At 58.1% G+C, this 55,413-nt stretch carries 58 protein-coding genes (2 of these 58 cut by a window edge); 27 read left to right on the top strand and 31 right to left on the bottom strand.

Features of this window, described 5'->3' with window-relative positions; translation table 11 throughout:
* Positions 1–13 carry the 3' end of an NUDIX hydrolase gene (locus ACR0CG_RS04970; protein WP_480523079.1) on the top strand. Its footprint begins 431 nt before the window's first position, so 13 of the gene's 444 nt are visible here — the last part of the coding sequence; the start codon falls outside the window, past its left edge; it ends in the stop codon at positions 11–13.
* Here ACR0CG_RS04970 and ACR0CG_RS04965 read toward each other — a convergent pair.
* Positions 10–1,284 carry a PP2C family protein-serine/threonine phosphatase gene (locus tag ACR0CG_RS04965; protein WP_480523078.1) on the bottom strand — a complete coding sequence of 425 codons (1,275 nt, stop codon included), beginning with the start codon at positions 1,282–1,284 and terminating at the stop codon, positions 10–12. The two genes, ACR0CG_RS04970 and ACR0CG_RS04965, sit on opposite strands and share 4 nt — an antisense overlap.
* Before the next feature lie 162 nt (positions 1,285–1,446).
* Here ACR0CG_RS04965 and ACR0CG_RS04960 point away from each other — a divergent pair, with 162 nt between their 5' ends.
* Positions 1,447–1,776, top strand: coding sequence for an Hpt domain-containing protein (locus tag ACR0CG_RS04960; RefSeq protein WP_480523077.1), 330 nt, complete (start codon positions 1,447–1,449; stop codon positions 1,774–1,776).
* A 16-nt stretch (positions 1,777–1,792) separates the two neighbouring features.
* On the opposite strand, the gene ilvA is transcribed toward ACR0CG_RS04960, so the two are convergent.
* Complete coding sequence (ilvA, locus tag ACR0CG_RS04955; RefSeq protein WP_480523076.1) at positions 1,793–3,019, bottom strand: threonine ammonia-lyase IlvA; 1,227 nt, start codon at positions 3,017–3,019, stop codon at positions 1,793–1,795.
* 58 nt (positions 3,020–3,077) lie between these two features.
* Positions 3,078–3,839 (bottom strand): hypothetical protein, encoded by a 762-nt coding sequence (locus tag ACR0CG_RS04950; protein WP_480523075.1) that lies wholly within the window; start codon positions 3,837–3,839, stop codon positions 3,078–3,080.
* Between the two features lie 141 nt (positions 3,840–3,980).
* On the opposite strand from ACR0CG_RS04950, the gene ACR0CG_RS04945 reads away from it, so the two are divergent.
* The 3 genes from ACR0CG_RS04945 to msrA all read left to right on the top strand — a co-directional run bounded on the left by ACR0CG_RS04945 (position 3,981) and on the right by msrA (position 6,403).
* Positions 3,981–5,207, top strand: a complete 1,227-nt coding sequence (locus tag ACR0CG_RS04945) for an argininosuccinate synthase (protein ID WP_480523074.1) — start codon at positions 3,981–3,983, stop codon at positions 5,205–5,207.
* A gap of 144 nt (positions 5,208–5,351) precedes the next feature.
* Positions 5,352–5,633 carry an SCP2 sterol-binding domain-containing protein gene (locus ACR0CG_RS04940; RefSeq protein ID WP_170807126.1) on the top strand — a complete coding sequence of 94 codons (282 nt, stop codon included), beginning with the start codon at positions 5,352–5,354 and terminating at the stop codon, positions 5,631–5,633.
* A 98-nt stretch (positions 5,634–5,731) separates the two neighbouring features.
* Positions 5,732–6,403 carry a peptide-methionine (S)-S-oxide reductase MsrA gene (gene msrA / locus ACR0CG_RS04935; protein ID WP_480523073.1) on the top strand — a complete coding sequence of 224 codons (672 nt, stop codon included), beginning with the start codon at positions 5,732–5,734 and terminating at the stop codon, positions 6,401–6,403.
* Here msrA and ACR0CG_RS04930 read toward each other — a convergent pair.
* Positions 6,400–7,272 (bottom strand): ribokinase, encoded by an 873-nt coding sequence (locus ACR0CG_RS04930; RefSeq protein ID WP_480523072.1) that lies wholly within the window; start codon positions 7,270–7,272, stop codon positions 6,400–6,402. The two genes, msrA and ACR0CG_RS04930, sit on opposite strands and share 4 nt — an antisense overlap.
* Positions 7,273–7,275: 3 nt before the next feature.
* A complete protein-coding gene (locus ACR0CG_RS04925; protein WP_480523071.1) occupies positions 7,276–9,531 on the bottom strand; it encodes an NADP-dependent malic enzyme in 2,256 nt (751 codons plus the stop codon).
* A 162-nt stretch (positions 9,532–9,693) separates the two neighbouring features.
* On the opposite strand from ACR0CG_RS04925, the gene mutS reads away from it, so the two are divergent.
* Complete coding sequence (gene mutS, locus ACR0CG_RS04920) at positions 9,694–12,309, top strand: DNA mismatch repair protein MutS (protein WP_480523172.1); 2,616 nt, start codon at positions 9,694–9,696, stop codon at positions 12,307–12,309.
* Between the two features lie 58 nt (positions 12,310–12,367).
* On the opposite strand, the gene ACR0CG_RS04915 is transcribed toward mutS, so the two are convergent.
* Together ACR0CG_RS04915 and hrcA are read right to left on the bottom strand one after the other, a co-directional pair.
* The gene (locus ACR0CG_RS04915; RefSeq protein WP_170612739.1) at positions 12,368–12,931 is read right to left on the bottom strand and encodes a nucleotide exchange factor GrpE; all 564 of its coding nucleotides are present in this window, start codon (positions 12,929–12,931) and stop codon (positions 12,368–12,370) included.
* A gap of 10 nt (positions 12,932–12,941) precedes the next feature.
* A complete protein-coding gene (gene hrcA, locus ACR0CG_RS04910) occupies positions 12,942–14,006 on the bottom strand; it encodes a heat-inducible transcriptional repressor HrcA (RefSeq protein WP_480523070.1) in 1,065 nt (354 codons plus the stop codon).
* 112 nt (positions 14,007–14,118) lie between these two features.
* Here hrcA and rph point away from each other — a divergent pair, with 112 nt between their 5' ends.
* From rph to ACR0CG_RS04890, 4 genes are read left to right on the top strand one after another with little or no spacing between them, the layout of a single operon-like run.
* Positions 14,119–14,832, top strand: coding sequence for a ribonuclease PH (rph, locus tag ACR0CG_RS04905; RefSeq protein WP_480523069.1), 714 nt, complete (start codon positions 14,119–14,121; stop codon positions 14,830–14,832).
* Positions 14,829–15,443 carry an RdgB/HAM1 family non-canonical purine NTP pyrophosphatase gene (rdgB, locus tag ACR0CG_RS04900; RefSeq protein WP_480523068.1) on the top strand — a complete coding sequence of 205 codons (615 nt, stop codon included), beginning with the start codon at positions 14,829–14,831 and terminating at the stop codon, positions 15,441–15,443. The genes rph and rdgB overlap by 4 nt, the downstream gene beginning before the upstream one ends.
* Positions 15,433–16,587 (top strand): radical SAM family heme chaperone HemW, encoded by a 1,155-nt coding sequence (gene hemW, locus ACR0CG_RS04895; protein WP_480523067.1) that lies wholly within the window; start codon positions 15,433–15,435, stop codon positions 16,585–16,587. The genes rdgB and hemW overlap by 11 nt, the downstream gene beginning before the upstream one ends.
* Positions 16,588–16,590: 3 nt before the next feature.
* A complete protein-coding gene (locus ACR0CG_RS04890; RefSeq protein WP_170612749.1) occupies positions 16,591–16,944 on the top strand; it encodes a YbaN family protein in 354 nt (117 codons plus the stop codon).
* Here the strand turns inward: ACR0CG_RS04890 and ACR0CG_RS04885 are convergent.
* The 7 genes from ACR0CG_RS04885 to ACR0CG_RS04855 form a co-directional block, all read right to left on the bottom strand.
* Complete coding sequence (locus ACR0CG_RS04885; RefSeq protein WP_480523066.1) at positions 16,934–17,827, bottom strand: ParB/RepB/Spo0J family partition protein; 894 nt, start codon at positions 17,825–17,827, stop codon at positions 16,934–16,936. The genes ACR0CG_RS04890 and ACR0CG_RS04885 overlap by 11 nt on opposite strands.
* Before the next feature lie 20 nt (positions 17,828–17,847).
* Entirely contained in the window at positions 17,848–18,651 is an 804-nt protein-coding gene (locus ACR0CG_RS04880; protein WP_480523065.1) for a ParA family protein, read from the bottom strand.
* Complete coding sequence (gene rsmG, locus ACR0CG_RS04875; RefSeq protein ID WP_480523064.1) at positions 18,644–19,264, bottom strand: 16S rRNA (guanine(527)-N(7))-methyltransferase RsmG; 621 nt, start codon at positions 19,262–19,264, stop codon at positions 18,644–18,646. The genes ACR0CG_RS04880 and rsmG overlap by 8 nt, the downstream gene beginning before the upstream one ends.
* Positions 19,261–21,129, bottom strand: coding sequence for a tRNA uridine-5-carboxymethylaminomethyl(34) synthesis enzyme MnmG (gene mnmG / locus ACR0CG_RS04870; RefSeq protein WP_480523063.1), 1,869 nt, complete (start codon positions 21,127–21,129; stop codon positions 19,261–19,263). The genes rsmG and mnmG overlap by 4 nt, the downstream gene beginning before the upstream one ends.
* Before the next feature lie 12 nt (positions 21,130–21,141).
* Positions 21,142–22,428: a tRNA uridine-5-carboxymethylaminomethyl(34) synthesis GTPase MnmE gene (gene mnmE, locus ACR0CG_RS04865; protein ID WP_480523062.1), complete on the bottom strand. Its 1,287-nt coding sequence runs from the start codon at positions 22,426–22,428 to the stop codon at positions 21,142–21,144.
* Between the two features lie 30 nt (positions 22,429–22,458).
* The gene (gene rho / locus ACR0CG_RS04860) at positions 22,459–23,730 is read right to left on the bottom strand and encodes a transcription termination factor Rho (protein WP_480523061.1); all 1,272 of its coding nucleotides are present in this window, start codon (positions 23,728–23,730) and stop codon (positions 22,459–22,461) included.
* Positions 23,731–23,852: 122 nt separating this feature from the next.
* Positions 23,853–24,302, bottom strand: a complete 450-nt coding sequence (locus ACR0CG_RS04855) for a CopD family protein (protein WP_170612763.1) — start codon at positions 24,300–24,302, stop codon at positions 23,853–23,855.
* 404 nt (positions 24,303–24,706) lie between these two features.
* On the opposite strand from ACR0CG_RS04855, the gene ACR0CG_RS04850 reads away from it, so the two are divergent.
* Genes ACR0CG_RS04850 through dnaQ form a run of 4 tightly spaced genes read left to right on the top strand, consistent with a single transcriptional unit; the run spans position 24,707 to position 27,441 of the window.
* Positions 24,707–25,306, top strand: a complete 600-nt coding sequence (locus ACR0CG_RS04850) for a Maf family protein (protein WP_480523060.1) — start codon at positions 24,707–24,709, stop codon at positions 25,304–25,306.
* Positions 25,303–26,136 carry a shikimate dehydrogenase gene (locus tag ACR0CG_RS04845; protein ID WP_480523059.1) on the top strand — a complete coding sequence of 278 codons (834 nt, stop codon included), beginning with the start codon at positions 25,303–25,305 and terminating at the stop codon, positions 26,134–26,136. Before ACR0CG_RS04850 ends, ACR0CG_RS04845 begins: the two co-directional genes overlap by 4 nt.
* Positions 26,133–26,726 (top strand): dephospho-CoA kinase, encoded by a 594-nt coding sequence (gene coaE, locus ACR0CG_RS04840; protein WP_480523058.1) that lies wholly within the window; start codon positions 26,133–26,135, stop codon positions 26,724–26,726. The genes ACR0CG_RS04845 and coaE overlap by 4 nt, the downstream gene beginning before the upstream one ends.
* Positions 26,719–27,441: a DNA polymerase III subunit epsilon gene (gene dnaQ / locus ACR0CG_RS04835; protein ID WP_480440959.1), complete on the top strand. Its 723-nt coding sequence runs from the start codon at positions 26,719–26,721 to the stop codon at positions 27,439–27,441. The genes coaE and dnaQ overlap by 8 nt, the downstream gene beginning before the upstream one ends.
* 27 nt (positions 27,442–27,468) lie before the next feature.
* On the opposite strand, the gene secB is transcribed toward dnaQ, so the two are convergent.
* Together secB and ACR0CG_RS04825 are read right to left on the bottom strand one after the other, a co-directional pair.
* Positions 27,469–27,966, bottom strand: a complete 498-nt coding sequence (secB, locus tag ACR0CG_RS04830; protein WP_170680123.1) for a protein-export chaperone SecB — start codon at positions 27,964–27,966, stop codon at positions 27,469–27,471.
* Positions 27,967–28,020: 54 nt separating this feature from the next.
* On the bottom strand, positions 28,021–28,521 hold the full coding sequence (locus tag ACR0CG_RS04825) for an FxsA family protein (protein WP_480440961.1): 501 nt from the start codon (positions 28,519–28,521) through the stop codon (positions 28,021–28,023).
* Positions 28,522–28,629: 108 nt separating this feature from the next.
* Between ACR0CG_RS04825 and ACR0CG_RS04820 the strand changes: the two genes are divergently transcribed.
* The 3 genes from ACR0CG_RS04820 to ACR0CG_RS04810 are packed head-to-tail and all read left to right on the top strand — an operon-like array spanning position 28,630 to position 30,910.
* A complete protein-coding gene (locus ACR0CG_RS04820) occupies positions 28,630–29,286 on the top strand; it encodes a Tim44/TimA family putative adaptor protein (protein ID WP_480523057.1) in 657 nt (218 codons plus the stop codon).
* Positions 29,283–30,323, top strand: coding sequence for a murein transglycosylase A (mltA, locus tag ACR0CG_RS04815; protein WP_480523056.1), 1,041 nt, complete (start codon positions 29,283–29,285; stop codon positions 30,321–30,323). The genes ACR0CG_RS04820 and mltA overlap by 4 nt, the downstream gene beginning before the upstream one ends.
* A complete protein-coding gene (locus ACR0CG_RS04810; protein WP_480523055.1) occupies positions 30,323–30,910 on the top strand; it encodes a Smr/MutS family protein in 588 nt (195 codons plus the stop codon). Before mltA ends, ACR0CG_RS04810 begins: the two co-directional genes overlap by 1 nt.
* Here the strand turns inward: ACR0CG_RS04810 and ACR0CG_RS04805 are convergent.
* The 3 genes from ACR0CG_RS04805 to hslU form a co-directional block, all read right to left on the bottom strand.
* Positions 30,907–32,127, bottom strand: a complete 1,221-nt coding sequence (locus ACR0CG_RS04805; RefSeq protein ID WP_480523054.1) for an MFS transporter — start codon at positions 32,125–32,127, stop codon at positions 30,907–30,909. The two genes, ACR0CG_RS04810 and ACR0CG_RS04805, sit on opposite strands and share 4 nt — an antisense overlap.
* The gene (locus tag ACR0CG_RS04800; protein WP_480523053.1) at positions 32,124–33,224 is read right to left on the bottom strand and encodes an alpha/beta hydrolase; all 1,101 of its coding nucleotides are present in this window, start codon (positions 33,222–33,224) and stop codon (positions 32,124–32,126) included. The genes ACR0CG_RS04805 and ACR0CG_RS04800 overlap by 4 nt, the downstream gene beginning before the upstream one ends.
* 96 nt (positions 33,225–33,320) lie before the next feature.
* Positions 33,321–34,628, bottom strand: a complete 1,308-nt coding sequence (gene hslU / locus ACR0CG_RS04795) for an ATP-dependent protease ATPase subunit HslU (RefSeq protein ID WP_170612785.1) — start codon at positions 34,626–34,628, stop codon at positions 33,321–33,323.
* Positions 34,629–34,827: 199 nt separating this feature from the next.
* Here hslU and ACR0CG_RS04790 point away from each other — a divergent pair, with 199 nt between their 5' ends.
* The 3 genes from ACR0CG_RS04790 (at position 34,828) to ACR0CG_RS04780 (ending at position 36,586) form a co-directional block, all read left to right on the top strand.
* Entirely contained in the window at positions 34,828–35,229 is a 402-nt protein-coding gene (locus tag ACR0CG_RS04790; RefSeq protein WP_480523052.1) for a DM13 domain-containing protein, read from the top strand.
* Between the two features lie 116 nt (positions 35,230–35,345).
* Positions 35,346–36,416, top strand: a complete 1,071-nt coding sequence (locus ACR0CG_RS04785) for an MFS transporter (protein WP_480523051.1) — start codon at positions 35,346–35,348, stop codon at positions 36,414–36,416.
* Positions 36,413–36,586 (top strand): hypothetical protein, encoded by a 174-nt coding sequence (locus ACR0CG_RS04780; protein WP_480523050.1) that lies wholly within the window; start codon positions 36,413–36,415, stop codon positions 36,584–36,586. Before ACR0CG_RS04785 ends, ACR0CG_RS04780 begins: the two co-directional genes overlap by 4 nt.
* Here ACR0CG_RS04780 and hslV read toward each other — a convergent pair.
* Positions 36,578–37,135 carry an ATP-dependent protease subunit HslV gene (gene hslV, locus ACR0CG_RS04775; RefSeq protein WP_170680110.1) on the bottom strand — a complete coding sequence of 186 codons (558 nt, stop codon included), beginning with the start codon at positions 37,133–37,135 and terminating at the stop codon, positions 36,578–36,580. The genes ACR0CG_RS04780 and hslV overlap by 9 nt on opposite strands.
* Before the next feature lie 199 nt (positions 37,136–37,334).
* On the opposite strand from hslV, the gene ACR0CG_RS04770 reads away from it, so the two are divergent.
* Positions 37,335–37,529 carry a DUF1127 domain-containing protein gene (locus tag ACR0CG_RS04770; RefSeq protein WP_170612793.1) on the top strand — a complete coding sequence of 65 codons (195 nt, stop codon included), beginning with the start codon at positions 37,335–37,337 and terminating at the stop codon, positions 37,527–37,529.
* Between the two features lie 57 nt (positions 37,530–37,586).
* Here ACR0CG_RS04770 and ACR0CG_RS04765 read toward each other — a convergent pair whose 3' ends face one another.
* The 10 genes from ACR0CG_RS04765 to regB form a co-directional block, all read right to left on the bottom strand.
* Complete coding sequence (locus tag ACR0CG_RS04765; protein WP_480523049.1) at positions 37,587–37,949, bottom strand: Lin0512 family protein; 363 nt, start codon at positions 37,947–37,949, stop codon at positions 37,587–37,589.
* Positions 37,946–38,296: a Lin0512 family protein gene (locus tag ACR0CG_RS04760; RefSeq protein ID WP_480523048.1), complete on the bottom strand. Its 351-nt coding sequence runs from the start codon at positions 38,294–38,296 to the stop codon at positions 37,946–37,948. The genes ACR0CG_RS04765 and ACR0CG_RS04760 overlap by 4 nt, the downstream gene beginning before the upstream one ends.
* 268 nt (positions 38,297–38,564) lie before the next feature.
* Entirely contained in the window at positions 38,565–38,885 is a 321-nt protein-coding gene (trxA, locus tag ACR0CG_RS04755; RefSeq protein WP_170612799.1) for a thioredoxin, read from the bottom strand.
* Positions 38,886–38,945: 60 nt separating this feature from the next.
* Entirely contained in the window at positions 38,946–42,305 is a 3,360-nt protein-coding gene (gene addA, locus ACR0CG_RS04750; RefSeq protein ID WP_480523047.1) for a double-strand break repair helicase AddA, read from the bottom strand.
* A complete protein-coding gene (gene addB, locus ACR0CG_RS04745) occupies positions 42,302–45,229 on the bottom strand; it encodes a double-strand break repair protein AddB (protein ID WP_480523046.1) in 2,928 nt (975 codons plus the stop codon). Before addB ends, addA begins: the two co-directional genes overlap by 4 nt.
* The gene (locus ACR0CG_RS04740) at positions 45,222–45,908 is read right to left on the bottom strand and encodes a nucleotidyltransferase family protein (protein WP_480523045.1); all 687 of its coding nucleotides are present in this window, start codon (positions 45,906–45,908) and stop codon (positions 45,222–45,224) included. The genes addB and ACR0CG_RS04740 overlap by 8 nt, the downstream gene beginning before the upstream one ends.
* A complete protein-coding gene (locus ACR0CG_RS04735; RefSeq protein WP_480523044.1) occupies positions 45,905–46,909 on the bottom strand; it encodes an aminoglycoside phosphotransferase family protein in 1,005 nt (334 codons plus the stop codon). Before ACR0CG_RS04735 ends, ACR0CG_RS04740 begins: the two co-directional genes overlap by 4 nt.
* Positions 46,906–47,379, bottom strand: a complete 474-nt coding sequence (gene tsaE, locus ACR0CG_RS04730; protein ID WP_480523043.1) for a tRNA (adenosine(37)-N6)-threonylcarbamoyltransferase complex ATPase subunit type 1 TsaE — start codon at positions 47,377–47,379, stop codon at positions 46,906–46,908. The genes ACR0CG_RS04735 and tsaE overlap by 4 nt, the downstream gene beginning before the upstream one ends.
* Before the next feature lie 41 nt (positions 47,380–47,420).
* A complete protein-coding gene (locus tag ACR0CG_RS04725) occupies positions 47,421–48,929 on the bottom strand; it encodes a PAS-domain containing protein (RefSeq protein WP_480523042.1) in 1,509 nt (502 codons plus the stop codon).
* Between the two features lie 64 nt (positions 48,930–48,993).
* Positions 48,994–50,391: a sensor histidine kinase RegB gene (regB, locus tag ACR0CG_RS04720; RefSeq protein ID WP_480523041.1), complete on the bottom strand. Its 1,398-nt coding sequence runs from the start codon at positions 50,389–50,391 to the stop codon at positions 48,994–48,996.
* Positions 50,392–50,482: 91 nt separating this feature from the next.
* Between regB and ACR0CG_RS04715 the strand changes: the two genes are divergently transcribed.
* The 4 genes from ACR0CG_RS04715 to ACR0CG_RS04700 all read left to right on the top strand — a co-directional run bounded on the left by ACR0CG_RS04715 (position 50,483) and on the right by ACR0CG_RS04700 (position 52,840).
* A complete protein-coding gene (locus ACR0CG_RS04715; protein ID WP_480491025.1) occupies positions 50,483–51,103 on the top strand; it encodes an SCO family protein in 621 nt (206 codons plus the stop codon).
* A 76-nt stretch (positions 51,104–51,179) separates the two neighbouring features.
* Entirely contained in the window at positions 51,180–51,734 is a 555-nt protein-coding gene (locus ACR0CG_RS04710) for an ActR/PrrA/RegA family redox response regulator transcription factor (protein WP_170612816.1), read from the top strand.
* 131 nt (positions 51,735–51,865) lie between these two features.
* Positions 51,866–52,360, top strand: coding sequence for a lactoylglutathione lyase family protein (locus ACR0CG_RS04705; RefSeq protein WP_170612818.1), 495 nt, complete (start codon positions 51,866–51,868; stop codon positions 52,358–52,360).
* An 84-nt stretch (positions 52,361–52,444) separates the two neighbouring features.
* A complete protein-coding gene (locus ACR0CG_RS04700) occupies positions 52,445–52,840 on the top strand; it encodes a DUF805 domain-containing protein (RefSeq protein ID WP_170612820.1) in 396 nt (131 codons plus the stop codon).
* Positions 52,841–52,868: 28 nt separating this feature from the next.
* Here the strand turns inward: ACR0CG_RS04700 and ACR0CG_RS04695 are convergent, their stop codons facing one another.
* The gene (locus tag ACR0CG_RS04695; protein WP_170680079.1) at positions 52,869–53,462 is read right to left on the bottom strand and encodes an HD domain-containing protein; all 594 of its coding nucleotides are present in this window, start codon (positions 53,460–53,462) and stop codon (positions 52,869–52,871) included.
* Positions 53,463–53,668: 206 nt separating this feature from the next.
* Between ACR0CG_RS04695 and ACR0CG_RS04690 the strand changes: the two genes are divergently transcribed.
* Both ACR0CG_RS04690 and ahcY read left to right on the top strand, forming a co-directional pair.
* Positions 53,669–53,983 (top strand): hypothetical protein, encoded by a 315-nt coding sequence (locus ACR0CG_RS04690; RefSeq protein WP_480523040.1) that lies wholly within the window; start codon positions 53,669–53,671, stop codon positions 53,981–53,983.
* A gap of 101 nt (positions 53,984–54,084) precedes the next feature.
* Positions 54,085–55,413, top strand: the 5' portion of a protein-coding gene (ahcY, locus tag ACR0CG_RS04685; RefSeq protein ID WP_480523039.1) for an adenosylhomocysteinase. Its footprint extends 60 nt past the window's final position; the window shows 1,329 of its 1,389 coding nt (coding positions 1–1,329); the start codon lies at positions 54,085–54,087; its stop codon lies beyond the right edge, outside the window.

The following is a 55,413-nucleotide window of genomic DNA, read 5'->3' as shown; positions in this document are numbered from 1 at the left end:
TAACAGGATCTAACAAAGGTTAAACTCAAAAAAAACGGCAGAGACATCGTCGCCCATGCCTTCGCCGGGCGAAACTGCCTGGGTGAGCTGCCAGAACATGTCGTCCAGAAACTCGCTTCCTGCCCGGTCCGACGCACACCCCAGCGCCATTTGCTGCAATCCGGATTCGTCCAGCAAACCGCCATCGGCCAGACGGCATTCCGTGAACCCATCAGAATACAGCATCAGCCTGTCGCCGGGCTTGAGGTAGAGTTCGGTCTGTTGGAAGTGAACATCCGGCAGCAAGCCGATCGGCAAACCGCCCTCACCCAGAAACTCAGCGCTGCCATCTTGGCGCAGCAGCAGCGGATGCGGATGCCCTGCTTGCACCATTTTCACATGGCCGTTGCGCAGATCGACAATGGCGTAGACCATCGTGAAATATTCTTCGACACCGGCATCCGCCATCAGGCGTGAGTTGAGCGTTGCAGCGACCTGTTCCGGTGGAAGCAGGGCATAGAACTTGTCGAACCGACGCTCCATCGCCACGTTCTGATCGAAATGTGTGCTGGACAGATACCCGCCCAAGCGCGCCGTCATCATCGCCGAAGTGATGCCGTGCCCGGACACATCAATGCTGTAAAACCCAAGACGATTGACGCCGGGGGAAAACATGCCAACAAGGTCACCACCAATGTGACCACAAGGTTTGAGCAGCAGGCTGACCCGGGAATTGCCGAATTCCCGGCTGAACTCGGGCACCAGTGACTGCTGGATTTTTCGGGCCTGCATCAGGTCCTTGTCGATGGCATCGTGGGCCTGCTTCAACTCGTTCAGCGCGTTTTCGATCAGACGGTTCTTTTCCGACAGTTCGCGTTGCATATCCAGAATGCGTGCCCCGGCCGAGATACGGGCGCGCAACTCATCCGCCTCGAGCGGTTTGATCAGAAAATCGTCTGCACCGGCATCCAGCCCGCGCGCGACCTCCTGCTTTTCGCTTTTGGAAGTTAGAAGGATGAAATAGCTGTATTGATCGCCGCCCAGCGCCCGAAAGGTGCGGCAGAATTCCAGCCCGCTCATCCCCGGCATGACCCAATCGCTGACAACCAGATCCGGAAGGCTTTCGGCACATAAGGCAATGGCGGCTTCACCGCCGTCCGCCTCGATCACCTCGAACCCCCATTTTCTGAGGGATGCGACCAGAATGCGCCGTTGCAGGCGGCTGTCATCCACGACCAGCACCCTGCGGATCGCACCAAACTCCATCTCTGCGCTGGCTTCCGCCTGTCCGGGTCCTGACACCATCACCCTCTGCACCGCACGCGATTTCGAATGTCACAACCCTAGCGCGCGGTGATTTAACATCCGATGAAGGTGCAATCCGAGGTTTCTTCGACCGGCTTAACCGGACCTTTACCGCACAGATGCTAATTCCATGGCACAACAGAACGAGGCGGGAAGGGCACCATGATCCACTGGCACAGGGTCAGACAATTGCGGGATGAGGTTGGCGTCGACGAGTTTGACGAAGTGGTGCAGATCTTTCTCGACGAGGTTCAGGAAGCCCTTGCGCGCCTGAACAATGATACCGCGCGGACAGAACTGGAACAAAACCTGCATTTCCTGAAAGGCAGCGCGCTGAGCCTGGGATTCGATCAGTTTTCCAAACTTTGTCAGGATGGCGAACGGCGGGCAGCAGCCGGTGAAGGCGACAATGTGGATCTGACCGCAATCCTGACCGCCTACGATGAATCCCGGGCAGTATTTTTAGCAAACCGGGCAGAGAGCCTTAGTTAGAGGCTGCTTTTTGCGCTCAGATCACAAACTGGGCCAGTGTTTCGTCTTCAGTTATGTCGGTATAGGTGAACCCGGCCTCGTCCAGATGCGCAAACAGCCGCATGAAGTTTTCCGGCTTGCGGGTTTCGATCCCGATCAGGACCGAGCCGAAATTGCGCGCCGATTTCTTCATGTATTCGAAGCGCGCGATGTCATCCTCGGGGCCGAGAATGCCCAGAAACTCTTTCAACGCACCGGGGCGCTGGGGCAGGCGCAGGATGAAATACTTTTTGACGCCGGAATAGCGCTGCGCCCGCTCCTTCACTTCGGGCAGACGCTCGAAATCGAAGTTGCCGCCCGAGGTGACGCAAACCACCGTTTTGCCGCGCACAAAGCTTTGAACATCCGTCACCGCCTCGACCGCCAGCGCACCGGCGGGCTCCAGAACGATGCCTTCGACATTCAGCATCTCGATCATGGTGGCGCAAATACGATCTTCGGACATCACCAGGACATCCGACAGGTGGCAATTGCGCAGCAGTTCAAAGGGCTTTTCGCCAATCCGGCCGACGGCGGCGCCATCGACAAATGTGTCGACGCGATCCAGCGCCACCGGATGACCCGCCGCCAGCGCCGCGCGCAGGCAGGCCCCGCCTGCCGGTTCCACGAACAGGCAATGGGTGCGATCCCCGAACCAGGTCGCCACACCCGCCGACATCCCGCCACCGCCCACCGGCAACAGCAGGTGATCAGGCACACCGCCCAGCTGTTCCTCGATCTCGACCGCAAGGGAGGCCTGCCCTTCGATCACATCCTCATCGTCGAACGGCGACAGGAAATGCCCGCCTTTTTCCGCACACCATTTTTGCGCCGCCTTCAGCGTGTCGTCGAAATAGTCCCCGGTCAGATGAATCTCGACATTATCGCCGCCGAAGATCCGGGTTTTCTGAATTTTTTGCTGCGGGGTGGTCACGGGCATGAAAATCACACCGTTCACACCCATGTGCTTGCACATAAAGGCCACGCCTTGCGCGTGATTGCCCGCACTGGCGCACACAAACAGATCCTGACCCGGCTGCTTGCGCATGGCGTTGAACGCGCCCCGGATCTTGTAGGATCGCACCGGGCTGAGGTCTTCACGCTTGAGCCAGATATCAGCCCCAAACCGGTCGGACAGGTGGGCGTTCCGCTGCAACGGCGTTGGCGGAAACACGGTGCGCATCGCCTGTTCGGCGGCACGGGCGCGGGTCATGAAATCAGTCATGACCGTTTCAGTGCCGCATCAGTGCGAGAAGGGCAAGGAATACATATGTGTACGCGGCTCAGGTGGGTTCGCGTTTTTCGACAAAGATCCCATACATCGTGGTCAGGATGCTGACATTGATCATCGGCAGAATGAGAGATCCGAAAAACACGGTCAGCAAAACGCCCAGAACCGGGATAATGGCAAGCGCCGCAAGCGCAAACTGCACCAGGATCTGAAACACAAAACTGACCACTAGCAGAACAACAATCGCGCCAGCCACGCCCGATGTTCGGCTCCACGCATCGCCCAGTGTAATCGGGTTGCCGATCGCGGCAGCCGGCAGGATGATGGACAGGCGGTAGAAGCAAACAACCAGAACTAGTGCGGCACCGAAGCTTATGACAACCGCGATCAGTCCGGCGCGTTCACCCAGGACAGACAGAATTAGTCCGACCGGTATGAACCCGATTGCCACCAACAGACCCAACAAAACAAAGCAGCCAAGATAGGCGAGAATTCTGTCGAAGCGGAATGTGGGCAACAGCCCGCTGGGGTATTCTTCCAACAATATGAACCTGTGCCAGGACACGGCGATCCAGAACATCACGATGAACACCACGACGACAACCAAAAAGGTAAAGACCGTAATCGAACCAAGATTTTCTGGCGACGCATTGGCCGTGTCATCAAACGACTCGAGCGGAATTCCCAGCAGCAGAAACAGCCCGACGATCACGGCGGTTGCGATCACGGCAGGTCCCAGTGCGATCTGCAAAACCTGTCTGAAATTCCCGAATACCATCCGCACCGAATGTGCAAAAATCTCCCAACCCAGCATCTGAAAACCGCCCTCTCAACCAATCCTTGTTCTCTTTCCAACTGTTTCACCCCAATTCCCGCCCTGCGTCAATCCACACAGCTTGCCCCCGGGTCCAAAACCCGCTAGGGGCCAAGCGTTCTACGCATAAGGGGAAGTCAGATGTCCGCGCCCAAGAAAGTTGTTCTGGCCTATTCCGGTGGCCTTGATACCTCGATCATTCTGAAATGGCTGCAGACCGAGTATGGTTGTGAGGTCGTGACCTTTACCGCCGATCTGGGTCAGGGTGAGGAACTGGAACCCGCCCGCCAAAAGGCCGAGCTACTGGGGATCAAGCCTGAAAACATCTATATTGAGGACATCCGCGAAGAGTTCGTGCGCGATTTCGTCTTCCCGATGTTCCGCGCCAATGCGCAGTACGAAGGATTGTACCTGCTGGGCACTTCGATCGCGCGTCCGCTGATTTCAAAACGTCTGGTCGAGATTGCGCAGGCCACCGGTGCCGATACCGTAGCTCACGGCGCGACCGGCAAGGGCAACGATCAAGTCCGCTTCGAACTGGCGGCCTACGCGTTGAACCCCGACATCAAGGTCATCGCCCCGTGGCGCGAGTGGGACCTGACCAGCCGCACCAAGCTGCTCGAATTTGCCGAGGCGAACCAGATCCCGATTGCCAAAGACAAGCGTGGCGAGGCACCGTTCTCGGTCGACGCCAACCTGCTGCACACCTCGTCCGAGGGCAAGGTTCTGGAAGACCCCGCAGATATGGCGCCCGATTATGTCTACCAACGCACCGTCCACCCCGAGGATGCGCCGAACGAGCCCGAATTCATCGAAATCGGCTTTGAAAAAGGCGACGCTGTCAGCATCAATGGTGAGGCAATGAGCCCCGCGACCATCCTGACCAAGCTGAACGAATATGGCGGCAAGCACGGTATCGGCCGTCTGGACCTGGTCGAAGGCCGGTTCGTGGGCATGAAATCGCGCGGCATCTATGAAACGCCGGGCGGCACCATCCTGCTGGAGGCGCATCGCGGGATCGAGTCCATCACAATGGACCGCGGCGCGATGCATCTGAAAGACCAGCTGATGCCGCAATATGCCGAGCTGATCTACAACGGCTTCTGGTACTCGCCCGAGCGGGAAATGCTGCAGGCCGCAATTGACAGGTCTCAGGAACACGTCACCGGCACCGTGCGTGTGAAATTGTACAAAGGCCTGGCCTCGACCGTGGGCCGCTGGTCGGATCATTCGCTGTATTCCGAGGCGCATGTGACCTTCGAGGAAGACGCCGGTGCCTATGATCAGAAGGACGCAGCCGGATTCATCCAGCTGAACGCCCTGCGCCTGAAACTACTGGCGGCGCGGGACAAGCGGCTTTCAAAATAAGCCCTGTTCGACCGAATTCTGAAACCCCGGCCCGCAATCCGGTGCCGGGGTTTTTTTGTTGCGTGCTCTGGTTCCTGTTGCGTCACCCTTGCCCGCGGCCCCCGTTTGTCTTTACGCAAAGGTCAATTGCGGAAAGGACAACACATGCTGCAAGAGATCGCCGACGGAATTCAGAAAGGTCTGAACGGCAAAAGCTTTGACGGATCGCTCAAATTCGATTGCGGCGCGGATGGCGTCATCGTTCTGGCAGACAACATGACGTCGACGACGGATCAGGACACTGACTGCACCATTCGGATTTCCAGGGACAACCTGACAAAGCTGTTGACCGGCAAGCTGAACCCGATGACAGGCATCGCGATGGGCAAGCTGAAAATCTCGGGCAACATGGGCGTGGCGATGAAGCTGGGGCAGTTGCTGGGCTAGCGCGCGATAACTTCGTTTCACCAGCATGTGACAAACGATGTCAGCGGATTGCATGATCGCGGAACACGCGGCAGCCTGTCTTAGGAAGGAGACCTGCCATGACCCGGACTGCAAATGCCGTTTGTTTCAAACCGACCCTGCTGTTCATTCTGATCGTTCTGGCCGCGCTGCTGCGCGCACTGCCAGCGCCTGCCGCCGGGACCGAGACACTGACGGTTGCGGGCGGCTGTTTCTGGTGTGTTGAATCCGATTTTGAATCCGTCCCCGGCGTGACCGGCGCCGTTTCGGGTTATACGGGCGGCACGGTGGACAATCCGACCTACAAGCAGGTGACACGTGGCGGAACCGGACACTACGAAGCCGTTCAGATCACATTCGATCCGTCGCGGGTGTCACGTGGAACGTTGCTGAACATGTTTTTCCGCTCTGTCGACCCAACCGATGCCGGTGGGCAGTTCTGCGACCGGGGCGACAGCTATCGGACGGCAATTTTCGTCTCTAACTCAGGGGAAAAGGCGCTGGCGGAAAAAGCCAAGTCCAATGCGCAATCCGCATTGGGACAAACGGTGGTCACGCCCATTCTGAACGCATCCACGTTCTACCCGGCCGAAAAATACCATCAGGATTATTACAAAGGCGACAAACTGGTCTTAACCCGCTTTGGCCCCAAACGTCAGAGCAGCGCTTACAAGGCCTACCGCAAAGCATGCGGACGCGATGCGCGGGTCAAACAACTGTGGGGAAGAGATGCGTCCTTCGCCGGGTCCTAATCGAACCGTGCCGCGCGCACTTCCTTCAGATCGGGAATAACGTCAGCCGTCCCGTGCCGCATGACCATCAGGGCGCCGGCGCGGGTCGCCTGTGCGATTGCCTGCTCCATCGGCAGCCCCCGGTCCATTCCAGCCAGTACGTAGCCGGTGAATGTATCCCCCGCGCCTGTTGTATCGACTGCCTTGACCGCATGGGCTGGAAAATCCTGTGGTTCGGCACCCCGTTGATAGTAGCGCGCGCCTTTTGATCCGAGGGTTACGATGACATGCCGGACGGGCAGATCATTGGCGTTCAGACCGGTTTCCTGTTGTAGCTGCTCGGCCTCCACCTCGTTCAGGATCAGGAAATCGAGGTAAGGCAAAACCGCCTTGACCGCATCGGCCTGAAACGGGGCTGCGGCGTAACAGACGGTCAGACCCAGGTTGTGCCCCAGCCGGGCCGCTTCGACCTGCGCGTTGGTTTCGTTCTGCATCACCAGCAGATCGCCGGTATCGGTCGCGGACAGTGCCTGGCCCAACTGATCCGCCTGCAATGCATGATTGGCGCCAGGGTACAGGACGATCAGGTTCTCGCCCTGCGCATCCACCGCGATGATCGCATGGCCTGTAGGTGTGTCAACTTCGGCAATGTGGCGGGTGTCCACGCCGTATTCTGTCAGCCGGTCCTTTGCCCAGCGCCCATCGGGACCAACGGCCCCGATATGGCTAACATGCGATCCGGCCCGCGCAGCGGCGACGGACATGTTCGCCCCTTTGCCGCCCAAAAAACGCTCCAGCCCATTTGCGGCCAGAGTTTCCCCCGGCGCAGGCAGGTGCGGCAGGGCGTAAACCATATCCGCGTTTATTGAACCGAGGTTCCAGATCGTCATGACTTACCCGATATCGCAAGAGGCCAGGATGGCCATATTCAGAATGTCATTCGCCGTCGATACGGTCGAGCAGATCTGGATCGGCTTGTCGACCCCGGAAAGGATTGGGCCAATCACCGTCGCACCGCCCATTTCCTGCATCAGTTTGGTTGAAATCGACGCTGAGTGACGCGCAGGTACGATCAGGATATTGGCCGGACCGGTCAGGCGCGAGAACGGATAGGCCGCCTGCTGATCCACGTTCAGCGCAACATCCACGGTCATCTCGCCTTCGTATTCGAAGTTGACGCCGCGCTGGTCCAGAACCGCTGGCGCGCGGTGCATCTTTTCCGCACGTTCCGAGACCGGATACCCGAAGGTCGAGAAGCTGACAAAGGCGACCCGCGGTTCGATCCCCATATGGCGCGCCACGGCGGCCGAGCGTTCGGCGATTGTGGCCAGGTCGTTCTCGTCCGGCCATTCATGGACAAGCGTGTCGCCGATCAGAACGATGCGCCCCTTATGCAGCAGCGCCGTAACCCCGGCCGCACCATGGGTGGCGTCGGCATCGAACACGTGATTGATACGATCCAGAACATGCGCGGATTTACGCGTCGCACCGGTCACAAGCCCGTCTGCGTGGCCGTGGGCCAGCATCAGGGATGAAAACACATGCCTGTCCCGCGCGGCAAGGCGGTGAATATCCTTGGAATCAAAACCTTTACGCTGAAGCCGGTTGTACAGGAAAGATTTGTAAGTCTCGAGATGCGTGGTGTTTGCTGCATTCACGACCTCCAACTCACGCACTGCGTCCCCGAGGCCGGCGTCCTCGAGCTTTTTCTTGACATCATCGGGTCGGCCAACGACCAGGGCCTTGCCGAAGCCCGAACGCTGATACATCACGGCTGCGCGCAACACACGGGGATCGTCACCCTCGGCAAAGATCATCCGGCTTTGCGCAGCGCGGGCGCGGGCGTTCAGACCGCGCAGGATGCTGGCCGTCGGGTCCATGCGGGACTTCAGGCTCAGCTCATAGGCGTCCATGTCGATGATCGGACGGCGGGCCGCACCGGTATTCATCCCGGCCTTGGCCACGGCAGGCGGAATACGATGGATCAGGCGCGGGTCAAACGGCGTCGGGATGATGTAATCCCGTCCGAATGTCAGAGACTTGCCATAGGCCATGGCAACCTCATCCGGCACATCCTCGCGTGCCAGATTGGCCAAAGCATGGGCACAAGCGATTTTCATCTCGTCATTGATGGCACGGGCATGGATGTCCAGCGCGCCGCGGAACAGGTAGGGAAAACCCAGAACGTTGTTCACCTGGTTCGGATAGTCGCTACGCCCGGTGGCGACGATGGCATCTACCCGAACCTCGTGCGCTTCTTCCGGAGTGATCTCGGGGTCGGGGTTCGCCATCGCAAAGATCACCGGATTGTCGGCCATGCTGGCCACCATGTCCTGCGTGACCGCACCCTTGACCGACACGCCCAGGAAGACGTCGGCACCCTTCATGGCCTCGTCCAGCGTACGCAGCTCGGTCGAGATCGCGTGGGCCGACTTCCACTGGTTCATACCCTCGGTCCGGCCCTGATAGATCACACCCTTGGTGTCGCAGACAATACAGTTGTCATGCCGCGCGCCCATCGCCTTGAGCAGTTCGATACAGGCGATCCCTGCAGCACCCGCGCCGTTCAGGACGATCTTTACGTCCTCGATCTTCTTGCCCGAGATATGTAGCGCATTCAGCAGACCCGCCGCACAGATCACCGCAGTGCCGTGCTGGTCGTCGTGGAAGACCGGGATGTCCATCTCTTCCTTCAGACGCTGTTCGATGATGAAGCATTCGGGCGCTTTGATGTCTTCCAGATTGATGCCGCCAAAAGTCGGCCCCATCAGACGCACGGCGCGGCAGAACTCATCCGGGTCCTCGGTATCCAGTTCGATGTCGATCGAGTTCACATCGGCGAACCGTTTGAACAGGACCGATTTGCCTTCCATCACCGGTTTCGAGCCCAGCGCGCCCAGATTTCCCAGACCCAGCACAGCGGTCCCGTTCGAAATCACGGCCACCAGGTTGCCCTTGTTGGTATAGTCATAGGCCGTTTCGGGCGATTCAGCGATGGCTTCACAGGGAACGGCCACACCGGGGCTGTAGGCCAGCGACAGGTCCCGCTGCGTGGTCATGGGTACGGTGGCCTGCACCTCCCACTTCCCGGGGGTTGGTTCCAGGTGAAAGGCCAGCGCCTCTTCGTTGGTGATCTTCGCTTTGGGCATGTGATGGGTCGTTTCTTTACATCTGCGGGACGATTGCCTCATAGCGCAGGAGAACGCGCGCCTCAACGGGAATGAGTTTTCGGCTTTTACAGAAGATGCGGGATTTGTAAGGTCGCGTCCGGAATACGCCAGAAGGGATCAGCCTTGTCCACAGTCACGCCGATGATGGCGCAATATCTCGAAATCAAAGAGGCCCATGCCGACGCCCTGCTGTTTTATCGCATGGGCGATTTTTACGAGATGTTCTTTGAAGACGCCGTCAACGCCGCCGAGGCGCTGGATATCGCGCTGACCAAACGCGGCAAGCACAACGGAGCCGACATCCCCATGTGCGGCGTGCCTGTGCATTCTGCCGAAGGCTATTTGCTGACACTGATCCGAAAAGGTTTCCGAGTCGCCGTCTGCGAGCAGATGGAAAGCCCGGCGGAAGCGAAGAAAAGAGGCTCTAAATCGGTCGTAAAGCGCGATGTTGTACGCTTGGTGACCCCCGGTACGCTGACCGAGGATGCACTTTTGGAGGCTCGCCGCCACAACTTTCTGGCTGCTTACGCCGAGGTCCGGGACGAGGCTGCGCTGGCCTGGGCCGATATCTCGACCGGGGCGTTTCACGTGATGCCTTTGACATCCGTGCGCCTTAGCCCTGAACTGGCACGGCTGGCACCATCCGAGCTGATCGTGGCCGATGGAATTCAGGACAAACTGAACGAGCCTGCCCGAGATCTTGGTGTCTCACTAACCCCGATCGGGCGTGCCAGCTTTGACAGTGCCGCGGCGGAAAAGCGTATCTGCGGATTGTTTCACGTGGGCGCCCTGGACGCATTTGGCAGTTTTGGACGCGCTGAGATTTCAGCAATGGGCGCGCTGATCGCCTATCTGGAAATCACACAAAAGGGCAAACTGCCGCTGCTGCAGACCCCGCTCAAGGAATCCGAAGACCGCGTTGTTCAGATCGACAGCGCAACTCGGCGCAATCTGGAACTCACCCGATCACTGTCTGGAGGCCGCGCCGGTTCACTGCTGTCTGTGGTCGACCGAACCGTCACACCGGGCGGCGCGCGTCTTTTGGAGCAGCGCCTCTCCAGCCCCTCCCGCAATCTGAATGTCATCCACGGGCGGTTGGATGCGGTGAGTTTTGCGACCGAAGACAGCCTGATCGCTTCGGACCTGCGCGAGGCGCTGAGGAAAACCCCTGATCTGGATCGGGCCTTGTCTCGCCTGTCACTGGATCGCGGCGGCCCTCGTGATCTGGCAGCAATCCGAAACGGCCTGACGCAGGCAACTGCGATTGCCGAGCTTTGCGTAGATAAGGACTTACCCGTCCTTCTGGCGACCGCGTTGCAAAATCTGGTTGGTTTCGACGACCTGTTGAACCTGCTTGATGAAGCCCTTGTTGCCGAACCCCCGCTGCTAGCCCGCGACGGCGGATTCATCGCACCGGGGTATGACACAGAGCTGGACGAAGCCCGCTCCCTGCGCGACGAAGGCCGCTCGGTCATCGCAGGGTTTCAGCGGAAATATGCGGAACATACCGGAATCACGTCTCTAAAGATCAAGCACAACAACGTGCTGGGTTACTTCATTGAAACGACGGCCACCCATGCCGAGAAGATGCTGAACCCGCCGTTCAGCGAAACCTACATCCATCGGCAGACCACAGCCAATCAGGTGCGGTTCACCACGGTCGAACTGTCTGAGATCGAAACCCGCATCCTGAACGCAGGAAACTTGGCACTCGAAATCGAAAAGCGGCTCTATCAAGCGCTTTCTGACGAAATTCTGAATAAAGCCGCGCGCCTGAACCAGGCGGCACGCGGTCTGGCCGAACTGGATCTGACCACAGCTCTGGCCGATCTGGCGCGCGGTGAAAACTGGTGCAGACCCCAGGTCGACACCTCTCGCGCATTTGATATTCAAGGGGGCAGGCACCCGGTTGTCGAACATGCCCTGAGGCAACAAAACGGCGACGCCTTCATCGCGAATGACTGCGATCTCAGCGCCAATGGCGGCGCGGCGATCTGGCTGCTGACCGGTCCAAACATGGCCGGTAAATCAACGTTTCTGCGCCAGAATGCACTGATTGCTTTGCTGGCCCAGATGGGCAGCTATGTCCCCGCTGAACAAGCGCATATCGGCCTTGTCAGCCAGTTGTTCAGCCGCGTCGGAGCGTCAGACGATCTGGCCCGTGGACGCTCGACCTTTATGGTCGAAATGGTCGAGACCGCCGCCATCCTCAATCAGGCGGATGACCGCGCGCTGGTCATTCTCGATGAAATCGGTCGCGGCACCGCCACCTATGACGGTCTGTCCATCGCATGGGCCACGCTGGAACATCTGCACGCCGCCAACCAGTGCCGCGCCTTGTTTGCCACGCACTACCACGAACTGACCGCTCTTGCCGGACAACTGGAAGGCGTCGAAAACGCGACTGTCGCCGTCAAGGAATGGAAGGGTGAAGTCATCTTCCTTCACGAAGTTCACAAGGGTGCAGCCGACAGATCCTACGGAGTTCAGGTCGCGCAGCTCGCCGGACTGCCGGCATCTGTGGTCGAACGGGCCCGCATTGTTCTGGACCAGCTGGAAAAAACCGAACGCGAAGGTGGCAAACAAAAGGCCCTGATCGACGACCTGCCTTTGTTTTCGGCTGCGCCACCTCCACCGCCACCGGCACCGAAAACCTCGCCCGTAACCGACCTGCTGGATCAAGTTCTGCCGGACGAACTGACCCCGCGGGAAGCACTTGACCTTATCTACAAACTGAAAGAGGCGGCCAGATCCTGACCGCCCCTTCATCTTTTCAAAAATACTCTCGCCGAAGGCTTGGCCTCGCAGAAGCCAATCAGTTCGCAGGCATCGACGATACACCGACCTGCGCCGGACGCAGCAGGCGGTCATGCAGCATGAACCCCTCGGCCGAAACCTGAATGATATCACCCGCACGAGTCCCCGGCACCGGGGCTTCGAACATCGCTTCATGCACATTCGGATCGAACCGGTCGCCAACCTCGGGCGTGATCACTTCGATTCCATGCTTCTGGAACACGTCCTTCAAGGCCCGCATGGTCAGTTCAACGCCTTCGATCAGACCGGCGGCAACCTCTTTCTGTTCATCCGTCACAGTCTCAAGCGCGCGCTTCATGTTGTCGTAGACCGGCAGCATGTCACGGGCCAGTTTCGATCCGCCATACTGTTCCGCATCGCGGCGCGCCTTGTCGCCCCGCTTGCGCGCGTTTTCCGCATCCGCCAGGGCGCGCATGAACTTGTCTTTGAAATCGTCCCGCTCAGCGCGCAGCGCATCGATCTCCAGCGCCTCTTCGCTGATATCCATCAGCTCCTCAGCAAGTTCTTCCGCCTCGGCGGTTGCGATATCATCCAGAAATTCTTCGTTCTTGGGCTCTGCCATCTCTTACCCTCTAGCTCCGGTCGGATATCAGCTTGCCGACCAGTTGCGCCGTATAATCCACGATCGGCACGATCCGTCCATAATTCAGACGCGTGGGCCCGATGACCCCGACCGCACCAATTATCTTACGATCAGCGTTCATATATGGAGACACCACCAAAGAGGAACCCGAAAGTGAGAAAAGTTTGTTCTCTGAGCCGATAAAAATGCGCACACCCTCGCCTTCTTCGGTCAGTTCCAGAAATTCCGCGATGTCCCGCTTGCGTTCCAGGTCATCAAACAGCGTTCGAATGCGGTCCAGTTCCTCGGTCGCGCCGGTCTCCCCCAACAGATTCGCCCGCCCCCGCACGATCAAACGGGCCGAGTCGCCCGCATCGCCGTCCCAGGCGGCCATGCCGCTTTCGACCATCCCGCGCGCCAGCATATCGATTTCCTGCTTCCGCGCATCAATCTGGGTCTGCATCTGGCGCCGCACTTCGCTCAGCGTCCGGCCCTCAATCAGCGCATTCAGGAAATTTGCAGCCTCCCGCATCGAACTGGGTGTCTGGCCGGGCGGTGGTGTGAACAGCCGGTTCTCAACATGTCCGTCCGCAAAAACCAGAACCACCAGGGCCCGGTCATGAGCCAGCGATACAAACTCGATATGCTTGATCTCGGATTCGTGCTTTGGGGTCAAAACCAGTGATGCGCCATGTGTCACGTGTGACAAGGCGGAGCCGACCCGGTCCAGCATTCCCCCCACATCACCCGCGTTAGAGCCTAATGTCTCATCCAGCTTTTGCCGGTCATCCGCTCTCAGATCGCCGACCTCAAGCAGACCATCGACAAACATCCGCAGGCCCATTTGCGTCGGCACCCGACCCGCACTGATATGCGGGCTGTCGAGCAAGCCCAAAAACTCCAGATCCTGCATCACGTTGCGCACGGTCGCGGCGCTGACTTTTTCCGACAGTGTGCGAGTCAGGGTCCGGCTTCCTACTGGCTCACCGCTGTCCAGATAACTCTCAACGATCAGCCGGAACACCTCGCGCGACCGGTCATTCATCTCGTTCAGAATTTTATTTGCTTCGCTCATCGGCGGTCCCCTGCTGGGTCGTCATTAAATCGCAGGCAATTGAAAGGTCAATCGGGGTTGCATCGTAAGCCAAGGGGGCGTTATCCCCAAGCCAGCAAACAAAGGATTTTCAATGCGACCCTCTGGACGTGATCTAAACGAAATGCGCCCGGTTTCAATTGAAACGGGCTTTACCAAACATGCCGAAGGTTCCTGTCTGATCAAGATGGGCGATACCCATGTATTGTGTACCGCCACGATCGAGGATCGTGTGCCGCCCTTTATCAAAGGCTCGGGCCTTGGCTGGGTCACAGCCGAATACGGCATGCTGCCGCGCGCGACCAATACAAGAATGCGGCGCGAAGCGGCATCGGGCAAGCAAGGCGGGCGCACCGTGGAAATCCAGCGCCTGATCGGCCGCGCCCTGCGCGCCGGTGTGGATCGGGTTGCACTGGGCGAGCGTCAGATCACCGTGGACTGTGATGTGATCCAGGCCGATGGCGGCACCCGTTGCGCTTCGATCACCGGTGGATGGGTTGCCTTGCGTTTGGCAGTCAACAAACTGATGAAAACTGGCGATGTGATCTCGGACCCCTTAGTGGACCCTGTTGCAGCAGTTTCTTGCGGTATTTATGCAGGCCAGCCGGTATTGGATCTGGACTACCCCGAGGACAGCGAAGCCGGCGTCGATGGCAACTTCATCATGACCGGGTCGGGCAAGCTGATCGAGGTACAGATGAGCGCTGAAGGGTCTGTCTTTAGCCGCACTCAGATGGACCAGCTTATGGATTTGGCGGAAAAGGGCGTGACGGAATTGGCTGCAGCGCAAAAGGCCGCCGCCGCATGACCCGCAAGTTCGACGGCGACAGGCTGCTGGTGGCCACGCATAACAAAGGCAAGCTCGAGGAGATGGCGCATCTTCTCGAGCCCTTTGGAGTGTCCGTCGTGGGCGCCGGTGAAATGGATCTTCCCGAACCGGAAGAAACCGAGGACACGTTCGTCGGCAACGCCCGGATCAAGGCTCATGCCGCTGCCAAGGCCACCGGCCTGCCTGCCCTGTCGGACGATTCCGGAATTACCATCGACGCGCTGGACGGCGCGCCGGGCGTCTACACCGCCGATTGGGCCGAAACCGGCGACGGACGCGACTTCCTTATGGCGATGAATCGGGCGCATAACGAGCTGGAGGAAAAAAACGCGCCCCACCCCCGCACCGCGCAATTCCGCAGCACGCTGGTTCTGGCCTGGCCCGACGGACATGATGAAGTGTTCGAAGGAATCGCACCCGGCCACCTGGTCTGGCCCATCCGTGGCGAAGGCGGATTTGGGTATGACCCGATGTTTGTCCCCGACGGATACGAAATTACCTTTGCCGAAATGGACCGTTGGGAAAAGAACAAGATCAGCCATCGTGGGCGCGCGGTGGAGATGTTCGTGAAAGGCTGCTTTGGCGGATGATTGGCGCAACGGGGGCTTTGGCCTGTATGTGCATTGGCCTTTTTGCGAGGCCAAATGCCCCTATTGTGACTTCAACAGCCATGTTTCTAGAAATATCGTTCAAAAACAATGGCTTGAAGCGTTTCTTGCTGAGCTGACCCGCTCGGCCGCCGAAACGCCAGGCCGGGTTCTGAACACGATCTTCTTTGGCGGCGGAACACCATCTTTGATGGCGCCGGAAACCGTTGCTGGTGTGATCGAGCAGGCGCGCAGCCTGTGGCGCCCATCCAACAGCCTTGAAATTACACTGGAAGCCAATCCCGGTTCGGTCGAGGCCGGACGCTTTGCCGCCTATCGTGACGCCGGGGTCAATCGCATTTCGATGGGCATTCAGGCCCTGAACGATGATGATCTGCGCCGTTTGGGACGCGTTCACACAGTGGCCGAAGCGCAAGCGGCGTTCGACATTGCCCGTCATTGTTTTGACCGTGTCAGCTTCGACCTGATCTATGCCCGCCAGCACCAAACGCTGGAGGCGTGGAAATCGGAGTTGACCGAAGCACTGGGCATGGCGGTGGACCACCTGTCGCTTTATCAGCTGACAATTGAAGAAGGCACGGCTTTCGGTGACCGCTATGCGGTCGGCAAACTGCGCGGGCTTCCGGAAGATGACAGCGCGGCAGACATGTATCTGGCCACGCAGGAGATTTGCGAAGCTCATGGTCTGCCGGCATACGAGATTTCAAATCATGCCCGCACAGACGCGGAATCCCGACACAACCTCATATACTGGCGGTACGGAGATTACGTCGGCATTGGCCCCGGTGCACATGGGCGCCTGACGTTGTCGGGGCAAAAGATGGCGACCGAAACCTATTTGTCTCCGACCAGGTGGCTAACAGCTGCTTTGAACGGCAATGGCGAAAAGTCCCGAACCGCCCTGTCATCAAAAGATCAGGCAAATGAATACCTGTTGATGGGGATGCGTATTGCCGAGGGGCTGGACATGGACCGGCTCGCAGCCCTTTCCAAAGCCCCGTTGAATCCGGACAAATTGGATGAGCTCGAGTCCTACGGGATGATCAGTCGTGATCAAAACCGTCTTTTTGCAACCAAAGACGGTCGCGCGGTGCTGAATGCCGTGATCTGCGAATTGTTGGAGTAGCGCATGCAGTTTCTTTGGGCCGGACTGGGGTTGCTATGCGTGGCACTGGCGGTTGTGGGGATTGTCCTGCCGTTGCTTCCAACGGTGCCGTTCTTACTGCTTGCAGCGTTTTTCTTCGCGCGCTCCTCATCCCGGTTGCACAATTGGCTGATCACCCACAGGACCTTTGGCCCGATGATTCTGGATTGGCAAAGTTCCGGTGCGATCCGCCCGGCCGCAAAAAAGGCGGCAACCTTGTCGGTTGCCGCCGTGTTTGGATTGTCTGTTCTGCTTTCCCTGCCAGCCCACGTCCTGATCATTCAGGCCCTCGTTCTGGGCGGCGTAATGGGTTTTATCTGGACCCGGCCTAACGGCTGAGCTTGGCGCACAAATCGTCCAGCTGGTCCAGGTTTTCATAGGTCAAAACAACCTGACCCGATTCAGTTCCGGCCTTGTGATTGATGGACACCTTCATCGCAAGGATTGCCGAAAGATCCTTTTCCAGCGCTCGGGTGTCCGCATCCTTGCCCGCATCCAGATTTCTGGCCCTGGGTGTCGTTGTTGCCGGACCGTCTTGCTTCTTTTTGACCAAAGCTTCGGTTGCTCGAACAGACAACCCATCTCGGACGACAATTTTCGCCAATTCAGACGGGTTTTCGGCCGTGATAAGCGCCCTCGCATGTCCTGCGGACAATTTCCCTTCAATAACAAGGGTTTGAACGTCAATTGGCAGAGACAGAAGGCGGAGTAGGTTGGCTATGTGGCTGCGGCTTTTGCCCAGGGCTTCTGCAAGCTTTTCCTGCGTGTGACCAAAGCGGTCCATCAACTGTTTATAGCCAGCGGCCTCTTCCACCGCGTTCAGATCAGCGCGCTGGATGTTTTCAATGATGGCAACTTCCAGAACCTCGGTATCGTCAAAGTCCCGAACAATGACCGGGATGTCGTGCAGCTGCGCCATCTGTGCGGCCCGCCAGCGTCGCTCCCCCGCCACGATCTCATACTCGCTACCATTGATCTGGCGCACGATCAGCGGCTGGATGATGCCCTTTTCTTTTACCGACGCCGCAAGTTCATCCAATTGATCGGTTGAGAAAGTACGGCGTGGCTGGTTCGGGTTCGCACACAGTTTTTCGATCGGAACCTTGAGATCAGGGCGGCGGGATTCAGAAAAGCCGCGCCCATCTGTTTCAGTTGCGACATCAGCCATAAGGGCCGACAATCCCCGCCCCAATCCCCGGGATTTTGTTTTTTTGACGTTCACGTCGGCCTCCTCACTGCTACCTAGGCGGCGGCTCTGTTATTTTTTTGCATGACTTCCCGGGCCAGGTGACGGTAGGCCATCGCCCCCAGAGACCCCGAGTCGTACTGCAAGACCGGCAACGCATAAGACGGCGCTTCGCTGACCCGAACATTTCTGGGTATCTTGGTTTTAAATACCATCTCACCCAGATTGTCACGCGCGTCTTTTTCAACCTGGCGGGACAAGTTGTTGCGGTTGTCATACATGGTCAACACAACACCTTCGATTCTCAGGTCCGGATTTGCGGTCTGGCGAACCTCTCGAATAGTCAGCATTAACTGAGACAGCCCCTCAAGTGCGAAGAACTCGCTTTGAAGCGGAACCAGCACCGAATGGGCCGCAACCATGGCGTTGATCGTCAGCAAATTCAGGGACGGCGGGCAATCGATCAGCACATAATCCAACTCAAATTTGTCAATTGCGGTCTGACGTAGCGCATCGTGAAGCAGATAGCTGCGTTTTTCATTGGAAATGAGCTCAATATCGGCTGAACTCAGATCGACAGTGGCTGGGACAACAAAAAGCCCGTCAATCTCCGTTTCCTGAATCACCGCCTCCAGCGGAGCATCGTCAAGAATCAGGTCATAGGTCGTCCAGTCGCGGTCCTCGACGCCCAGACCGGTTGACGCGTTCCCCTGCGGATCAAGGTCCACAACTAGAACTTTACACCCCGCTTCGGCGAGGCCTGCCGCTAAGTTGATCGCTGTTGTGGTTTTCCCTACCCCACCCTTCTGATTGGCAACCGCAATTATCCGAGGCCCTACCGGGCGAGACAGATCAACCACGTAATACTCCTTTGACCTTAAGGATAACGGCTTGGGGTTCGGTTAAACTTCTAATTGGCTCAACACCAAAATTCCATTCCTTACGCGCTTCTTCCAGTTCTTTTTTCCAGTTTGCGCCTTTTGGGAACAGCGCTACGCCGGAATCGGCTAAATGCCTGTCGCAGAACGACAATAGTTTACTCAGATCGGCCAATGCTCTGGCGGATAGTACATCTGCTTCGGCAGGTTCCGCCAACTCGATCCGCTTGGAAACTACAGTGCAGTTTGCGCCGCATTCCCGGGCTACATTTCGCAAGAAGGCCGATTTTCGCTGATCGCTTTCCAAGAAGGTGAATCTGGAGTCAGGTGCTTCATCAATGGCCATAATTGCGCAAACCATGCCCGGGAAGCCCCCTCCGCTGCCCAGATCCACCCAATGCCCAAAGCTCTCGACACAACGGAATACCTGCACGGAATCCAGGATGTGGCGTGTCCAGATCTCCGAAAGACTGTTTTTCGAAACAAGGTTGATCTTAGGGTTCCAGCGATTCACCAAATCTACGTAGGTCTCAAACCGAGCAAATGTTTCACGTGAAACATTCAGCCCGTCAAACAAGGCAAACTCTGAACTCATGCTTTCCGGGCCTTCAGGCCGCGCCTTAGTTTTGCAAGAACCAGTGCCAGAGCGGCAGGAGTAACGCCTTCGACCCGGCTGGCCTGTGCGATATTTTCGGGTCTTGCTGACGAGAGTTTTTGCTTCATCTCTGAAGATAGCCCCTCCATCCCGAAATAATCGAAATCTCGTGGGATTTCATAGGATTCATCCCGCTTCATAGCTTCGACATCCCTTTGCTGGCGCGCGATATAATTCGCATAAAGCGCGTCTCGCTCGACCTGCAACCGAATTTCATCTTCGACCTGTTCAAGATCCGGGAGTAGCGGGATCAAATCCTGAAAACTGACATCTCGGAAGGCTAGGATTGCCATTCCATCCCTGCGGTTTCCGTCCTGGTTGACATTGATTCCCGCAGCTCGCACTTCCTTTGGCGTGAAGCTTTGTTCTTTCAGGCGCGACTTAACCTGATCCAATTTTTGAACTCTTTCTTCAAACTGGATTCTTCGACGTTCATCAATGCAACCCAGTTTCATCCCAATGGGTGTCAACCGTTGATCTGCATTGTCAGCACGAAGGGACAGCCTGAATTCTGCCCGGGATGTAAACATTCGATAGGGTTCTGCCACACCACGCGTTGTCAGATCGTCGATCATGACACCGATATAGCTGTCGGCCCTTGTAAAGTGTACCGGATCCCGCCCTTGCGCTTCCAAGGCCGCATTCAGACCTGCGACCATACCTTGTGCCGCCGCTTCCTCATATCCTGTGGTACCGTTGATCTGACCCGCAAGATATAGACCCGGTACATCAGGCAAAGACAGTGAACTCGTCAGAACACGTGGATCCACGTAGTCATATTCGATCGCGTATCCAGGTTGTAGTATTTCAGCGGCCTCAAGTCCCTTTATGGACCGCACATAGGCCAGTTGAACATCCTGAGGCAGAGATGTCGAAATTCCATTCGGGTAGATTGTGTGGTCTTTCACACCTTCTGGTTCAAGGAAAACCTGATGGGAATCCTTGTCCGCAAACCTAACGATTTTATCTTCGATCGACGGGCAATATCTGGGCCCAACGCCATCTATGTGACCGCCATACATCGCCGAACGGGACAGGTTGTTTTGAATTATCTCGTGGGTACGTTCGTTGGTATGGGTGATCCCGCATGAAATTTGTGGCGCGACCGCTGTTTTTGTCAGAAACGAAAAGAATGTTGGATCCTCATCGCCCTTTTGCTCATCCAGTCCCGACCAATCGATGGTTCTGCCGTCCAATCGCGGTGGTGTCCCGGTTTTGAGACGTGACATCGGAAGATCAAATCCGTCCAGGCGCTCCGCCAGTTTCACCGATGGCCGGTCCCCCATCCGACCTCCGGGCTTTGACGCATCTCCGATATGTATCACGCCCCGAAGAAAAGTACCTGAGGTCAGAATAACAGTTTTCGCGTGAATCTCTGATGAGTCAGCCAGTTGAACTCCGGCAACTCGTGATCCATCCATCAGGAAGTCGACGACTTCCCCGGTAATCACGGACAGGTTTTCCTGTCTTTTCGTCGTCGCTTGCATGGCGGACCGATACAACGCGCGGTCAGCCTGTGTTCGGGGCCCCTGCACGGCCGGACCCTTGCGGCGATTAAGCAGGCGAAATTGAATACCAGCCTGATCGGCGACCTGACCCATGACGCCCCCCAGGGCATCAATTTCCCGAACCAGATGCCCCTTGCCCAGCCCGCCGATTGCCGGATTGCAGGACATTACTCCGATATCCGTTTCAGACAAGGTGACCAATGCGGTGGCGGCACCCAACCGGGCTGCGGCATGTGCGGCTTCGGTTCCGGCGTGACCGGCACCAATTACGACGACATCAAACATTGAATGTTTCACGTGAAACACTCCCTACTTACCCAGGCAGAAGCTGGAGAATATTTCGTCCAACAGGTTTTCAACATCTATTCTGCCGACCAGTGATTCAAGGGCGCGTATGGCTGAACGCAGTTCCTCGGCTGCGATATCATACAGATCCGGACCTGATTCCAGAACGCTTGTTGCGTCGGACAAGGATTGCAAAGCTTTGTTCAGCGATACACGGTGCCGTTCGCGCGTGGCGATACCATGGCTGGTATATCGCTGCGCCAAGACACACGATATCTGGGATATTAGCTGATCTATCCCTTCCCCGGTTTTCCCTGATATTCCACCTTTGGAATGTGAACGCAGGTCGGATTTCGGAAAGACCTGGATATCTCCTTCGCTCATCGGAACACCCAGATCTTGCGGAGAATCAGCCAAAAACACTCGCAAATCAGCAGCTTCGGCGCGTTTTCGGGCCAGTTCGATTCCTAGGCTTTCAACGTGATCCTCGGTTTCGCGCAACCCGGCTGTGTCCAACAATGTGACAGGCAGCCCGGCAAGGTCCATGCGAACCTCAATCACATCACGGGTTGTTCCGGCAAATTCCGAGGTTATTGCAGCTTCCCGCCCGGCCAAGGCATTTAGCAGAGTGGATTTACCTGCATTCGGCAAACCAACGATGGCCACCTCAAATCCTGTTCGAATTCGTTCGGCTATTTTTACGCCTTCCGCTTCCCGGCGCAGGTCATCCATGACACCCGATACAAGCGACCGCACCTCAGGCGTAACATCTGTCGGCACGTCTTCATCGGCAAAGTCGATAACCGCCTCCAACAAGGACGCGGCGCGGATAAGGTCACGACGCCAGCGCTCGGCCAGAACACCCAATTCACCAGCCAAAACCGTTTGCGCCTGTTTACGCTGAGCTTCGGTCTCCGCGTCAATCAGATCGGCCAGACCTTCGACTTGCGTCAAATCCATCTTGCCGTTTTCCAATGCTCTGCGCGTAAACTCTCCGGGTTCAGCCAAGCGCAGATCTTCCATGTCAGACAGACAGCGCAAAACGGCGTTCACTGAAGCCGTACTGCCATGGATCTGCAGCTCAGCCACATCTTCGCCGGTAAAGCTGGCCGGTCCTTCGAAGGTCAGTACAAGTCCATCATCCAACCGCCCCCCATCCTGCGCATACAGGGATCGGAGGTGCATGCCGCGGGAAGGCAATGTACCGCGGGTCAGTTCTGCCGCGGCCTCATGCGCCTGTGGACCAGAGAGGCGGATAACCGCCACCCCTGCTTTGCCTTGCGCGCTGGCCAAGGCGAATATCGTATCCATTCGAAGGCCTCGCGTCGTTTAAGACCTGTGTCAGGTGTTCATCGAATCGAAGAACTCGCCGTTCGTCTTGGTCTGTTTCAACTTCGACAACAGGAACTCGATCGCGTCCGTCGTGCCCATCGGGTTGAGGATGCGGCGCAGAACGAAGGTCTTCGCCAGATCACCCTTGTCGACCAGCAGGTCCTCTTTCCGGGTACCGGACTTGAGGATGTCGATCGCCGGGAACACGCGCTTGTCTGCAATCTTGCGATCCAGAACGATTTCCGAGTTACCCGTACCTTTGAATTCTTCGAAGATCACCTCGTCCATCCGGCTGCCGGTGTCGATCAGCGCGGTGGCGATGATGGTCAGCGAGCCGCCCTCTTCGATGTTCCGCGCGGCACCAAAGAACCGCTTGGGCCGCTGCAGCGCGTTGGCGTCCACACCACCGGTCAGAACTTTACCCGAGGATGGCACCACAGTGTTAAATGCCCTACCAAGTCTTGTTATTGAATCGAGAAGAATAACAACATCTCGTTTATGTTCGACCAAGCGTTTGGCTTTTTCGATCACCATTTCCGACACGGCCACGTGGCGCGTCGCCGGTTCGTCAAAGGTCGAGGACACAACCTCACCCTTCACCGAGCGCTGCATATCGGTCACTTCTTCCGGGCGTTCGTCGATCAGCAGGACGATCAGGTAGCACTCGGGGTGGTTCTGCTCGATCGAATGCGCGATGTTCTGCAGGATCACCGTCTTACCGGTGCGCGGCGGTGCCACGATCAGCGAACGCTGGCCTTTACCAATTGGCGAAACCAGGTCGATGACACGCGCCGATTTGTCCTTGATTGTGGGATCTTCGATCTCCATCTTCAGACGCTCATCCGGATACAGCGGCGTCAGGTTGTCGAACAGGATTTTGTGCTTGGCCTTATCAGGATCTTCGAAGTTGATCTTTGTGACCTTGGTCAGCGCAAAATAACGTTCGTTCTCATCTGGTGCCTTGATCTCGCCTTCAACCGTGTCCCCGGTCCGCAGTGAGTGCAGGCGGATCATGTCAGGCGAGACATAGATATCGTCCGGACCCGGCAGATAGTTCGCCTCGGGCGAGCGCAGGAAGCCAAAACCGTCCTGCAGCACTTCAAGCACACCATCACCGCCAACGGTCCAGCCATCATCCGCGCGTTCGCGTAGAATCTGGAACATCATCTCGCCTTTCCGCATGGTCGAGGCGTTTTCGATCTCCAGTTCTTCGGCCATCGCCAGAAGGTCTTTGGGGCTTTTGGCTTTCAGGTCGGCCAGATTCAGGGCTTCAGTTGTCATGATAAATACCTTCACCGCTGGCATCGCGGCACGAAGTGGAATTTCAGTACGGAAGATACGCCGCCCGGACGGGCGTGTTGATCCCTACATAAGCGCGACGGCTGGCAGAGTCAAACAGGCCTTCAGAACTTCAGAATGACCGCCAGAACGATGGCAACCATCAAAACGGTCGGTACCTCGTTCATCATGCGGTACTGGCGCCCAGTGAGCTTGTTTCGGCCTTCAAGAAAGTCCTTGCGACGTGCCATCAGCCAGTGATGGAACCAGGTCATCCCGATCACTGCTGCGCCCTTGACCCAGGGCCAGGACCAGTCCCAGCCGACGATACCCGGAGTAAAAACCATGATCAGGCCGCAGGCCCAGGCCACGATCATTGCCGGGCGCATGATGACCCGTAACAGCTTTTCTTCCATTTCAAAGAAAATCTGTTCAGCCCCGTCGACGGATTGCGCCTTTTCCACGTGATAAACGAACAATCTGGGTAAATAGAACAGACCTGCCATCCAAGAGATCACGGCCATGATATGTAAAGACTTCACCCACGGGTAAATCGTGAAAAGAAGATCGGTCATTCTGGCTCCGGGCGTTGCTCGGAACTCTCCCTAATAAAAAAATAAGAAAAGAGAAAGGATGATGGTTTTGTAGAGAGAGCAGAATCCGTGGATTACTTTTTTGCCCTTCACTTTTCCCCAGGTGGATAGAGTTGACCGCAATGCCGCTGATCTTGTTAATTTAATTATTTATCGCTTAAATTCATATAGTTAGTATACCATTACGCGATCTTCACTGTGGATAACTCGATGGCCAACTGGGGACATCGCGGTTTTCCCGATTTCCAAAGTTATTCTTGTCCTGCTTTGACAGTTTTCGGGCGACTCGGGGAAGATCCGCGCCGAAATCGCGGGGTTGCGTGTCAACCTGAAAACCATACAAAACGTCCCAGATCACTCAACGCTTTGCCCACGGGGTTTTCCACATGCCTGTCCCCATCATACTCGCTTCGGGCTCGGCCATCCGGGCGCAACTTCTGGAGAACGCGGGTGTCCCGTTTTCCGTTCAGGTCGCGCGCGTAGATGAAGATAGCATGAAACGCGCGCTGTTGGCTGAAGAGGCATCACCGCGTGACATTGCCGATGCGCTGGCCGAGATGAAGGCGCGAAAAATCAGCGACAAGAACCCGGGGGCCATAGTTCTGGGATGTGATCAGGTTCTGGACTTCGAAGGCCGTTTGTTGTCCAAGCCGGAGACGCCTGATGACGCACTGGCCCAGTTGAAGGCGATGCGGGGGAAACGGCACATGTTGCTGTCGGCTGCCGTCATTTATCAGAACGGGGAACCGATCTGGCGACATGTGGGGCAGGTTCGTCTGCGGATGCGGGCCAGTTCGGATGCCTATCTGAAGGATTATGTGGCGCGCAATTGGGACAGTATCCGATACGCCGTAGGTGCCTATAAGCTGGAAGAAGAAGGCGCGCGGCTGTTCGCCACCATTGACGGCGACTATTTTAACGTCTTGGGTATGCCCCTGTTGGAGTTGCTCAACTATCTGGCCGTAAAAGGGGTGATCGATCAATGACGGAACATCGTATTCCTCTGGCCGGGGTGATCGGGCACCCGGTGGCGCATTCCCGGTCGCCCAAGCTGCACGGTCATTGGCTACAGACCTATGGTCTGGCCGGGCATTATGTTCCCATGGATGTCACGCCCGCGGATCTGGAAACAGTTTTGCGGAGTTTGACGAAAGCCGGGTTTGTGGGTGCGAATGTGACGGTTCCGCATAAAGAAGCCGCACTGCGTCTGGCCGATCATGTGTCTGACCGGGCTTCGGTCATCGGGGCAGCGAATACGCTTGTGTTTCGCGACGATGGCTCGATCCATGCCGATAACACAGACGGGTATGGCTTTATGGAGAACCTGCGCGCAGGCGCGTCCGACTGGAACCCGCAGGACGGGCCGGCCGTGGTCTTTGGGGCCGGCGGCGCAGCGCGCGCCATTCTGTCCGCCCTGGCGGATGCTGGCGTCCCCGAGATCCTGCTGACCAACCGAACCCGCACTCGTGCCGATCATCTGAAAGAAGAATTCGGCCAGCGCATTACCGTGATTGACTGGGTGCAGGCCGGAAATGTCATTGAAGAGGCCGAGCTTGTGGTGAACACAACCTCGCTGGGAATGCAGGGTCAGCCCGAACTGCGCGTGCCGCTGGATGGCTTGCAGCCCGGCACCGTGGTGAATGATCTGGTCTACGCCCCGCTGCGCACCCGATTGCTGCAACAGGCTGAAGAAGCCGGATGCACAACGGTGGACGGTCTGGGCATGCTGTTGCATCAGGCGGTTCCGGGGTTTGAGCGCTGGTTCGGAGTGCGCCCCGAGGTCACCGCAGAAACCCGCGCGGCGGCCCTGGCATGAGTTTTGCCCTTGGCCTGACCGGCTCGATCGGCATGGGCAAAAGCACGACGGCGCAGATGTTCGTGGCCGAAGGCTGCGGGCTGTGGGACGCGGACGCGGCAGTCCACCAGCTTTATTCCGCAGGTGGGGCGGCAGTTGCGCCGATGGCTGCTGTGTTTCCCGAGGCTGTCCTTGACGGCGCTGTCAGCCGGGATGCGTTGAAACGGATCATCACCTCTGATCCTTCCGTTCTGAAAACCATAGAAAGCATAGTGCACCCGCTGGTTGCTGCGGATCGAGCCAGGTTCCGGGAAACCGCGACCGAGGATATTCTGGTGTTCGACATCCCGCTTTTGTTCGAAACGGGAGGAGACGTCGCGATGGATGCCGTTGCCTGTGTCTCGATACCGGCCGAGGAACAAAAACGCCGCGTGATGGCCCGCGGAACGATTTCCGAAGCGCAGTTCGAGCAAATTCGTGCCAAGCAGATGCCGAATGAAGAAAAATGTGCGCGGTCGGATTTCGTGATTGTCACCGATACGCTGGACCATGCCCGCGCGCAGGTGCAGGATGTGGTCAGGCAGATCAGGGCAGGACTGGCAAATGCGTGAGATCGTTCTCGATACCGAAACCACGGGCTTTGATCCCGAAAGCGGCGACCGGATCGTGGAAATTGGCGCGGTCGAGCTGTGGAATCACGTCGCGACGGGCGAAACCTATCATGTCTACATCAACCCCCAGCGCTCGATGCCGGAGGAGGCATTTGGTGTGCACGGGATCGGTCCGGATTTGCTGGAACCGCCCCGCCCGCCAGAAAAAGGCCAGGTGACGCTTAAGGACAAACCTGTATTCGCCAAGGTCGGCCAGGGATTCCGCGATTTTGTGGGCGATGCGCGATTGGTGATCCACAACGCATCCTTCGATATGAAATTCCTGAACGCCGAACTGGGCTGGATGGGCCTGGCCCCGATTCCGATGGATCAGGCTCTGGATACGCTGGCCATTGCACGAAAACGGTTTCCGGGCTCGCCCGCCTCGCTGGATGCACTGTGCCGCAGGTTCGGCATCGACAACTCGAACCGTGTTCTGCACGGCGCTCTGCTCGACTCGGAGATTCTGGCCGAGGTGTATCTGGAACTAATCGGCGGGCGGCAACCCGATTTCGGCCTGTCGGCGTCTACCGCAAATGCCTCCGGCGGCAGCGAGGATTGGCGTCCGACGCCGCGCGCAACACCGCTTGCGCCGCGGATCACCGAAGATGAACGCGCCGCACATCAGGAATTTGTGGAAAAACTGGGCGAAAACGCCCTTTGGACCCGCGCCTGAACCAATGTCCGGCGCGGGTCAGATTGATCAGGCTTCGGCCTTCTGGGCTTCGGCCTGGCGGCGCATCAACTCGTTACGGTAGAGGCCGACAAAGTCGATTGTGTCCAGGTTGACCGGCGGGAAACCACCGTCGCGGGTGATGTCGCTGACAACGCGGCGCAGGAACGGGAACAACATCCGCGGACATTCGATCATCAGGAACGGGTGCAATTGATCCTCGGGCACACCTTCCACGTGGAACAGTCCACAATAGTCGATTTCGCACAGGAACAGGATGTCTTCCATGCCCTTGGCTTTCGAGGTGAGGTTCAGCTTGATCGAAACCTCGAACTGGTGGTCTGCCGGGCGCTTTTTCGCGTCCAGATTGACCTGTACGGCAATCTCGGGCTGCACATCGCCGGATACACCCTTTTGCGCCATCACGTTTTCAAAGGACATATCGCGGATGAATTGCCCCAGAACCCGCATCTGAACCTGCGGGGCGGTTTGTGCCGCAGCGTTGTCTGCGGCTTTTTCTTCGGCCATGGATCTACTCCAAAATTGAATTTCGCCACTGCTTATCAAGTTGGGCGCGGCACCTCAATGCTCGTGCGGACCATCCACCCATTTCGACGGTTTTGTTGGTTCTTTGCGGGGGTGAACCTCGGTAAATTCGCCATCGATCACGTCATCCTGACCAAAGGGATCATTGCCCTGGTGAAATTGTGCACCTGTGCCCATCTGAAAATGCGTCACCGTTACTTTGGATTTCAGATACCGGAACACGGCAACCCTTACGCCGGGGATAAGCAGCGCAAAGCCCACGGCATCGGTAAAAAAGCCCGGCGTCAGCAACAATACGCCTGACAGAATGATCATGGCGCCATGGGCCAGGGGTTCGGTCGGGTCGTCGAGATTGTTGAATGTTCTCTGCAATTCACCCAGCGCCATGCGGCCTTGCGTCCGCACCAAAGCGGTGCCCAGAAAGGCTGTCAGGACAACGATTGCAAGTGTCGGCCAAAGTCCGATCAGACCGCCAACCTGAATGAACAGGGCAATCTCGATGATCGGCACCAACAGAAATGCCAGAAACAGATACATTTTCGTCATCCTTTCGCGTGTGCAGGGCAGTGGACTTGCCCTAAACTGTCACCTACATAGTGACATGAGGCCGCGTATACAAAGTCGCGGTTCTGAAAAGAGGATGAAATGAACGAACCCATGATCCAGCTGCTGGTCCTGGCCGGAATTGCCGTTTTCCTGATCCTGCGCCTGAAAAGCGTTCTGGGTACGCGTGAAGGTTTCGAGAAACCTCCTCTGCAGCAGCCCGGTTCCAACAAGGCACGCCGCGATTTTGAAGTGATCGACGGCGGCCCGGATCATGACATCACCGACCACGTTCCCGAAGACAGCGAGCAGGCCCAGACACTGGCCGCGATGAAACGGATCGAGCCCGGATTTTCCGTCACCGAATTCGTGCAGGGTGCACGCGGCGCTTACGAGATGATCGTGATGGGGTTCGAAAAGGGCAACCTGGACGAAATCCAGCCTTTCCTGTCGGAAGAGGTCTTTGACACTTTCGTTTCCGTTGTGGCCGACCGCGAAGACCGGGGCCTGACCATCGAAGCCGAATTCATCGGTGTGCGTGAAACCGTGCTGGCCGATGCCCGTTTCGACAAGGACACCAATCAGGCCGAGATCACCATGAAGTTTGTGGGTGAACTGACTTCGGTGGTGCGGGATCGTGGCGGGGACATCATCGAAGGTAGCCCCAACACGGTCAAACGCCAGAAGGACAGCTGGACCTTTGCCCGTGTCATGGGCTCGGATGATCCGAACTGGCTGCTTGTCGCCACGGACGCATGATTGCCACGCTCCGGTCGCTCTTACTGGTGGGCGCGATGACCGCCGCCAGCGCCGCCGGAGCCGAGGCGACGCGATCCATCCTGTCATTCGACGATCTGGATGGCTGGGCCGCCGACGATCACGGGGCGGCCCTTTCGGTTTTTCTGAACACCTGCAACGACCTGAATGACCCGGACTGGCGGGCCTTGTGCGGCGTGGCCAAGACTTATTCCCCTGACGCAGCCCGGGCCTTCTTTGAACTGTTCTTTCGCCCTGTCCTTGTCGAAGACGGCAAGGAGGCTTTGTTCACCGGGTATTTCGAGCCGGAACTGGACGGGTCCAGAACCCGATCGGATCGGTTCAGATATCCGCTATATAAAATTCCGCCCGAGGCACGCGCTGCCGACAAATGGCTGAGCCGCCGCGAAATCCTGACGGGCGAGGCCATGGCCGGGCGCGGGCTTGAGATTGCGTGGGTCGACGATCCGGTTGAGCTGTTCTTTCTTCAGATTCAGGGCTCGGGGCGAATTCGCCTGCCCGATGGCAGCGCCTTGCGCGTCGGATATGGCGGCGCGAACGGCCACCCCTATCGGTCGATCGGGGTCGAGCTAATCAGGCGCGGTGTTCTTGGCGCACACGAGGTCAGCGCCCAGATGATCCGGGCCTGGGTACGCAAGAACCCCGAGGCTGGTGCGGAACTGTTGTTCCACAACCCGTCCTATGTGTTCTTCCGCGAAGTCACACGGGTTGCTCCAGACCGGGGACCGCTGGGTGCCATGAACCGATCGGTCACGACCATGCGCAGTATTGCGACGGACCCGGCCTATACGCCGCTGGGAGCACCAGTCTGGTTGGAAAAGGATGGGGCAAATCCGCTGCGCCGCCTGATGATCGCGCAAGACACTGGTGCGGCCATCAAGGGCGCGCAGCGTGCCGATATCTTTTTCGGAACCGGCGACACCGCCGGTCAGGCTGCAGGGAGGCTGAAGGATCCGGGCCGCATGGTTGTGTTGCTGCCGATTCAGCGCGCTTATGCCATGTCGCCGGATGAGTTGTGATGTCCCGCCGAAAGCTCACCGCAGAAGAGGTGGAATTGTGGCGAAAGGTTGCGAAACGGGCCGAGCGTTTGCACCCCGAGATTCCGCAGACGATCCACCCGACCGTTTTGCCGAAACCCAAGCCGAACCGGCAGCCAAAACCGAGATTTGACGAGTTTGAACTGGGGCAGAAAGCAACGACAAATCCGGCGCAACATGCCCTGAAACCCGCAATTGGAGACAGTCTGCGGGCAAGTCCGGTGCAGATGGACACCAAGGCCTTTGCGCGAATGAAGCGCGGCAAGCTGAAGCCGGAAGGCAAGCTGGACCTGCACGGAATGCGCGTGGACACGGCACATCCGGCTCTGGTGCGGTTTGTTCTGACTGCGCAGGCTTCTGGCAAGCGTCTGGTTCTGGTTGTCACTGGCAAAGGCAAGGACAGGGATGAGCCCGGACCGATCCCGACGCCGCGGGGTGTCCTGCGCAATCAGGTTCCGCAATGGCTGTCGTTGCCGCCACTGGCGCAGGCCGTCCTTCAGATAACACCCGCCCATATCAGCCACGGGGGCGACGGAGCCTATTACGTGTACCTGCGCCGAACGCGTTAAAGTGTGCGTGCGGCTTGTGTGATACCGATCCAAGTTACCCCGCAGACCAGAATGAAAAACCCTCCGATCCAGAGAAACTGGGTCGCAAGCGGAATGCCGGTATCAATCAGAATGCCCGTCAGTCCGGGGCCGATGGCCGACCCAAGCACCATGATCGCTGTTGCCAATGCCTTGATCGCACCGATGTGGCGCGTTCCGTAAAACTCGGCCCAGAATGCGCTGGGCAGCGTGCTGTTGGCCCCGACGGTCAGCGCCAGAAGGACCAGACCGGTCAGGGCGCCACCAATCGAACCGGTGAAGGACAGAACAAGAAACCCCAGCGCCATAGGCAACTGGTAAAACGGCATAATGCGCGCCGTACCCCATTTGTCCAACGCCCAGCCCGCCGCAAACATAGACAGCACGCCGACTGCGGTGAAGACCGGGAACAGCGCCACCAGTTCGATATGAAGCCAGCCTTTGACCTCGGCCAGATGAACCTGATGAAAAAAGAAGGCCGTGATGAAGGCGGACGGACCCAACAATGCAGGTGCCATGAACCAGAACAGCGGATGCAAAAGCGCGTCCCGGCGGGTCCAGTGGCGGCCCTGCATGCCGGTGGCGGTATATTCACTGGCCAGACTTTGAGGTGTTCGTTCCTGGCGTAGCAGTCGGATCAGGATCGGTATTCCCAACGCAGTGACGGCAGCGCAAACAAGCCACAGTGTTCGCCAGTCGAGATGGGCCATTGCAGCGACAAAGATCAGGGGCAAAAGCGCCTCGCCGATGGAAAACCCGACCGAGGCGATGGCAAGCGCCCTGCCCCGCGTTGCGGTAAACCATCGCGCCATGGCGACCAGCGCCAGATGGGTGCTCATCCCCTGTCCAAACAGGCGGAGAAGGAAAACGACCAATGGCAGCAGAACAACCAACTGGTTCAGCGCCATCGCTGCTGTGGCCACCGCCAGCCCCGTCAGAACCGCCGGGCCCAGCGCCCGCACGCGAAAGATATCGGTCAGCCCTCCGGCCCAGACCATCAACACCGCAGACATCAGCGTGCCCAGCGAATAGAGGCTTCCCCATGCACCGTGGCTCAGGCCGAATTCGGACCGGATCTGGCCCGAGAAGATCGAGATAAAGAAGGTCTGCCCGAAACTCGACAGAAAGGTCAGCAGCGCCCCCGCGCTCAGCCAGCTTGCGTTCTGGGCAAGATACCGACGCAGGCCGCCCGGGTTCACGGAGTCGTAACCTCGGCCTGCCCTGTTTCAGTCAGGACTATTTCGGTTGCACCGTCCGGGTTCCGCTGGTTTGGCGGGACAAGAATGTCGATAGCCGGTCTATCTTCCGGCCCGAACGTATTGTTGACGCGTCTGAGCGAGCTGAGGATCGCCAGCAGCGCCGGAGAAGTCGCAGCCACAAAATGCGATGATTCTGCATCGCTGTTAAATGCGGTGGTGTCGATCACGCTGATCGGAAATTCTTCAAGACTGTCGATCGAGCTGATGTTGCCCAACCGCTCACCCTCATCCGTTCCGCGCAAACGGGCCGAGATGTTCAGAATCCTGTCCTTTTGCGAAACCATGACGAGAAACGGATCCGGCGGGGACTTGATCCGTTCCATCTGCGAGCGGAACAGATCCACGTCCAGATCCGGTGAAATCAGAACCACGCCTTCCAGGTTCCTTTTGGCCCAGCCGGGTTCCTGCAACTCGGCCTGACGCATCATCTCCATTGTCAGAGCGCTTCCCATGGAATGCGCGACCAGAATGACCCGCTTGACCCCCATTGATTTCAAAGAGCGAATGGTCTGTTCCAGCCCGTCACGGGCGAACAGCATGCTGTCCAGATCATAGGCATAGCCAAAGCCTGTCGCACGGCTGGGCCATGAATAGACCAGAGTGTTTCCGGGCAGGCCGATATCGTGGGACAATTGTGCGGCCCGAAACAAGGTCTCGGTCTGGGTCGAGTTGTATCCGTGCACAAAAATTGTGACGTCTTCTTTGCCGCGCAAATGGGTTTTCAGGTCCTGCGGCCCATCCAGTTCGGTGACGTTCGCTAACACGAACTCTTTCTTCGGATTTGGGTTGGCGTAGGAGAACTTCAGGGTTCCCGGGGTGTGATTTGGCGGAATCGAAACCGTGGTTTCCAGGTAGCGCAAGGATTCGCCGCGACGGAACCCGTATGACCCATTCGCCTCTTTGGCGCGGGTCGTGGTTGCCAGGATCGTCTTGGGCGTGCCGACAACCGCAGCCGAAGGCACGATTTCAGACACCGTCCTGTCGACACAGGCGCTGAGTGAAAGACAGGCAAGCAGCAGGATCAGATGGCGCAACACGGACAATCCCCGGATCAGGTTTGCGCCAAGCTATCGAATTCTCGCCCCACGTCCAGCGGCGCGGGGTAGAAGAAAGGCAAAATCCGGCTGAGCGTGTTACAAAACGTAACGGCTGAGATCGGTGGATTTGGTCAGTTCACCCAGATTGCTGCTGACAAATTCCGCGTCGACCGTGATTTCCGTTCCGGCCTTGTCGGGGGCGGCGAAAGACAATTCTTCGAACACGCGCTCCATCACGGTGTACAGCCGCCGCGCACCGATGTTTTCGACGCTCTGGTTCACATCCGCCGCAATGCGGGCAAGCGCCGCGATGCCATCCTCGCTGAACCGGACAGTAACATCCTCGGTCCCCATCAGCGCGGTATACTGAAGGGTCAGGGCGTTGTCGGTTTCAGTCAGGATGCGCACAAAGTCTTCTTCCGTCAGGGCGCGCAGTTCGACCCTGATCGGCAGACGCCCCTGAAGTTCCGGCAACAGGTCCGAGGGCTTGGCGATGTGGAACGCCCCGGAGGCGATAAACAGGATGTGGTCTGTTTTGACGGGGCCATGCTTGGTGGATACGGTTGTGCCTTCAATCAAAGGCAAGAGGTCCCGCTGAACCCCTTCCCGGCTGACATCAGCGCCGCGTGCGTCAGAGCGGGCGCAAACCTTGTCGATCTCATCCAGAAATACGATGCCGTTCTGTTCGACGGATTCCAGCGCCACGCGGTTGACCGTTTCATCATCCAGCAGCTTGTCGGCCTCTTCCCCGATCAGGGCATCGTAGCTTTCGGCGACAGTCATCTTGCGTTTGACCGTGCGTCCGCCAAAGGCCTTGCCGAAGATGTCGCCCAGGTTCATCATCCCCATCTGGCTGCCGGGTTGGCCGGGAATGTCGAACATCGGCATCGGGCTCGAGGTGTCCGAGAGTTCCAGCTCGATCACCGTATCGTCCAGCTCACCGGATTTCAGTTTTTTGCGAAACATCTCGCGCGTGCCTTCGCGGGCGTCTTCCCCGGCTATGGCGGCGATGACCCGGTCTTCGGCGGCCTGATGGGCGCGCGCCTTGACGTCTTCGCGCATGAACTCGCGGGTCTGCAGGATGGCGGCGTCCGCCAGATCCCGCACGATCTGTTCCACGTCGCGCCCGACATAGCCGACCTCGGTAAACTTGGTGGCCTCGACCTTGATGAAGGGCGCGCGGGCCAGTTTGGCCAGACGACGGCTGATCTCGGTCTTGCCGACGCCGGTGGGGCCGATCATCAGGATATTTTTCGGATAGACCTCGTCCCGGATGTCGTCAGGCAACTGCTTGCGCCGCCAGCGGTTTCGCAGCGCGACGGCAACCGCACGTTTGGCATCCTTCTGGCCAATGATGAAGCGGTCCAGTTCCGAGACAATCTCGCGCGGGGTCAGGTCGGTCATATGCACTCAATCCGTTTGTTTCGAAGCGGAACCTAATCATAAGGCGCGAAAACACAAGCCGATCACGAAAACATCACGCCAACACACGGTGCGCACACAGAAATTCGTCCCGAAGTGATTGGAGTATGCGGCGAGGCCTGCGGCATAACGTACAACATCGGGCAAACCAGCCCGTGTCTACCAATGGAGAAAACTCATCATGATGACTCGTCGCTCGCTCTTTGTGAAAGCCGCTGCAGCCGGCGCGGCACTGACATTGACCAGTGCCAATGTCGCCGTTGCTGGCGGTGCCAAAAAGAAAGGCACGTTCGAGGGCCGTTCGAAGCACATCACCTCGGGTTCGGTGAAGCTGGTCAAGAATGGAGACCGCTACATTGTCGAACTGGGCGACGATTTCTCGCTGGATGGCGGGCCCGACCCGCGTGTCGCTTTCGGCAAGGACGGATCATATGATCCTGACAGCAAGCTGGGTGCGCTGCTGAACCTGACCGGCAAACAATCCTATGCCGTTCCGCCGACCATGGATGTTTCCGGCTACAACGAAGTTTACATCTGGTGCGAGGTCGCGGGCGTGCCGTTGGGCGTGGCATCGCTGAACTGATCCGCACGCGATCAGGACTGCCGGGGGCCGGGTAAAACCCGGCCTTTTGCATGGTGTTAGGTGTCAGGACACCTGTCTGCTACACTCACCCCATTTGAAGAAACGGGGCGGGTTGCATGACTAAGATTGCCAAAATCACTTTGTTGTTTGTTGTATTTGTAGATCTGATCGGACAGGGACTGGTCTTTCCCATCATCAACTCACTGATCATGGAGACGAAGTCCGGGTTTCTGCCGGAAAATACGCCGGTCGGTCGGCGGCATTTCTACTATGGTCTGGTGATTGGCTGCTTTTTCCTGTCCTGGTTTCTGGGCGTTGTCTACGTGTCCAAAGTCTCGGATTCGATCGGGCGCAAGAACGCTTTGCTGGTTTGTCTGAGCGGAGCGCTTGCGGGGTACGCCATCACCATCGCGGCGCTTTACCTCAACAGTTTGCTGCTGCTGATTGCCGGCCGGTCAATCACCGGCTTTACCGCCGGAAACCAACCCATTGCACAGGCGGCAATGATTGATGGCAGTACGGATGCGGCGGACCGGGACCGAAACATGGGCTATATCGTGACCGGCGTCAGCTTTGGTCTGGTGGGCGGCCCGATCATTGGTGCGGTTCTTTCGGATGCTGCTCTGTTGGGTGGTGCGGCCACACTCAAAACGCCGTTCTATGGAGCCTTCGTTCTGGTTTTGATCGCGATTTTCCTGGTGCTGTTCTATTTCAAGGACACAAGAACCGAACGCACGGCCTTTGTCTTCCGTCCCCGTGACGTCACCGACAGCCTGATCGCAGTCCGCGGGCATCCCATGGTGTTGAAGATCCTGCCTGTCTATTCGTTCTTCATGATCGCCAACGTCACGTTTTATGTGTTCGTGGATAATTTCCTGACCAGCGCTTTCGGCTACGGTGTGATCGGCGGCAGTATGGCGATGGTGGTTATCGGCTTTGCGTTGGCGTTCTCAAGCACGTTCCTTGTGAAACCAGCACAGGAGAGATTCAGCAAACACAGCATTATCTATACATCGCTTGTGGTCATGATCATCTGCGGCATCGCCTTTGCGTTCAGCCCCAGCGGTGTATTCAGCTACGTGCCGGTGTTCTTCTTCTACTTCCTGTTCGGCGTGGCCTATCCGACCATGCTGGGCCTGTTCTCTTCATCGGTCAGCGAACGGATCAGGGTTGGGTCATGGGCGTGACCACTGCGGTGTTTTGCCTGGCCGGAGGCGTCATGTCGCTGGTCGGCGGCGGCTTGATGAGCATCGACATCCGCGTACCTTACTACATCGTGGTCATTGCCGCGATACTGGGCCTGATCGGAATGCACCGCCGCTGGAAGGGGAAGGAGATCTCGGCCCTGTTAGCCTGAGATCGTTTCAACCGTCAGCTTGCCGTTGGTGTACACACAAATGTCCGCCGCAATCGCCATGGATTGCCGGGCGACGTCTTCCGCCGACTTGTCGCTGTCCATCATCGCGCGCGCAGCGGCCAGAGCGAAATTTCCGCCTGATCCAATGGCTGCCACGTTGTGTTCAGGCTCAAGCACATCCCCTGCCCCGGTGATCACGAACAGATCCTTGCCGTCGGTGACAATCAGCATCGCCTCGAGCTTTTGCAGATATTTGTCTGTCCGCCAGTCCTTGGCAAGCTCGACCGAGGCGCGCGCCAGCTGGCCCGGCGTCGCCTCAAGCTTGGTCTCCAGCCGCTCGAGCAGGGTAAAGGCATCTGCGGTGGAACCGGCAAAGCCTGCAACAATCTCGAACCCGCCGGGCGACAAACGGCGCACCTTGCGGGCCGTTCCCTTGATCACGGTCTGCCCCAGGCTGACCTGCCCGTCACCGGCAATGACAACCTTTCCGCCCTTTTTGACACCGATGATCGTTGTGCCGTGCCATCCGGGAAAGTCGCTGTCCGCCATGAAAGCCTCCGTTTGTTGTCCGGGCTCATATATGGGCTGCGCTGATGTTATGCGCAACCGCTTCCCGAAGTGCCTAATTGATATGCACAAAATGCATTGCGGGTTTACCAGACCAGCATTTGTGAGTCCGTGCCGGGCATACTAGATGAGGATCACAACCGACAACGGGTCGGCTGTTTCTGTTAGAAGGAATGCGCAAATGGCAACCACCGCAAACATCCATGCGCCGCTCGGAGCAGCTACCATCCTGCACGTAGTGGACGCATTCACCGGAGCTTTCGAAGCTGCCGCACAGTGGAACGAATCCCGCAAGACCCGCAAGGCGCTGTCAGTTCTGTCCGACGCCCAGCTGGATGATATCGGCCTGACCCGCGCCGACATCAAAAACCTCTGATTTCAAAGCAAGTCAGACCATGAGATGAGCCGCTCGACCGAGCGGCTTTTTTCTTTTTCAGGACTGCACGAACTTTCCCGACTGATCCGGTAAAAAGGCCTCGATGGCGGCGGTCGCAACAACGTGCCGGGTGCCGGCGTCGCTGTCTTCGATATCCAGTCCGCCCTTGACGGCGCGCACCTGCGCCCGCCCCCGGGGCAGATCGGCGGCGACCAGATCGCAATCCACAAAATCAGGGTTCTGAACGCCGATTGTCACCTGGACCCGCATTTCCGAGTGATCGATACCCAGCTTCGAAAACAGCGTGATCGAAGAATGATGCAACGCGTCCTGAACCGCCCGGCGCGCAGCCTTGGTGTAATCCTGACCGTATAGGTCATTTCCGGTTCCCATTTCCAGAATGATGCGTTTTTCGGTCATTGCGCAGGCTCCATATCGAAGGAAACGATGACGGCCGCGTTGGCGATGACCGTGCAGCCATCGGAATTCGGTTTGTCGATGTCCAGACCGCCATGCGTCACCGTGATATTGGGCTGCCCGTAAGGGAATACGTCTTTCAGAATCTGGGTGTCGACCTTGTCCGGCTGCTGCACACCGATTTGCGCATCGATGATCATTGCTTGCTTTGGGAAATCAAACAGCTCGGCCATATTGACGGAGTTGTGCCACAATGCATCCTTGATGGCCCGCAACGCAGCCTCGGTATAGTCCTCGCGCCGCAAAGACGTCCCCATGCCGAATTCAACCAGAACCCGAGTTTTTGCCATATTTGACGACCCTCCTGTCAGACTTTTGGCCAGGGCACCCTGAAAACCGGATGCGCTAACGCATTGAAATACGCCCTTTCAGGTAAGGACAAGTGATGCAGGTGTTGTGCAATGGCCCTTTGGTGACAGTTGCGGGGCTTCGGTCAAATATCCAGTCGTGCGATGTCGGGCAGTCAAGGGAATGCTGGTAAATTCGCAGCCCCTTCTGACCAGATGGCCAAAAAAACGCCCCGCGAAAACGGGGCGTCTTATGCCGAATTTCACAGGGTCAGATGGATTCGTCGATCCAGCTTTGCAGCGCCGCCTTCGGTGCCGCACCAGCGCGGTTGGATACCACCTGACCGTCCTTGAAAATGAACAGGGCCGGAATACCGCGCACGCCCATGGCGGCGGCAGCGTTCGGGTTGCTGTCCACGTCAACTTTGGCAATTTTTACCTTGCCGCCATATTCCGCAGCCAGTTCTTCCAGGGCCGGACCGATCTGCTTGCAAGGTCCGCACCATTCTGCCCAGAAATCCACTACAACGGGGATATCCGAATTCTTGACTTCGGCGTCAAAGGTCTCGTCAGTAACGGCAACGGTCGACATATTCTGTCTCCTGAATGGGGTAAACTCGGGCTGAGAACGTAGGGGCCGATGCAGGCAACGTCAAGATACGCGGGAGCGGGTCAGAGCATCTGTCACAAGATCGTGTGGCAGCCACATGAGCCGGGCGGTTCGGGTCCAAAGTATCGCGGTGCGGATAGTGCGCCCGGGATAAATCTGCGACAGCACGCAGGCATAGGCGCCCATTTGGCGCAACAGGCCTTCGGGGCATTGCTCTGCAGTGTCAGGGACAGTGAAATTCGATTTGAAATCAATCGCCTGAACTTCGGTTTCCGTCACGATAAGACGGTCAATGACACCGTGCATCCGTTGGCCGTTCAATTCGCCCGAGATCGGAACTTCGGCCAATGTATCTGGCGCAAACACCAAGGATAGCTGGTCGCAGGTCAGCACGCGCGTTGCCTCTGCCATCAGCTCCAGCCTCTCCGCTTCGTGCATATCAGGCAAAAGGCGGGCGCAAAGCTGAGCCCAGCGTTCCTGAGAAATGGATGGAAGGTGTTCGAGCAGCAGATGCAATTGCGTCCCGCGCAGCTTGGCGGCGTCTTCGTCCAGACCAGCATCGCCGGGCAACGCCTTGGCACCGCCCAGATCCGAAGGGCTTATTGTTTCCGCTGTTTTGGGTGCTTCCCCGGCGGGCCGCAGAAACATCTGCGGCAAGTCCGTCGTGCTTGCCACGTACTGCTCCTGTTCCGTCAGAGCCAGTCCGTCCCAGTCGCAATGCGCCAACCTGAGTGTGTCTGTTCCCGGCAGCCGGGTGGCACCCGCCTGTTCCAATGCGCCTTTGACCATCTGATACCAGCTGCCATCCGCCGGTCCCACATCGCCGGCCGCAGCCACTATCAGCCACTTTTCGGCCCGTGTCAGAGCCACATAGAGCAATCTCAGCCGTTCATTTTCTTCCCGTTCCCGAGCCGTGTTTCGCGCCTGCGAGATCAGCACAGGCGATGCGTCCGAGGGGACTTTCCACAAGGGCAAATCATCCGCAACCATGATCTCGGCATCACGTGGCGGCTGTCGCTTGGCGGTGTCCGGCAGGATCACGATTGGGGCTTCCAGCCCTTTTGAGCCATGAACGGTCATAACGCGGATCATGTTGCCCACACCGCTCATCTGGCGCTTGATTTCCAGATCGTCGGTCTGCATCCAGACCAGAAATCCGGTCAGGCTGGGAACATCCGTCCGCTCATAGGCCAGCGCCTGCGACAACAGCGCGTTGATACCGTCCTCGGCTTCGGCCCCCAGACGGCCCAGCAGTTTGCGCCGTCCATCATGGCGCGTAAGGATACGCTCGATCAGGTCATAGGGGCGCAGAAAGTCGATCTGAGCCCGAAGATCGTTCAGAACCGCACTGGTTTCAGGAAACTCATCTGCCCGCCTGCGAAGCGCTGCCCACAGAAACTCCTCGGACCTGCGGTGCGCCAGATCAAAAAGCTGCTGTTCCGACCATCCAAACAACGGGGATTTCAGAACCGTGGCCAGCGACAGGCTGTCTTCGGGCGTGGCCAAAAAACTCAGCAACGCGGCAAGGTCCCTGACCGCCAGTTCCGCCCCGACCTTCAGCCGATCAGCTCCGGCGATGGGCAATCCCTGTGCCTTGCAGGCGCGGATAATCTCGGCAAACAGGTCCGAGCGGCGCTGCACCAGGATCAGGAAATCGCCCGGTTCAATCCGTCGACGTACAAAGCTGCCTGGGTCTTCGCCATCTTCCGGAATGGTTTCACCACTTTCGATCATGCCCTTGATCGAATGTGCCACCTGTTCCGCCAGAATGACTGTGTGATGGCGTGCGCCGGGCCGGTCGACCGGATCGGTCCAGTCGCCGTCCTCTTCATCCTCGACCTTTTCCACGACCGGCCACAGATCGACGCGACCGGGAAGATCTGCCTTGAAGGCGCGGTGGAGCGAGTCCTTGTGAAACCCTGCATCTGTCTTGTTTTTAAACAGGACATCGACCAGCGCCAGAATGGCGCTGGAGGACCGGAACGAGAATTCAAGTGTGGAATCCCACAGTTTAGAGCCTGATTCCTGGAGTTTTCGCCCAAATTCTGCCTGCATCCGGTCAAAGGCCTGCGGGTCGGCGCCCTGAAAGGAATAGATCGACTGTTTCTTGTCACCGACTACAAAAATCGTACGTTCGACCCCGGACCGGGCCCCTTCCCCGCTGGTGAATTCCTGTGCCAGCTTTTCAACCACATCCCATTGATCCGGGCTTGTGTCCTGTGCCTCGTCCACAAGGATATGGTCGATGCCGCCATCCAATCGATACAACACCCATTCCGCCACGGCCGGATCGTTCAGCACATGGCGCGCGCGCAGGATCAGGTCATCAAAGTCCAGCCAGCCGCGCAATTGCTTGCGTCTTTCGTACTCCGGCAGAAAAGCGGACGCGAAACGATGCAGAACCCGCGATTTCTGCGCCGCCGTCAATGCAAGCCGCTTTTCCCGCGCGGCTTCGACACGCAGCATCAGCGCCTCAAGCTGTGGCATCCAGTCCGCAAGGGCGCCCTCGCGCAGAGCCTTGGTCGGGAAGCTGTTGGTTTTGGCGGCAAAGGGCTCCTTTGCGCCTTTTCCCGTCAGCAAAACGGATTCCAGTAGCGGCAGATGCCCAATCCGCGCCTCGGTGAATCCTGTAAGCTTGGCCGCCGCCTTGGCATTGTTGCTGCCGCTTTCGGTCAACGCAGGCAGTAGTGACTGGATCAAATCGACCTCACCGCCCAGAAAGACGCTGCTCGACAGGGCGTTTTCATCGAAACCAGGCGGCAGGTCAAAGTGTTTCAGCAGCGCGTCCCAATCCAGAGGATGAGAAAACAGGTTCCTCTTTTGCGTGATGGCGGCCGTCAACTTGTCGAAACCGGTATCCGTGACAAACCGGGCAATGTCTTCGACCAACCCGGATTGTGGACCTTCTGCGAAGTTTTCGATGATTTCTTCCCGCAAAAGGGCGGCTGCGCGGTCTTCCATTTCGGCAAACTGCGGGCTGACGCCGGCTTCCAGCGGGAAGCGCCGCAGAAGCGATGCGCAGAATGAGTGGATCGTCTGTATCTTCAACCCGCCGGGCGTTTCGATGGCACGCGCGAACAGGGTTCTGGCCTGCGCCAGCCGCCCGGGGTCAATGATGCCCGGAACCCCCAGTTCGGTCAGTTGCGCCAACAACTGCGAATCGCCCAACATCGCCCATTCGCCAAGGCGTTTGAACAACCGGTTCTGCATCTCGCTGGCGGCGGCCTTGGTATAGGTCAGGCACAGGATATGCTGCGGCTGCACGCCGCCTAGCAACAACCGCGCCACCCGGTCGGTCAGAACCCGCGTCTTGCCGGACCCCGCGTTGGCCGCAAGCCAGGTCGAGGCATCGGGTCGCGCGGCCTGCACCTGCCGTTCGGTTGCATCGTTGCGGGCTTTCATGTCAGGTCCTCGGGCGCCGTTTCGTCCGTGCGATCCCATTCCCCGAACCGCGCCAGATGATCATAGTCGCCAATATCAGTGTCCTTGTGCAGCATCCGACGCGACGAAAAGCCCTGATCAGGCTCTAAATAGGCAGAAATAAGCTCTTTCAGCTCGGCCAGAACTTTGTCGGAAGGTTCCTTGGCCAGCGGCGCGGGCACCTCTTTGTAGGTGCCGCCCATACCGATGAACACCGCCTCGGCCACTGGCAAGGGGTCGAATCCTTCGATGCCGCCCTGCTCGGCCATTGCGGCCTCGATGAGAAGCTGTTTGTCGAATTTGGCCTGTTGGCTTTCGGTCGGCGGCACACCGGTTTTGTAGTCGATAATGCGCAGTGCGCCACGGCTGTTGCGATCGATCCTGTCGGCGCGCCCGGCGATCGTGAAGTCCAGCGGTGCAAGAACCAGCTTCATTGCCGTTTCGAAGGCCACTGGTCCGCCATCGCTTCGCCGCCCGGTTTCGGCAAGCAGGAATGCGTCGGCGATCCTTTCCAGACGCGCCAACCAAAGTTTTCGCGCAGTCGGCCAGGCGACGTGCTGTTCCAGCAACGTCGCTGCGCGTTTGAGGAAATTCTCGCGCGTCAGCAAGGCGGAATCCAGAACACTGTCTTCGATGAAATGTTCCAGAATTTCGTGAATGACGATGCCGCGCAACAACGCGTCCGGAGCCTGTACCAGTGGGTCCAGCGGCCTCAGCCGCAGCACGTGTTTGGCGTACACAGCATAAGGATCACGGATCAGCCGCTTGATTTCGGTGACGCTCAAACGGCGCGGACGTGCGGCAACCGGGGGGCGTGGCGAGGGGCGATGCGCCGAAGCGATATCGGGCGCGTGTTCCAGCGCTTCGCTCCAACGCAGATAGCTTTGGCCGCGCGCCCGCATTTCGGACAGGGCATCGGGCCCACCCTGATCCGGCAGGCCCTGCAACAGGTTGGTCAGGCGGTTCAGCCAGCGCGACGGGACGGTTTCCGCGTCATCCGACCGGGTTGCCCGGGTCAGCCACACTTCGGGCGCGCCGACGGCCTGCTGGAAATCATGGGCTGACAGACCAATGCGACGCTCGGGCAGCAGCAGACCAGCTTGGCTGCGCATTTGCCGGTTCAACCACGGATCGGGGGCAGCGGCCTCGGGCCAGCTGCCTTCGTTCAACCCGCCAAGGATCAGCAGGTCAGCGCCTTGCACGCGCGCCTCCAGGGTGCCCCAGATCATGATATTAGGGTGCGGCGCGTCCCGGTCGCGCACCTCTTCCGTTGCCAGCAACGCGCCCAGAAGATCGGCGAAATCATGGGCGTTCATCTGGCCGCCATATGGGGCTTCGTTCTCCAGCGCGGTCAAAACGGACAAGGCCTTTTGGCCAGCGTTCTTGTCCCATAGTTTGCCTGGGTCGCCCTTACTGCCCGCAGAAATCGCTTCGGCAAGTGCGCGCAGGTTTTCCACCCATTCCGCCAACGGACGCTCACCTGCAACCACCTGATCGCAGAAATGAGTGGTGACCCAGCGCACCCAGTCGTCCGAAACATCCTTGCGGATCGCAAATGCGCTCAGGCTGGTACTGTCGGGGAACGGCGGGCCGTACCGCCGCAGATCCAGTTCCAGATCGCGGGTATGAAGCAAATGCGCCCCTCGCTCGGCGCCGTCATGACACAGCGGGTGTTTGAGCAGGGTCAGGAGGGCCTCACCCTCAAGTCGTCGGACGAACAAGCCGGCAACGTGGCGTAGAAACCGGCCGGGCGGCGACAGTTGCAGGGGCAGGCCGGCGCTGTCATCCGGCAGGATGTTCCAGCGGTCCAGCGCGGCACTGACCTGACGGGTCAGCATTCGGTCAGGTGTGATCAGGGCGGCGGTCTGGCCGGTTTCCGCCGCCTCGCGCAACCGCAGCGCGATGGCCAATGCTTCGCTCCGGGGGGATGCGGCTTCGACAAGGGTCAAATTCTGTGTTGCACCGGCCAGATCGGTCAGTCGCGGACCTTCTGTCATCCACGCGTCGGTGATCGGTGCCGGGCGTAATGCCAGTGAAATCAGCTTGTTGCGCGCGGGTGAGGGTGGCTGGTCGGCGGTCCAACTGGTGATTTGACCGGGCGTCAAACCCAGCAGAGTCATCAGCTTTCGAAACCGGAACTGGGGGTGATCTTCCGAGGTCAGCGCCTCATCCAGTCCTTCCCAGACTTCATTCGGTTGATCGAAATCGAAGCCCGGAAGGATCAGCGCGCCTTGTGGCAGCCTTGCGACGGCTTCCATCAGCATCTGGGTCGTGCCACGCGATCCGGTTGACCCGGCAAGAATGATGGGGTGTTCGGGCGGGTCGTTCCGCCAGCGGTCAATCAGGTTATTGACGACGCGCCGTTGCCGTGCCTGCGTGTCCAGGGCGTCTTCGCCGGTGTTGATGAATCGATCGGCGATGCCAAAGAATTGCTGTGCGCGGGCCCAATGGCCGGACATGTCGCTGACATCCAGTTGCCGGATGGCGTCTGGTGATACGCCTTCGCCTTGCATTTCGTCGATCAGGCTGGCCAGACTGTCCGCCAGATCGAAGACGGAAGACCTTGCCGCCAGATCGGGTTGTTGGTCCAGCAGTTTCGCCACCAGCTGGGTCAGTTCCAGTCGCCGACGCAGCGCTGGAATGGCCGGAGGCACCTGCGCCAGATCAACCGATTCCCCCAGATCTGTCACCAGCGAGATTCTTGGCAACAGGCAGGGCGGTCCCTGATCGAACAAGTCCCTCACGCGGCGGGCCATGCGGCGGGTATTCACCACCAGTTGCACCGGCGCCAGCGCTTCAGGCGCGAGTTCCGCACTGCGCGCCCTTAACCCCTGCACCAGCACTTTTGGAAAGTCTGCCCCGGGGGGAACCGCAAAAACACGGGGCAGGATGCCGGGTTCAAACATTGTCCAGCAACCCTTCGGCCATTGCGATGCCTTCGGGGCGGCCAACGTCGCACCAGCGACCAGGATAGGTCAGGGCGAACAGACGATCCTGCTGTTGCATCTGATCCCACAACAGGTTCAGCGAAAAGACCGGTTGCTGAAACCCGTGCAAACCGTCCGTTCGAAGGATCTGAGCACCCCCATATACCAGCCGTCCGCCGCGCGTGATGCGCCCTGCTTCGTCTGCCGAAAAATCGCCCGATCCTGAATGTCCGATTGTCTGCGCGACAGGAATACACATCAAAAGCGCGTCCATCCGGTCAGGGTTCCATGCCGCGCGCAGTAATGTCAGCGGGTTCGGCCCCGACCAGATTGCATCGGTGTTCAGAGTAAACACCGGATCAGACCCTAACAAAGGCAAAGCCGCCCGCAATCCGCCACCGGTTTCCAGTACTTCGGGCGATTCCCGTGACAATAAAACTCCCCGAGGAGCCAGGTGCGCCGCGAGCTGATCCGCATGATAGTGCAGATTGGCAACGACATGCTGGGGGCCAAGATCGTTAACCAGATCCAGTGCGTGATCGATCAGCGGTTTGCCGGCAACTTCGATCAGCGGTTTGGGCCGGTCTTTGGTCAATGCCCCCATACGGGTGCCAAACCCGGCGGCGAACAGCATGACAGCTTCGGGCGGTCGGGTCATTGCGGTCTTAGCCTGGCCAGGTTTTCGGGTGTCGGCGCGGGCAGGGATTCGCGCAGCAGATCAGCCACTGATACCAGCGCCGGGTGCTCGAGGTCCCGCATCAGATGCGACCACGTGGCCGGGATCAGATCGACATAGTGCGGTTTGCCATATTCGGTCGCCAGACGCGCGAACCCGCCCAGAATGCGCAGGTTCCGCTGTGCCCCCAGAACGCTGTACGCGGTGCGGAAATCGTGATCATCCATTCCGGTTGCGGCGATGTACCGGTTGACCATGCGCATTTCGGTACCCGGCGAGACTGAACGGCGCACATCCTGCAACAGCGACATCAGATCGTAGGCGGGATGGCCCAGCATGGCGGTCTGGAAATCCAGCAAACCCACTTTGTGCAAACCGTCCCGATCGGGCATCCAGATCAGATTTTCTGCATGATAATCCCGCAACACAACAACTTTCGCGCCCGAAGTTTCGCGGTGCAGGATATCCTGGAACCGGCGTTCAAACAGGTCGCGCGCGTCTTCGTCATGCGAACCCAGAATGCCTTGTGCATATTTGGTAAAGGACAACGCGGCCAACTCGGTCATCAGCGAAGGCCCGTACGACGGCAAAGACAGTGTCGGCGCGTTGTGAAGATGGATCAGAACGTCGGTTGCGGCCTCATACAAGGCAAGTTCCTGTTTGGGGTTCTTTTCCAGAACACGGGCAAACAGATCGTCGCCCAGATCCTCGAGCAGCAGAAACCCGAACTCCATGTCTTCGGCATAGATTTCGGGTGCGTTCAGACCGTTTGACCGCAGATATTCCGCGACGCGCACGAATTGCGCGACATCCTCGGCCTTGTCCGGCGGGGCGTCCATGAATACGGCCGTGCGCCCGGTATCCGGGTCTGTCAGGCGCTCATAACGGCGATTGGACGCATCACCTGCCAATGCTGCGCGTGAGGCGTTCGCCCAGGGTGTTTGCTCAATCAGTGCTTTGGCCAGCACTGCGCGGTTGGTCATGCGGCGGTCTCCAGTTTGGGTGCCCATTTCGGGTCGGACCAGGACAGGGTCAGGTGTCTTGTGTCGGGTAAATCAGGGTCGGTGCGAAATTTCAACGCAAGGGCCGCGTCAGGCATAAGCGGACCCAGTTTCTCGGGCCATTCGATCAGGCAGATTGCAGTGTCGAATGCCTCGGTCAGGCCCAGCTCCTCGATCTCTTCAACGGCACTTAACCGATACAGATCGCAATGCCAGATTTCTCCGGCCGGGGTGTCATAGGCCTGAACCAGCGTGAAAGTTGGCGAGGGTACGTCTTCGGGTACATCCATCAAGGACTGGATCAGACTGCGGGCAAAATGAGTCTTGCCGCCGCCAATCTCACCTTCCAGCAACAGGGTGTCGCCCGGCGCCAAGCCGGCTGCGACCCGGGTTGCGAAATCCGCAGTTTCTTCCGGCGAATTCAAGGTGATCGAGAGTGGGGTTCGTGTCATGGCGCCACAATGAACCTGCGCCCGTTCGGCTGCAACCCGGTTCAGGCGCTGATCTGTTGTCGCACCATAGGCTTGCTGACGGTTTTCCCGTCCGCAAAGCGCACGATGGTTGCGCCGTTCTGCATCGGACTGACGGTGCAAAGGATGTGCGTTCCGTCGCGCATGAACAGCTCGCCGGACCATTCGGCCCGATTGTCTCGCATTTCAACAAAATCACGGATCTCGCCCAACAAGGGCGTTGCAGCACAGCGTTGTTGCCATCTCCGTGTGACCTCAAGAACCGATTCCGGTTCGAACCCGGTCTGGCCTGTGTCCTGCCACAACACGCGATACGCATCATTCGTGCAGGCCAGCGTCCCGTCATCGGCAAACACCGCAATTGCATCTGCGAGCTTGTCCAGGATCGATTGCATCAGGTCCATTTCCGAACGGAACCTTCGGGTCAACGTGATTTCCGCGGTGATATCCTCGAACAGAAACGCAACCGCCCCGTCAGGATGAGGTCGCCCGCTGACCGAATAGACGGACCCGGAGGGCAGAGACCATGTTTCCTGATAATTCCCGTCCTCGGCGGCTTCCAGAAGATCATTCATCTGGCGGCGCCAGCTGCGGTAATTCTTGGGTTCGGGCATCATGTGTTGATCGCGCAGACGGTCAAAGAAACTTGACAGGCTGGGGCGGCAACTCAGGAAATCCGGGGGCAGGGTGGTCAGGTCGATCAGGGCCGGATTGAACAGGGCCAGTTGCCGGTTGCGGTCGAAGATGACCAGACCGATGGACAGCTGGGCAAAGGTCTTGGTCATCGTCTGAACGAATTTGCGCTGCGTGTTTTCGGCGGCGACAATGGCGTTTATGTCAACGGCATAGCACAGCAGCCCTTCGGCGTGATCGACCAGCGTCAAATCGAACCAAAGCTTGCTGTCACTTTCTTTGACGTCTGCAGAAACCCGGATCCTGGTATTCAGGCGCGTATCGTCGGCCAGCGTTTGAAACAGAGGGTCTGTCAAATCGGCATCCTGTCCGCGCACTTTTCGGACCAGTGAAACATAGGCTGCGTTGCACCACCGGACACTGGCCTGATGATCCAGCAGCCAAACCGGATAGGGGGCCTGGTCCATGGCAAGTCGGATCGGGTCATTGGCGTCGCGTCTTACATGGGTGGCGGCATTGCACTGTTCCCGCAACTGAACCCGCACAACGCCGTCGATCCATTCACACACCACCTCGCGCCCGACCGTGCAATCGATCGCCGGGACCACCAGCGTCCCGGCGCTTCGGACGCAATCCGGCGTTTCGGGAAAGCTTGGGAAATCCCGATGCAGCAACCGGCGCAGATCGCCCCACTCGGCGACTTTGTCGAACCCTGTCAAAGCGATGTCCGAGTGGCTGATCAGGCGACTTTCGTCAAACAGGAAGACGGTGTCGAACAAAGACGAAGGCGAAGCCAACCCGAAACTGGCATCGTATTGCGCCTTGCGGGGCAACAGCCACTGCACTGCGAAACAGGATGAAACCAGACTGATTGCGACAAGGATGATCCAGTCGGCCATATGATCTCCGCCACCAGTAAAGTTGGGCCGGACTATGGTCTTGATTAGTTAACGGTTTCTTAACTCAAACCTCGATCGGCTGGTTGAGCCCGGACGGTACCGGCGTATCCCCGGTCTGCGCGTCAATCAGGTTGCGCGGCCACGACACTTTGACGATGGCACCCCGCCGTTCGGGATTGTCGGTCAGCGACTGGTAGGGGTCGGAACCGTTGGCAAATTCCAGCTCCGCCCCGCTGCGCTCAAGCAGGGTTTTCGCGATGAACAGACCCAGGCCCATCCCTTCGTATTCCGGACGGGTCCGCTGATCGGTTTCGGTCCTGCGCCGCCGCATGAACGGATCACCGATGCGTCCGATCATCTGCGAGGGGTATCCGCGCCCGTCATCCATGATGTTGACGGTAATCTTGTCTTCGGTCCACTCGGCCTCGACCCAGACATTGGCGCGGGCGAAATCCACTGCGTTCTGAATTAGGTTGCGCAATCCGTGGATGATCTCGGGCTTTCGCAGGATCGAGGGCTGTTGGACATCGCCGCCCTGCGCCGGACCTTCGGCAAAATGCACTTGTTTGCCCCGGTTGATATGTGGCTCTGCCGCTTCAAAGGTGACGGTTGAAAGCGGCGCTTGGCGCAGATGCAGGTCGTCTTTGCCTGCCCGACCCATATTGCGCAGAATATCGCGGCACCGGTTGGCCTGTTCGCGGATCAGGGCCGCGTCTTCTTTGAGATCAGGCCTGTCGTCCAGCTCTTCAAAAAGCTCGGAACTGGTCAGTTTGATTGTGGCAAGCGGCGTACCCAGCTCATGTGCCGCAGCAGCCACGACACCCCCCAGATCCGTCAGTTTTTGTTCACGCGCCAAGGCCATATGCGTGGCCGAAAGCGCCTCGGACATGGACTGCACCTCGGAACTGACCCGGTGCGAATACGCGCCAAGAAAAACGATGGCGATCACGATCGCCGCCCAGTTGCCGAACAGCAGGATATCGGGGATTCGCAATTCGAGCCCCAGATTGGTGCGCAAGGGCAGGTGAAACTCGGCCAGCAGCGTGGTCAGGACGATTGCCACGGCCCCGACAATCAGGGTGGAACGGGTGCTCATGACACTGGCCGAGATCGTCACCGGGCCGACCAGCAGCAAGGCGAACGGATTGTTCAGCCCGCCGGTCAGGTACAACAGGAAGGCCAGCTGCAGCAGATCGAACAGCACCATCAGAAAGTTCTCAAACTCCGACAGGCGTTTGCTGCGGGGAAACAGAAGAATTGCGGTCAGGTTGCCCATGACCGAAACGCCTATGGCCAGGTAGCACAAACCGGCCTCGAGCTGCACATGATAGGTTTGCTGCGCCACGGTGATTGCCGTGATCTGCCCGACGATGGCGACCCAGCGCAACAGGATCAGGGTGCGCAACCGGATCCAGCTGCTGCGTTCCTGACCATGCCAAAATGTGATGTTGGAATCTGCCATGGGTCAATTATGTCCTATTGCACCGGTTCCTCATGTTGATAGGTGTCCCGACCGAAACGATCAACAACCCCTCTGGTATCAGGATAACGTCATGATCCGCCTTTACGCCATTCTCGCTACCGTCATTCTTGCCGTTGGATTGGGCGCCGTCTGGCTGCTGGTGCAGGGTTCAGCGTCGGACGACAAGTTTGCCCAATGCCGGTCCAGCCAGATCGCCGGTGGCGCAGCAGCCATTGGCGGGCCGTTTGAACTGGTGAACGCGCATGGCGATACTGTCACCGACAAGGATGTGATCACCGAACCGACACTGGTCTATTTCGGTTATACGTTCTGCCCCGATGTCTGCCCCTTTGACATGTCGCGCAATGCCGAAGCGATCGACATCCTGGCCGAGCGCGGGCAGTCTGTGACACCCCTGTTCATCTCGATCGACCCGGATCGCGACACGCCCGAAGTGGTCGGGGACTATGCCTTTAACCTGCATGAACGGATGATCGCGCTGACCGGCTCGCCCGAACAGGTCAAGGCCGCCAGCAAGGCCTACAAGACCTATTACAAGGCGCAGGACAAAAGTGACGAGTATTACCTGGTCGACCACTCGACCTTCACCTATCTGGTCACGCCCGAGGACGGGTTCCTTGAGTTTTTCAAACGTGACGACACTGCGGAGCAGATTGCTGACAAGGTCGGCTGCTTTCTGGATCAGACGTGATCGGTTTGACCTTTGTCATGGCGCTGCTATGACTTAGTGCTAGGCCGAAGGCAGGAAACAGCGGAAAGAGCGGAATATGGCGGACAGTCCTCAGTATGATATCGGGCCCGATAAATCACTGCTTCTGGTCGATGATGACGAGCCGTTCCTGAGACGTCTGGCAAAAGCCATGGAAAAACGCGGATTCGAAGTTGAAACCGCAGGCTCGGTCGCGGCAGGGCGCGCCATTTCCACCGCTCGGCCCCCGGCCTATGCGGTTGTCGATCTGCGGCTTGAGGATGGCAACGGCCTGGATGTGGTCGAAGTGCTGCGCGAAAAGCGCCCCGACAGCCGGGTCGTGGTGCTGACCGGATATGGTGCGATCGCGACTGCAGTGGCCGCTGTGAAGATCGGCGCGACCGATTACCTGTCGAAACCTGCCGATGCTACCGACATCACCAACGCGTTGCTGGCCAAGGGCGACGAACTGCCCCCGCCCCCGGAAAACCCCATGAGCGCGGACCGCGTCCGCTGGGAGCATATCCAGCGGGTGTATGAACTGTGCGACCGGAACGTTTCCGAGACAGCACGGCGGCTGAACATGCACCGCCGGACGTTGCAGCGGATTTTGGCGAAGCGCAGCCCGCGTTAAGATCGAACCTAAGCTGGCATTCTCCCTTCTCTGGATGTGGAAACTCAAACAAGCGCACTATTTCGGAAGGTATTGGCAAGGGCTGCTGATACCCTTCCTCTTGTTTGCTGTTGAACGAGGAGTTTCCAAAGATGTCTGCACTAACATTTTCCCACATCGGAATAACCGTTCCGGACCTTGAAAAAGCGGTCGAGTTCTACTCCAAGGCTTTTGGGCTTTATGTCCTCATGGAACCCACCGAAGTGCTGCATGACGACAGCGCCATAGGCCAGATGTGTGACGATGTTTTTGGTGAAGGCTGGGGTTCATTCCGCATTGCCCACCTGTCGATGGGGGATGGAACCGGCATTGAACTCTTTGAGTTTCCGAACACAATCGAAGAGGAACGGCCGTTTGAGTATTGGCGTCGCGGTCTTTTTCATTTCTGCGTGCAAGACGCCAATCTGGAAGAGCGGGTTAAGATCATAGAAGAGTTAGGCGGAAAACAACGCATGAGCCAGATCCGAAAATACTATCCTGGCGAAAAGCCTTATCGAATGGTCTACATGGAAGACCCGTTTGGGAACGTATTTGAACTTTATAGCCACTCGTACGAACTGACTTATTCGGCGGGCGCGTACGTATAGGTTTGTCGGCGGCCGCACAGACGGCTGCATATCAAATAACAAGAAAAAGTGATATGTGAATGCCGTCCAATTGCGGAGGGCGGCATGAATAATCTTTCGACGGCATTTCGGCGGGCACTGTCAAATTACGCCAACTTCCACGGTCGCGCTTCGCGCGCGACCTTTTGGTGGTGGGTCCTGGCCGTATTTCTTGTTCTTTTGGTGACGCGAATTGTCGATGGTGCATTGATCGCGCCGATGCTTGGATTTGGCGCGTTTGAACCGAGCGCGGGCCAGCCGCTCTCAGTTTTGGTGTCACTTGGGCTGTTGCTTCCCAATGTGGCGATCGGGGCCAGACGTTTGCACGACATCGGGCGAACCGCTTGGTGGTTATTGATTGCCTTCATTCCGCTAATCGGAACCTTGGTTTTGATCTACTTCTACATTCAGCCAAGCGAGAGTGGTTTAAACCAGTTTGGAGAACCTGACACTTTCCCTTGAAGTTCCAGGTGGAATACGGGGATTTGGGCTACAGTTTCTTTAAAAGTTCCTCGTGACGCGCAGAATACGCCCGCCGAACCTCAACCGGCGGGCGCAACCGGATTTCCAAACCTTCTATGACCGCCCTATCCGGTCGGCCAAAGAACTTTGTCGCCTCAGCCTCGGAAAACCCCGCGATCTGCGTCGCCTCCATCCAGGCGCTGATCTTGTCGGCCTTTTTGATTTGACGTTTCACTGTTTTCGGCACCTCGGCAGGCAGGCCGAACCGGATGTGGATGGCAGCAGCCAGTCGATCATCCAGCGCGCCGTAATCTGGCCCTACGGCAGATTTCACCGGGGAAATCATATCTCCTATCACGTATTCGGGCGCATCATGTAACAAAGCAGCCAGCCGCCATTTTGCCGGTGCCTTGGGGACAATCCGGCCGAATAACTCTTCGACCAACAGCGAATGTTCGGCCACGGAATAGGCGAAATCTCCGTCCGTCTGCCCGTTCCAACGGGCCACAAACGCAAGTCCGTGGGCGATATCTTCGATTTCGATGTCCACGGGCGTCGGATCCAGCAGATCCAGACGCCGACCTGACAGCATCCTCTGCCATGCCCGGGGTTGTGTTGCCATTATACCATACCTCTCGCGACCCGCCGCGATTGCGCCTCATTTTTAGGGTATGATGTACCTGTCTGGATCACTGGCTGCCAACGTTTTCTTGAGCATTCGTGCTTTGAAGGAATGACAGTCAATCCCGACATAAAGAACTGAGGGGGGCACGCGCTCCTCCCGGTGTGCCCCTCTCGTAGCGAAACCCGTAACGAAAGGAGCTTGTCATGTTCAAGCGATTGTTCTCAATAGCCCTGACATTCGGCATGGCCGCGACAGCGCCGCCGGTGTTGGCCCAAAGCTGCGCAGTGCGCGAACACGTGATTTCCAACTTGCAGGACAAATATGCCGAGGAACTCGCCTTTGGCGGTCTGCAGAAATCGCGCGGTGCGCAATCGGTCATGGAGGTCTGGACCTCAAAGGAAACAGGCAGCTATACCGTTCTGGTGACACAGGCCAATGGCATTACCTGTATTGTCGCCGTTGGCACAGATTTCTTCGAGGCGATCCCGATTATCAAGCCTGAGGGTGCGCCAAGCTGAATTTGACGGCATAATTCCCTGTTTCCGGCTATCCAAGTTGCCACCTGCATAAAGGAATGCTAGGGCACTCCGGATCGTGATTTACCGGAGTGGAGCACCTTATGGCCGGGGACTTTATCGTCAAAGACATTTCATTGGCCGGGTTTGGCCGCAAGGAGTTGGATATTGCCGAAACCGAGATGCCGGGCCTGATGGCCCTGCGCGCGGAATATGGTGAAGCCAAGCCGCTGAACGGTGCGCGCATTGTCGGTTCGCTGCACATGACCATTCAGACCGGCGTTCTTATCGAAACGCTGGTTGCGCTGGGCGCCGATGTGCGCTGGGCATCGTGCAACATCTTCTCGACCCAGGATCACGCAGCCGCCGCGATTGCCGAGGCGGGTATCCCCGTCTTCGCCATCAAGGGGCAGACACTGGAAGAGCACTGGGATTATCTGGACAAATCCTTCCTGTTCGAAGATGGCCCCAACATGATCCTGGACGATGGCGGCGATGCGACGCTGTACATCCTGCTGGGTGCCCGTGCCGAAGCGGGTGAGGACATCATCCCTGTGCCGTCTTCCGAAGAGGAAGAGGTGATCAAGAAGCAGATCGCCAAGCGCATGGCAGCAAGCCCGGGCTGGTTCACCAAGATGCGCGACCAGATCCAGGGCGTGTCCGAAGAAACCACCACTGGCGTGAACCGCCTGTATCAGCTGGTGAAAGACGGCCATCTGCCGTTCCCGGCGATCAACGTGAACGACTCGGTCACCAAGTCGAAGTTCGACAACAAATATGGCTGCAAGGAATCGCTGGTCGACGGTATTCGTCGCGCCACCGACACCATGATGGCCGGCAAGGTTGCTGTGGTTTGCGGTTACGGCGACGTAGGCAAAGGCTCAGCCGCGTCGCTGCGCGGTGCAGGCGCCCGAGTGAAAGTCACCGAAGTTGATCCGATCTGCGCGCTGCAGGCCGCCATGGACGGGTTTGAAGTGACCCTGCTGGAAGACGAAGTCGCATCGGCAGATATCTTCATCACCACCACCGGCAACAAAGACGTGATCCGCATCGAGCATATGCGCGAGATGAAGGACATGGCCATCGTCGGCAATATCGGCCACTTCGACAACGAAATTCAGGTGGCCAGCCTGAAAAACCACAAGTGGACCAACATCAAAGAACAGGTGGACATGATCAAAATGCCCTCGGGCAACCGTCTCATCCTGCTATCCGAAGGGCGTCTTCTGAACCTCGGCAACGCCACTGGCCACCCGTCTTTCGTGATGTCGGCCTCGTTCACCAACCAGGTTCTGGCGCAGATCGAACTGTTCACCAAGGGTGACCAATACAAAAACGAAGTCTACATCCTGCCCAAGCATCTGGACGAGAAAGTTGCGCGCCTGCATCTGGACCGGATCGGCGTGAAGCTGACCCAGATGGACAGCGAGCAG

The sequence above is a fragment of the Ruegeria sp. AB8 genome (assembly GCF_056542605.1).
This window is presented reverse-complemented; position numbering and strand designations above follow the sequence as displayed.

What these genes read in the sequence shown, in the direction of transcription:
- ACR0CG_RS04915 (WP_170612739.1), bottom strand. Translation starts at nt 12,931, where the DNA reads ATGGCAGAGCCCAAGAACGAAGAATTTCTGGATGATATCGCAACCGCC.
- mnmE (WP_480523062.1), bottom strand. Translation starts at nt 22,428, where the DNA reads ATGGATACGATATTCGCCTTGGCCAGCGCGCAAGGCAAAGCAGGGGTG.
- ACR0CG_RS04735 (WP_480523044.1), bottom strand. Translation starts at nt 46,909, where the DNA reads ATGACCAACCGCGCAGTGCTGGCCAAAGCACTGATTGAGCAAACACCC.
- ACR0CG_RS04960 (WP_480523077.1), top strand. Translation starts at nt 1,447, where the DNA reads ATGATCCACTGGCACAGGGTCAGACAATTGCGGGATGAGGTTGGCGTC.
- ACR0CG_RS04855 (WP_170612763.1), bottom strand. Translation starts at nt 24,302, where the DNA reads ATGACCGATCTTCTTTTCACGATTTACCCGTGGGTGAAGTCTTTACAT.
- ACR0CG_RS04725 (WP_480523042.1), bottom strand. Translation starts at nt 48,929, where the DNA reads ATGGCCGACTGGATCATCCTTGTCGCAATCAGTCTGGTTTCATCCTGT.
- ACR0CG_RS04820 (WP_480523057.1), top strand. Translation starts at nt 28,630, where the DNA reads ATGAACGAACCCATGATCCAGCTGCTGGTCCTGGCCGGAATTGCCGTT.
- ACR0CG_RS04850 (WP_480523060.1), top strand. Translation starts at nt 24,707, where the DNA reads ATGCCTGTCCCCATCATACTCGCTTCGGGCTCGGCCATCCGGGCGCAA.
- ACR0CG_RS04710 (WP_170612816.1), top strand. Translation starts at nt 51,180, where the DNA reads ATGGCGGACAGTCCTCAGTATGATATCGGGCCCGATAAATCACTGCTT.
- ACR0CG_RS04740 (WP_480523045.1), bottom strand. Translation starts at nt 45,908, where the DNA reads ATGACCCGACCGCCCGAAGCTGTCATGCTGTTCGCCGCCGGGTTTGGC.
- ACR0CG_RS04965 (WP_480523078.1), bottom strand. Translation starts at nt 1,284, where the DNA reads ATGGTGTCAGGACCCGGACAGGCGGAAGCCAGCGCAGAGATGGAGTTT.
- ACR0CG_RS04945 (WP_480523074.1), top strand. Translation starts at nt 3,981, where the DNA reads ATGTCCGCGCCCAAGAAAGTTGTTCTGGCCTATTCCGGTGGCCTTGAT.
- rho (WP_480523061.1), bottom strand. Translation starts at nt 23,730, where the DNA reads ATGACAACTGAAGCCCTGAATCTGGCCGACCTGAAAGCCAAAAGCCCC.
- ACR0CG_RS04950 (WP_480523075.1), bottom strand. Translation starts at nt 3,839, where the DNA reads ATGCTGGGTTGGGAGATTTTTGCACATTCGGTGCGGATGGTATTCGGG.
- ACR0CG_RS04705 (WP_170612818.1), top strand. Translation starts at nt 51,866, where the DNA reads ATGTCTGCACTAACATTTTCCCACATCGGAATAACCGTTCCGGACCTT.
- rsmG (WP_480523064.1), bottom strand. Translation starts at nt 19,264, where the DNA reads ATGAGTTCAGAGTTTGCCTTGTTTGACGGGCTGAATGTTTCACGTGAA.
- hslV (WP_170680110.1), bottom strand. Translation starts at nt 37,135, where the DNA reads ATGGCGGACAGCGACTTTCCCGGATGGCACGGCACAACGATCATCGGT.
- ACR0CG_RS04925 (WP_480523071.1), bottom strand. Translation starts at nt 9,531, where the DNA reads ATGCCCAAAGCGAAGATCACCAACGAAGAGGCGCTGGCCTTTCACCTG.
- rph (WP_480523069.1), top strand. Translation starts at nt 14,119, where the DNA reads ATGCGACCCTCTGGACGTGATCTAAACGAAATGCGCCCGGTTTCAATT.
- ACR0CG_RS04770 (WP_170612793.1), top strand. Translation starts at nt 37,335, where the DNA reads ATGGCAACCACCGCAAACATCCATGCGCCGCTCGGAGCAGCTACCATC.
- ilvA (WP_480523076.1), bottom strand. Translation starts at nt 3,019, where the DNA reads ATGACTGATTTCATGACCCGCGCCCGTGCCGCCGAACAGGCGATGCGC.
- mutS (WP_480523172.1), top strand. Translation starts at nt 9,694, where the DNA reads ATGATGGCGCAATATCTCGAAATCAAAGAGGCCCATGCCGACGCCCTG.
- ACR0CG_RS04940 (WP_170807126.1), top strand. Translation starts at nt 5,352, where the DNA reads ATGCTGCAAGAGATCGCCGACGGAATTCAGAAAGGTCTGAACGGCAAA.
- addB (WP_480523046.1), bottom strand. Translation starts at nt 45,229, where the DNA reads ATGTTTGAACCCGGCATCCTGCCCCGTGTTTTTGCGGTTCCCCCCGGG.
- trxA (WP_170612799.1), bottom strand. Translation starts at nt 38,885, where the DNA reads ATGTCGACCGTTGCCGTTACTGACGAGACCTTTGACGCCGAAGTCAAG.
- ACR0CG_RS04690 (WP_480523040.1), top strand. Translation starts at nt 53,669, where the DNA reads ATGTTCAAGCGATTGTTCTCAATAGCCCTGACATTCGGCATGGCCGCG.
- addA (WP_480523047.1), bottom strand. Translation starts at nt 42,305, where the DNA reads ATGAAAGCCCGCAACGATGCAACCGAACGGCAGGTGCAGGCCGCGCGA.
- ACR0CG_RS04810 (WP_480523055.1), top strand. Translation starts at nt 30,323, where the DNA reads ATGTCCCGCCGAAAGCTCACCGCAGAAGAGGTGGAATTGTGGCGAAAG.
- msrA (WP_480523073.1), top strand. Translation starts at nt 5,732, where the DNA reads ATGACCCGGACTGCAAATGCCGTTTGTTTCAAACCGACCCTGCTGTTC.
- ACR0CG_RS04825 (WP_480440961.1), bottom strand. Translation starts at nt 28,521, where the DNA reads ATGTATCTGTTTCTGGCATTTCTGTTGGTGCCGATCATCGAGATTGCC.
- hslU (WP_170612785.1), bottom strand. Translation starts at nt 34,628, where the DNA reads ATGACCGACCTGACCCCGCGCGAGATTGTCTCGGAACTGGACCGCTTC.
- ACR0CG_RS04785 (WP_480523051.1), top strand. Translation starts at nt 35,346, where the DNA reads ATGACTAAGATTGCCAAAATCACTTTGTTGTTTGTTGTATTTGTAGAT.
- ACR0CG_RS04760 (WP_480523048.1), bottom strand. Translation starts at nt 38,296, where the DNA reads ATGGCAAAAACTCGGGTTCTGGTTGAATTCGGCATGGGGACGTCTTTG.
- ACR0CG_RS04845 (WP_480523059.1), top strand. Translation starts at nt 25,303, where the DNA reads ATGACGGAACATCGTATTCCTCTGGCCGGGGTGATCGGGCACCCGGTG.
- coaE (WP_480523058.1), top strand. Translation starts at nt 26,133, where the DNA reads ATGAGTTTTGCCCTTGGCCTGACCGGCTCGATCGGCATGGGCAAAAGC.
- tsaE (WP_480523043.1), bottom strand. Translation starts at nt 47,379, where the DNA reads ATGACACGAACCCCACTCTCGATCACCTTGAATTCGCCGGAAGAAACT.
- ACR0CG_RS04930 (WP_480523072.1), bottom strand. Translation starts at nt 7,272, where the DNA reads ATGACGATCTGGAACCTCGGTTCAATAAACGCGGATATGGTTTACGCC.
- ACR0CG_RS04790 (WP_480523052.1), top strand. Translation starts at nt 34,828, where the DNA reads ATGATGACTCGTCGCTCGCTCTTTGTGAAAGCCGCTGCAGCCGGCGCG.
- secB (WP_170680123.1), bottom strand. Translation starts at nt 27,966, where the DNA reads ATGGCCGAAGAAAAAGCCGCAGACAACGCTGCGGCACAAACCGCCCCG.
- rdgB (WP_480523068.1), top strand. Translation starts at nt 14,829, where the DNA reads ATGACCCGCAAGTTCGACGGCGACAGGCTGCTGGTGGCCACGCATAAC.
- hrcA (WP_480523070.1), bottom strand. Translation starts at nt 14,006, where the DNA reads ATGAGCGAAGCAAATAAAATTCTGAACGAGATGAATGACCGGTCGCGC.
- regB (WP_480523041.1), bottom strand. Translation starts at nt 50,391, where the DNA reads ATGGCAGATTCCAACATCACATTTTGGCATGGTCAGGAACGCAGCAGC.
- ACR0CG_RS04890 (WP_170612749.1), top strand. Translation starts at nt 16,591, where the DNA reads ATGCAGTTTCTTTGGGCCGGACTGGGGTTGCTATGCGTGGCACTGGCG.
- ACR0CG_RS04700 (WP_170612820.1), top strand. Translation starts at nt 52,445, where the DNA reads ATGAATAATCTTTCGACGGCATTTCGGCGGGCACTGTCAAATTACGCC.
- mltA (WP_480523056.1), top strand. Translation starts at nt 29,283, where the DNA reads ATGATTGCCACGCTCCGGTCGCTCTTACTGGTGGGCGCGATGACCGCC.
- ACR0CG_RS04715 (WP_480491025.1), top strand. Translation starts at nt 50,483, where the DNA reads ATGATCCGCCTTTACGCCATTCTCGCTACCGTCATTCTTGCCGTTGGA.
- dnaQ (WP_480440959.1), top strand. Translation starts at nt 26,719, where the DNA reads ATGCGTGAGATCGTTCTCGATACCGAAACCACGGGCTTTGATCCCGAA.
- ACR0CG_RS04695 (WP_170680079.1), bottom strand. Translation starts at nt 53,462, where the DNA reads ATGGCAACACAACCCCGGGCATGGCAGAGGATGCTGTCAGGTCGGCGT.
- ACR0CG_RS04765 (WP_480523049.1), bottom strand. Translation starts at nt 37,949, where the DNA reads ATGACCGAAAAACGCATCATTCTGGAAATGGGAACCGGAAATGACCTA.